Here is a 55,822-nt window from a genome sequence, read left to right as displayed (position 1 = left end):
ATCCACCGGATAACGGGGGATGGACCGATCCATCTTATGATTGGCCCTATGTGGAGCGTCAATAAATGGGATGTCCTCAATTCCATTGATGCAGAGATGAAGCGCCGCGGCAGCTGGCAGGGAAAATATTATACACAGCCTTCTGAAACCGGTGCTTTACAGTAAGTCATGTCCGCATCAGCTGCACCGGAAACGATCGGTGCAGCCTGTTTTGTCTTAATAGCTTATACCTATAATACATACAGTTATGCAATTGGAGGTTTGTCATGAAACTTGAGAGAATTCTTCCCTATGCCCGGACCATCCTTGAGAAAGCGGTAAGTCCCGGGGATATTGTTGTAGACGCCACTCTTGGCAATGGCCATGATGCCCTTTACCTGGCCAATCTAGTCGGGCCGAATGGGCGGGTATATGGGTTTGACATCCAGGAACAGGCTATACATAATAGCAGAATCCGCTTATCCGGACATGGCATGGAAGAGCGCGCAACCCTTTTCCACAGCGGCCACGAACAGCTCCTGGAATGCATACCGCCTGTCCATCATAAGAAGATTGCTGCGGCCATCTTCAATCTGGGCTATCTGCCGGGAAGCGACAAAACTGTGGTTACCCGGCCGCGCACAACCATTTCTGCAATTGAACAGCTCCTGGAAGTCATGCCAGCAGAAGCTGTCATCGTCCTGGTGATCTACCATGGACATTTTGAAGGGGCGGTTGAAAGGGACTATCTCCTGCGATATGTTAAAACCATTGAGCAGGAGCGCGCTCATGTCCTGCAATACCAATTTATCAACCAGGCCAATAAACCGCCTTTTATTATAGCCATCGAAAAAAGATGAAAGCCTGCCGCTGTGCAGGCTTCTTTGTTTTAGCGCTGCAATGACGGGAGGAAAGACTTCGGGGTGCAGGCCGGGCAGGTTTTAATGCCTCTTTTATCCAATAAAAAAAGCGCTGACCTGGGACAGCGCTTTACAATGCAATTTTTAAAAAAGCAGCCTGGCTAATCCAGCGGGCACCCATTTTTGCACAGTCCGATAGGCCCTTCCATTCACATAAAAGAAATAGCTGACCGGACCGCCTGTTTTTATGATATGGCGGGCCAGGCGGCGCACATGCTTTTGCCTGCGCACTTTTTCATCGGAGAGATAAATGCCGAGCAGCCCCCTGTTGATGAGCCGGTGGAAGCTTTTGTGCGGCAGGCCTTCAATATGCTTATCCGCCTCGGCAATAAAGTGCTGCAATCGTGCAAAAAGCTGCTGTTCATCCTGATAATAGAAGCAGAAATTCAAATCTCCTCCCTCCAGGTCTTCCTCCTGGTCGATCAGGTAATCGAGGAGGATATGAAGTCCCTGGATATAAGGAAAATAGCCGCGGCGGATTTTTGCTGCATCCTCCTCGGCAAATTCATCAGACAGGGCGCAGGACACAAGACTGAAAATCCCGAGTGTAGAGCCTGAACAGGCTGAAAATTCATACCACTCCATTTCAGGAACAAGTCCTCTGTATTCTGCATGCCAATTTTGCAGCCTATTGACCCGTTCTTCGGGACAGACATGTTTATGGATCTGCAGATCGGAGTAATAGCGGCAAAGCTCCTTCAAATAAGAGCGGATGCTTTCATAATGCCTGCAGCCCCTCAGCATCCCCCGGCAGGCTCCGGTCAATTCTGCGAGATAACCGCCGTCCTCTTTCTCCTGCCGCTCCCGGTAGTAATCACCTGATCCCGGCTCCAGGGAAAGGGCATCTTCCATAGCCTCATGAAGGGCGGAGAAATCAGCAGGATCCTGGGAGGTGCTTCTGTCACAAAGATTGTCCAGATAATCGCTTACCGTCTGATAGGCGACAATGAACCGGACAGCCTCCTTATACCGGTCCTTGGCCAAAAGGGCCATGATGGCGCCTCCCTCGCAGTGGAAGGCTTTATGGCCGATGCTAGCCAGAGCCTGCTTTCTAAGCTCAGGATCAGGGATGTTCCCGGCCCTTTCCCTCCAGTACGCCAGCTCGCGGTGGACTTCAGGGATGATTTTTTTATATACCTTTGTCATTAAAGGGATTGGCATGGAAGGTACAGTCATTTCAACACCTCTTATACAAGGTAGCCGAGCGTTTTCAGCTGGCTGTCGACAAAGTCCTTGGCATACTCGAAAATTTCTTCCCGTTCCGGTTCATTGAAGATTTCATGATAGCATTTAGGCCATTCCTTGAACCTTTTTTCAGACAAGGGCGCCTGATTGAACCAGTTTTTAACCGTCGCTTTATTGACAATCTTGTCCTCCCCTCCCTGCATAACAAGCATGGGGATATCCTGTGTCTTTTCCTGATTTTCAAAAGCGAGCTTAATGGCATGGACCAGCTCCCTGTACCATCTGACAGACACCTTTGTCACATAAAGGCTGTCATTCAGATCTGCCTCCTGGACATCCTTGTTTCTTGTGGCCATTTCAATCGTCAGTCCGGAACTCATCCTGAGGCTCGGAGCCACTCTATTAAGTCCGTAAGATAAAAGATTCAGCATACCGGATGGCTTTTGAATGAGCCCTAGACATGGCGAGGACAAGATGATCCCTGCCAGATTCATCCGTTCTTCCTGAAGCAGCCTGATTGACGCCAGGCCTCCCATGCTGTGCCCCAGCAGAAATACCGGCAGTTCAAACTGATAGGCAGCCTGGATCCAGTCCTTAATCTCAAATATGTATTCATCAAAGGAGTCGATATGGCCTCTTCTTGATCTGGTTGTCATGCCCTGGCCGGGAAGATCGCCCATAATTACATGAAAACCGGATAAACGCCACATTTCGATAAGCCAGCCGTATCGGCGATGATGCTCCATAGCACCATGGACCATAACGATCACCGCTTTAGCTTCACCTTCAGCTTCCCATTTCCACATAGTCTTCCTCCTGTTAGTACACAAATTTTCTACTAGCATTATCCTATAATCTGAAGCTGTTTGCCAAATGGCAGCTTCGCCAGAAAGTACAATCTTCTGAAAAAAATGGCGGCTTGCTCCGACAAAAAATGATAAAATCTAACTATTACAACTAGGGAGTGTATAAAATGATCTACCCATATAAAGGGAAATTCCCCCGCATTTCGCCGACAGCGTATATCGCTGATTATGCGACCATCACCGGGGATGTTGAAATTGGCGACGAATCCAGCATCTGGTTCAATACGGTTATCCGCGGCGACGTAGCCCCGACAATCATCGGAAAAAAAGTAAATGTGCAGGACAATTCCGTCCTTCACCAAAGTCCTGGCAACCCGTTAATCATTGAAGATGAAGCGACCATCGGACACCAGGTCATCCTTCACAGCTGCATCATCCGCAAAAAAGCGCTGGTCGGCATGGGGTCTATCATCCTCGACAATGCCGAAATCGGGGAAGGCGCCTTTATCGGGGCCGGCAGCCTGGTAGCTCAAGGCAAGAAGATCCCGCCCAATACACTTGCATTCGGAAGGCCAGCAAAGGTAATCAGGGAACTGACAGAAGAGGATATTAAGGATATGGAACGGATCAGCCGCGAATATGCCGAAAAGGGCCAGTATTATAAGTCGCTCAAAGACTAGAAGGCGGCTGCATAACGGACAGGCTAGTTACTTTATAGTTACCCTATTGGAAAAAACTTATGCTTATCAGCCAAAAGCGGCTGAATGGGCTGGAACACGATAACACAAGGTGGTGCAAATGAATTATCTCTTTATTGTTATTCTATTGCTGCTGATCTTTTTTCTTTCTCTTCTTTTAAAAGCAAAGAAAGGAAAGCGTCTCTTCAGCCCTTTTATTCTATTTATCTTCATCGCTGTACTCCTTGCAGGGGCCATAGCCATTGACCATAATCAGCCAGGTTCGCCAGGCGGTATTGCAGACCGGATCAAGTCCTGGATCAAATCTCCTTTGACATCGGCGAGTTCCTTTTTGGACAAGACACTTGACCGGCCTATCATAAAAATCAAGGATGAGGTGCTGCTTGACGCCCCTGTTCTGCATCAGCTCCCTGAGCTTCCGCGGGGCTGCGAGGTTACTAGTCTCAGCATGCTGCTGCAGCATGCCGGGGTTCAGGCAGATAAAATGACGCTCGCAAAGGAAATAGAAAAAGAACCGACTCCCTACAAAAAGGAGAATGGCAAAGTATATTACGGCCATCCGAACGACGGCTTCATCGGTGACATGTATTCCCTTGATGGGCCAGGTCTTGGTGTATACCACAAGCCGGTCAAGGATCTGGCCGAAAAGTACCTGCCCGGCGAAATAATTGATTTGACCGGTTCTGATTTTACAGAGCTGAAAACGCATCTATCAGATGGACAGCCTGTCTGGGTGATTACGAACACGGCCTATCAGAAATTGGCTCCGGATTATTTTCAGACATGGGAGACGCCTAGCGGGCCGGTTAAGATCACTTATAAAGAGCATTCTGTCCTGATTACAGGATATGATTCTGGATACGTATATTTTAACGATCCGCTCACAGGAGAGAAAAATAAAAAAGCACCCATTGATGGCTTTGAAGAAGCCTGGGTGCAGATGGGAAGACAGGCAATTACCTATCTTTCCCGCTAGCCTTTCATAGGCTGAAAGGATGGTTCGCTGATCAGTTCCTTTTCAAATGAATATTTCTTTTCGACATACACATCATGCCAGAGCATAAACATGAGCACAGTCCAGATTTTCCTGCTGTTGTCTGCTTTATCCTGGCAGTGGTCTTCAAGAAGCTTCAGAATATAGTCTTTATTAAGCAAATGATCCGTGCTGCTTTCGCGGATTATTTTTTTTGCCCATCCGTTCATCTCGTCCTTCAGCCAGTGGCGGATCGGGACAGGGAAGCCAAGCTTTTTGCGGGTTAGCACATGGTCAGGCACAACGCCCTCCGCCGCTTTTCTCAAAATATATTTGGTCGTTCCATTGGCCGTTTTCAGGTTTGTCGGAATCCTTGAAGCTACATTGAATACCTCTTTATCAAGGAATGGCACGCGAAGCTCAAGGGAATGGGCCATGGTCATTTTATCAGCCTTCAATAGAATGTCGCCGCGCATCCAGGTGTGGATGTCGATATACTGCATACGGTCCACAGGATCATAGCCCTGGCTCTCCGCATATAAAGGCCTTGTGATATCTTTATAATCGATGCCGTTCTGGTAGACGCCAAGCAGCCTGCGCTTTTCTTCTTCAGTGAACATTTTTGCATTTCCGATATATCTTTCTTCCATCGGAGTCACGCCGCGTTCAATGAAGCTTTTGCCTTTCATGCCCTCAGGCATCATCCTGGCAATCAGCCTCAGGAAAGCTTTCCCGACCTGCGGTATTTTATTGAACATTTCAAGCGACTGGGGCTCACGGTAAATATTGTAGCCGCCGAACAGCTCATCCGCACCTTCGCCTGAAAGGACAACCGTTACATGCTTGCGTGCTTCACGGGCAACGAAATATAAAGGCACACATGCCGGATCTGCGAGCGGATCATCCATATGCCACATGATCCTCGGCAGTTCATCCATATACTCCTGCGGTGTGATCACATAGCTGATGTTTTCAACACCCAGCTTATCCGCTGTTTCTTTGGCTACATCAATTTCGCTGAATCCGTTCCGCTCAAAGCCGACAGAAAATGTTTTGATATTCGGATGGTATTGTTTTGCAATGGATGCAATGATGGAAGAATCGATGCCGCCGGACAGGAATGAACCAACCGGTACATCGCTTCGCATATGCATTTTAACAGAATCGAACAGGACGTCTTTTATTTCTTTCACAAATTCCGGCTCAGACTTTTGGACAGGCTGGAAGGAAGCTTTCCAATAGCGTTTGATGTCCATCGGAGAACCGATTTTCTTTGTGAAATAATGGCCCGGTTCAAGTTTATGGATGCCAGCGGACATTGTTTCCGGCTCCGGAACAAACTGGTAAGTCAAATAATGCTGAAGGGACTCATAGTTAAGGACGTCATTTTCCAGCGCCATCAGGATACTTTTCTTTTCAGAAGCAAAAAATGTTTTCCCATCATTTTCGAGGTAGAAGAAAGGCTTGATTCCGAAATGGTCTCTAGCCCCGTATAAGGACTGCTCCTGTTTATCCCAGATCACAAATGAGAACATGCCGCGGAGTTTTTCAACCGCTTTTTCCTTCAGGTGGCTGTATAGCGCGATGATTACTTCTGTATCTGAATTGGTCTCAAATGTAAGGCCTTCTTTTATGAGCTCTTCGCGAAGCTCCACATAGTTATAGACTTCGCCATTGAAAATGATCCAGTATCTCTCATTTTCATAGGTCAGCGGCTGATGGCCGCATTCGATGTCAATGATGCTCAGGCGGCGGAAGCCGAACTGGATATGTTCATCATTGTAATAGCCTGCATCATCAGGCCCCCTGTGGGTAATGATATTATTCATATTTTCAAACTGCTGCTTTTGCGCATCGTTCAGAACTTGCGCATTTTCATGGACACAGCCGATAAAACCGCACATTATGTAGTTCACCTTCTTCAATTTAGTCAAAATCCCATTCCGTCTGAAAAAAACAGCGGAAGGCATTCATGCCGGTGCAGTGTTTGCCCGGCCAGCCATAATCTGCCATATCACACATTAATCCCAAAAAACATACTCTCTAATACTACCACTAAACCTGAAAAAATGGCACTATCAACATGAAAAACAGGCAGGGGAAAAATTAGGCATTTACATGAATTATTCACAGATCAGCAGACCGTTAAACGCTCTATCCCCTTAGACGAAATATAAAAGCGGGAGCTGCATATTTCAGCACTCCCGCTTTTTTGTTCTTATAAGGATTATTTTCCAGCCTGCTGGCGCAGTGTATCTGCTTTGTCAGTGCGCTCCCAAGGAAGATCAACATCTGTACGGCCGAAATGTCCGTAAGCTGCAGTCTGCTTGTAGATAGGGCGGCGCAGGTTCAGCATATTGATGATGCCTGCCGGGCGAAGATCAAAGTTATCGCGGACAAGGTCGACAAGCGTATCTTCGCTCACAGTTCCTGTTCCGAATGTATCAACAGAAATGGAAACCGGCTGCGCTACCCCGATGGCGTAGGCAAGCTGCACTTCAACCTTATCAGCAAGGCCGGCAGCGACGATATTCTTCGCTACATAGCGGGCTGCATAAGCTGCTGAGCGGTCAACCTTTGTAGGATCCTTGCCGGAGAATGCGCCTCCGCCGTGGCGTGCATATCCGCCGTAAGTATCAACAATGATTTTGCGGCCAGTCAAACCTGCATCCCCTTGAGGTCCGCCGATAACAAAACGGCCAGTAGGGTTGATGAAGTATTTTGTATTTTCATCGATCAGTTCTTTTGGAACGACCGGATTGATGACATGTTCTTTCAGGTTGCGCTGGATTTGCTCCAGGCTGATTTCAGGATGGTGCTGTGTGGAGATGACAATGGTATCGATGCGTACCGGCTTGTCGTTCTCATCATACTCAACAGTCACCTGTGTCTTGCCATCCGGACGCAGATACGGAAGAATTTCTTCTTTGCGCACTTCTGTCAGGCGGCGTGATAATTTGTGCGCCAGGGAAATCGGAAGAGGCATAAGCTCTTTCGTTTCATTGCAGGCAAAGCCGAACATAAGGCCCTGGTCCCCTGCGCCGATCGCTTCGATTTCTTCATCTGACATTTGGCCTTCACGCGCTTCAAGCGCCTGGTCTACACCCATTGCAATGTCAGCTGACTGCTCATCAATGGAAGTCAAGACAGCACATGTTTCGGAATCAAAGCCGTATTTAGCACGGGTATAGCCGATATCCTTGATTGTTTCGCGGACAAGCTTAGGAATATCAACATATGTAGATGTTGTAATTTCACCTGCAACAAGGACTAACCCTGTTGTAACAGATGTTTCAGCAGCAACGCGGGCATTTGCGTCTTTTGCTAAGATAGCGTCTAAAATTGCATCAGAAATCTGGTCACAGATTTTATCCGGATGACCTTCAGTAACTGATTCAGAAGTAAACAAACGGCGTTTATTTGACATCTGATTTCCTCCTTATTTATAAGAATAGAGTGAGGTTCTTATCCGGCGCTACACCTTATTCTTCCCCTCGGATTGATACGGTACTCATTCCCTAAGTAGTATTGAATAAACATGGAGTTTTTATCCCGCTCTCGCGTATGCATTGCTTCACAATCTGCATAACCGGCTGGTTCCATCCCCCGGTACGTGCATTCTCAGGCAAGTGCTGAAAAGGCAGGTCACCGCCGATGCAGAAAACCGGTCAAAGGCATTATATATAAGCCAGGCACAATAGAAATTGTATGATTTTATCCTGTTAAATGCATAGCCCTTGTAAATCAGCTTTATGCAAAAACTTCCATAATATGCAATTAAAAGACATCCCTCAAAATGCAAAATAAAAAACCTTCCCAAAGTGAAAAGGTTGAAAGCAAAATGATTCGCGCCTTTCACTCTTATCGTTCAAGGAATCTTCCTTGCGTCAGGTTAGCACCTTTGCTAAAAACAGACCATTGCTGGCTGGTAATTTGAACCGTTATGCTCTTTTCAGCATATATCCGTTTTCAAAAGCATCATTAGCAGGTTGCTGGGTTTCATCGGGCCTGTCCCTCCACCAGCTCGGGATAAGAGAGTATCCGTTCAAGGTAAAATCATAACGTACAGATGTAGCGGCGTCAATCATTTTCTCCGCTATAGCAAGAAGAAATTCATCCTGCACCTGCAGAAAATCCGATATGGAAATTAATCACAGGGAACAGCTGCCGTCCTTGCATTTCTTCCTAAGCAGTTTGTGTCTGTTCCGTGCAATCCACCGGTATACCGGAACCCCGGCAGCAGATGCGAAAGGAAGGTGCATAAAGAGCCCGAGAACGAAGGTCAGGGGGAACAGCAGCAGCAGCCTTCTTACTGCATAGAAACCTTTCAGGACCTTTTTTTCAGGAGTTATAATATGAAGCTCTTTCCTCAGCTCCCTGCTGCTGAACTGAATTTCTCCATGCTCCTGTTCATATTTCTGGAGTGAAACCCAGTCTACCCTGTGGAGCAGGTCAAGCTTTTGGAAAGATTTTTTTGTCATCTGGCAAAGCTGGCAAGTATTGTCGTAAAGGGCCATCGTTTTCACATTACCATCTCCCGCCTGTAAAATCGTGCTTTTTATTAAATTTTACCATACCTTTCAATCAATATAGAAGCAGTGTAAACTTATATCTATATAATATATGTTTCATTATAAATAATGCCTCTTCTGCTTAGCTGCAGGAGTTTCCCCCGCCTTGGCAAGCCCCCTTAATTTCTGTTGTGCAAATAATATGCCGCAAAGTTCGGAAAGAATTTCTATCTTCTTGAACAATTTGTGACACCTTTCACATTCTATTGAATTACCCTTTAAAATTGCTTATGATGATAACAGATTGTGAACTATGTAACATATACACTATTATTATGTTATTAAACTTTCAGCCATTGAGAAAGGGGCTTATCCATGAAAAAGAAATATTCTTTGCTTTTAGGAATATTTACAATCATTACTATTCTATCAGGCTGTGAGCCGCTGATGGTGCTGGATCCCAAGGGGCCTCAGGCCGCCGTCCAGGCAAAAGACATCATCCTGTCAACGGCAATCATGTCTGTCATCGTCCTTGTGGTTTTTGCCATGCTTGCTTATATGCTCTATAAATACCGCTCTTCAAAGCAAAGCAAGGATTATGAACCGCCGCATATTAAAGGAAATCTTCTGGTCGAAGCGGTCTGTGTCGGTATCCCCGTCCTGATCGTCATCTTCCTATCGGTTGTATCCACACAAAGCAACTATAAAGTGGAATCAGCACCTACAGGATACGGCGACAAAGAGCCTTTAGTCGTATATGCATCATCTTCTAACTGGAAATGGCATTTCAGCTATCCAGAAGAAGATATCGAAACAGTCAACTATCTATATGTACCGACTGACCGCCCGCTTGAATTTAAGCTCTATTCATACGGACCGATCACAAGCTTCTGGATCCCTCAGCTTGGCGGACAAAAATATGCCATGGCTGATATGGTCAACACATTGCACCTGGGAGCAGATGAACCCGGTGAATATATGGGGCGCAATGCCAACTTTAACGGAAAAGGCTTTGCTGAAAATACATTCAATGTAACAGCCATGCCGCAGGAAGAGTTTGACCAATGGGTTGATGACGTGAAAGATACGGCTGAGCCTCTTACGGAAGAAAAATTCAATGAACTGCTTGAACCGGGGCATCTTGGACAGTCAACTTATACCGGAACACATCTTGATTTCATGCCCGCACCTGAAGGCGAGCATGGCGGCCATAACCATGGTTCCAGCTCTGACAGCCATGATGCTGACTCAGATCATGAACATATGGATATGGAAGAGGACGGATCTGGCGACAATGGCCACTCAGAACATGAAGGCCATTAATAAGAACAGACCCGCTACCCTAGAAAGGAGTTTAAAATCCTATGGAATTCTTTGAACGTTTTGCCATTCCGCATCCCAGCCCTGTAATCTATGCGTCAATGGTTGCTATAGGTTTAACGGTTATTGCCATCATTGCAGGCTTGACTTATTTTAAAAAATGGGGCTATCTGTGGAGAGAATGGCTGACAACAGTCGATCATAAACGGATTGGGATCATGTATCTGATTTCTGCCCTGCTCATGCTTTTCCGAGGCGGCGCAGATGCCATCATGATGCGTGCCCAGCTGGCTGTGCCGGACAATACCCTCCTTGACGCACAGCACTATAATGAAATTTTCACAACGCACGGAACAGTTATGATTCTGTTCATGGCAATGCCATTCATCATGGCTTTCATGAACTTTGTTGTGCCGCTTCAAATCGGGGCACGCGACGTTGCTTTCCCTAAACTTAATGCACTCAGCTTCTGGCTCTTCTTCATGGGTGCCATGCTGCTGAACATCTCATTCGTTATCGGCGGTTCGCCTGATGCCGGCTGGACTTCCTACTTCCCTCTTGCAGGGACTGAGTTCAGCGAATCAGTCGGAACCAACTATTATATGTTCTCACTGCAAATCGCTGGTTTGGGTACATTGATGACCGGTATCAATATGGTAACCACCATCCTCAGGATGCGTGCTCCTGGCATGACATTGATGAAAATGCCAATGTTCACATGGTCATCACTTGTTGCCAGCATCATTATCGTATTTGCTTTCCCTGTACTGACTGTTGCTCTTGCAATGGGATCTCTTGACAGATTATTTGCCACCAACTTCTTTACGACCAGCAATGGCGGTATGGATATGCTGTGGGCAAACTTCTTCTGGGTATGGGGACACCCTGAGGTATACATTCTGATACTTCCTGCTTTCGGTATATACAGCGAGATCATCTCAACGTTCGCACGCAGGAACCTTTATGGCTATAAATCAATGGTAGGATCCATGGTGATCATTTCACTCTTGTCCTTCCTTGTCTGGACCCACCACTTCTTTACAATGGGCCAGGGAGCTTTGACAAACAGTATTTTCTCTATTACAACCATGGCGATTGCCGTGCCGACCGGAGTTAAGATCTTCAACTGGCTCCTGACGCTCTGGAAAGGGAAAATTACGATTACGACGCCAATGCTTTATTCCCTTCTCTTCATCCCGATTTTCACAATCGGCGGGGTAACAGGTGTCATGCTCGGAATGTCGGCTGCAGATTACCAGTATCATAATACAATGTTCCTGGTTGCCCACTTCCATATGGTTATTATTCCGGGTGTAGTTTTCGCGATGCTTGCCGGTTTCCATTTCTACTGGCCGAAAATGTTCGGCTACATCCTGAACGAAAAGATCGGGAAGCTGACTGCATGGATTATCTCCATGAGTACACTCCTTGCTTTCATGCCGATGTTCTTCTCAGGATTGGACGGACAGGCGCGCCGCGCGTACACTTATTCTGAAGCTACTGGATACGGCATCTGGAATATGCTTTCCTTTATTGGAGCTGCAGGGCTTGCTGTCGGATTCGCCCTGATTGTATACAATGTGTATTACAGCACACGCTATGCTTCAAGAGATATCGGTTCAGATCCTTGGGATGCACGTTCCCTTGAGTGGGCGACAAACACACCGGTGCCGGTATATAACTTTGCCGTACTGCCTGAGGTGAAGACTTCTGAAGGCCTCTGGGATGCGAAGAAACACGGACACAACCTATTCCCTGGCAAATATGAAGAAATCCATATGCCGAATAACAGCGGCTTGCCATTTATCTTAAGCTGCATCTTCTTTGCATGGGGCTTCTCCTTCATCTTTGCTATGTGGATTCCAGTCATCATCACAACGATCGGCATCTTTGCCTGCATGGCAGTATGGTCGTTCCAAAAGGATTATGGCTACCATATCCCGGTTAAGGAAATCGAAAAAACTGAAAATGAAACTAATATGCGGGGTGCTAACTAATGAAAATAGATCACTCGCTGCCGCTTGAATTTAGTACTGAAGAAAATAAGACAAAGATATTGGGATTCTGGATTTTCCTTGGTGCGGAAATCATGCTTTTCGCAACACTCTTTGCCGGATATTTTACCTTGGTGGACAGGACCGGAAGCGGTCCGTCTGCCGGTGAAATCTTTGAGATCTCACCTGTTTTGATAGAGACATTTGTTCTTTTGACGAGCAGCTTTACGATCGGGCTGGCGATTCATGCCATGAGGCTCGGCAATAAAAAAGCGATGCTTGCATTCTTTGGGATTACCATCCTTCTTGGACTTGGATTCCTGAGTGTAGAAATATACGAGTTCATACACTATGTCCATATCGGTGCAGGACTTCAGACAAGCGCCTTTACAGCGATCCTGCTCACTACACTGGGGACTCACGGACTCCACGTTACGTTCGGGATTTTCTGGGGACTGGCAATCATGCTGCAGGTGAAAAAACGCGGATTGAATCCCCACACTGCCAATAAGTCATTCATCTTTTCACTGTATTGGCACTTCCTTGATGTTGTGTGGATCTTCATCTTCAGCTTCATTTACCTGAAAGGACTGATGTAAACAATGAGCGAATTATTTCCTCGCAAACAAGTGATGGGCTTTGTATTCTCACTAATCCTGACAGCAGTGGCCCTCATGGTTTACTTCTTTGACATGTCCTATGCAGTCGGGCTGACGATCCTTGTTATTACGGCATTCATACAGGCTGCACTGCAGCTGGTCGTATTCATGCACGCAGGAGAATCAGATGACAAAGGAACGATTTTCACCAATATTTATTATTCGATCTTTATAGCCCTGGTGACTGTGTTTGGTACATTGCTTACCATGATTTGGGGTTATATGTAAAACTAAAAGCGGAAGCGCCTTGCTTTAACCATAAAAAATAGGAGCGTCAAATGGCGCTCCTATTTTTTTTTGCCTTATAAATGAAGGCTGTTGATTTGCGTTCCAGGCACTTCGCTTTCCGCGGGGCGACGCTGAGCCTCCTCTTTGCTGTGCTCCTGTGGGGTCTCAGCATTGCCGCTGCAATCCCGCAGGACGTTGAATCCTCTTCCTCGATATTTCTTCGCACGAGAAAAATGCGCATGCATTTTATGAGGAGTCTACGTGCCTTGCACTCCAACCAACAGGTCTAATTAACTTTTTTGCAGGTTTGATTCCGGCATTTCATTAATCCATTACTGTACCTCAGAATAAAGATTGGCTCATTTCGTAAAGGGTCGTTGCTTATTCTTATAACCAAGAACAGTTTACATTTTGTGGTATTACTTTATGAGAGGCTTATTCGAATGATTGAGCAGTTTAGTGAAGGATTGGTTATAAAAATCTGGAAGTCTTCCCGTTACTTGAGTGGCCAGCAAGCCATAAAATAAGCGGAGATTTTCCGGTTAAGGGAAGCGAAGTTGCCCTTTTTCCTGTTTTTTGAGTTGATAGCCGGAATTTCTCCGTCTATTTGAGCTATTTTTAAAGCTTTTTAGAAATTAGGGGGAATTCATCCACTTATTTTACAACCTGTCACTGATTCCCACATTCAGGTCCGGGAAGGTCTGCTCTTTTGAACGCCCCCCGTATAAATGAGGACTGCTGATTTGCGTTCCAGGCACTTCGCTTTCCGCGGGGCGAAGTTGACCCTCATCGCGCTCCGCGCTGTGGGGTCTCAACATTTTCGCTGCAATCCCGCAGGGGTCTTCGTGCCTTCTCCAATCAACAGGCTTACTTAACTTTTTGTGCTTTTGGGTTCCGGCGATTTATTGCCATTACTATACCTAAGAGAGATAAGGAAATCAGAACATCAGATCTTAAGTGGCACCTAGAAATCAAAAAGGGGACTGAAAAGCTTTTTCAGTCCCCTTTTTCCTGCAAAATAAAAGGAGCGTCATCCGACGCTCCTATTTTTTGTGCTGTACTGTCAGTCTGCAGCCTTCTGTTTTTTCGAGCATTTCTTCTGTTGCTTTAAAGAAGATGCCCATGAGGAAAATGAAAACTGCTCCTATGACCATTCCGATTCCGATAGGAGTCAGTAAGCTGGAACCGTTTGCAAAAAATCCAGCCAGAAAAGTGAGAATTCCAGCTGCCAGGATGGCTCCGCCGATATTTTTGGTGAAGATTATAACCTTTTGATTGCTGTTCATGCTTATCGCTCCCCTTTTTTTCCTTATTATCCCTCTTCGTTCACCATATTGTCAATATATATACACGAAATATCCCTTGACTTTGTTATTTTTTTACCCTTAACAACAAAAAATTATGCAGCTTTCCTCTCAGAATAGGTGAATTGTTACAATTTCTTGTTAACACAAGGAAAAAAGTTAAATAGTATAGATTAATAATTTAAATGTGTTATACTATTTTTGAGATGTAATCACTTTCAAAAACAAATTGGCAAAGGAAGGTATTCATCAGATGAATTCTGTAAGCATCCCAAACGAACTCAGCACCCTATTGCAAGGCCAGAATATTCAAATGCAATTGTCTGTACCCCAGCTTGTGGAAAAAGTACTGAATAAACAGGAAGGCGTCCTGACGGCAACTGGTGCAATCTGCGCCACAACCGGAAAATATACCGGCCGGTCGCCAAAGGATAAATATATTGTTGAAGAAGCATCCGTGAAGGATAAGATCGACTGGGGACCAGTGAACCAGCCTATTTCCGAAGAGATCTTTTCCAGTCTTTATACTAAAGTGATCGATCATTTAAAAGATAAAGAAGAAGTTTACGTGTTTAAAGGTTTTGCAGGAGCCGACACAAAGCACAGGCTTCCTATTCAAGTAATCAATGAATATGCATGGCACAATCTTTTTGCCCATCAGCTTTTCATACGTCCTTCTGAAGAAGAGCTGCTCGAACATGAAGCTGCCTTCACTGTCATTTCCGCCCCTGATTTTAAAGCAGATCCGGCTATTGACGGGACACAGTCCGAGACGTTCATCATTGTATCCTTCGAGCGCAGGACTATATTGATTGGCGGCACGGAATATGCCGGGGAAATCAAGAAGTCGATATTCTCTATCATGAATTATGTCCTTCCGGAAAACGGCATCCTGTCTATGCACTGTTCGGCAAACGTCGGCACAGAAGGCGATGTGGCCCTTTTCTTCGGGCTGTCCGGAACAGGGAAAACGACACTTTCCGCTGATCCAAACCGCCGCCTGATCGGAGATGATGAGCACGGCTGGTCATCAACAGGAGTTTTCAATGTCGAGGGTGGATGCTATGCAAAATGCATCGGCCTGACACGCGAGAAGGAGCCGCAGATTTTTGACGCCATCCGCTTCGGATCTGTCCTGGAAAATGTCATCGTCAATCAGGAGTCACGCCTTCCGGATTATGACGATAATACATTGACTGAAAATACCCGTGCGGCCTATCCGCTCCAGGCTGTCGACAATATCGTCGATCCTAGCGTCGCCGGCCATCCGAATACGATTATTTTCCTGACGGCGGATGCGTTTGGGGTACTGCCTCCAATCTCCAAGCTTTCTAAAGAGCAGGCCATGTACCATTTCTTAAGCGGCTATACGTCAAAGCTTGCCGGAACTGAGCGCGGCATCACTTCCCCGCAGGCCACATTCTCAACCTGCTTCGGGTCACCGTTCCTGCCTTTGCCGGCAATGAGGTATGCTCAAATGCTCGGCGAGAAAATCAGCGAGCATAATGCCAACGTCTTCCTTGTCAATACAGGCTGGACAGGCGGGGAGTACGGAACAGGCAGCCGCATGAAGCTTGCCTACACACGCGCAATGGTTCAATCTGCTTTGATCGGTGAACTGAATCATGCTGAGACAGCAAAAGATGAAATCTTTGGCCTTGAGATTCCGCTTCACGTGCCTGGTGTTCCTGATGATGTCCTTCAGCCAGTAAAAACATGGGCAGATCCGGAAGCATATGCCGAAAAAGCAAAAGAGCTTGCCGCCCAATTCAGGGCCAATTTCAAAAAATTCACAGACGTACCGGCTGAAATCGAGGAAAAAGGCGGTCCTTCAGAGGCCTGACTATTGATTAAAGCTGATATTCTTTTAACAGTGAATAGGTAAAAGCAGCAAGCCGTGCCCGGAATCCTGGCACGGCTTGCTGTTCTATCCATATTTCTTTTGATGGGCTTTTTTTAGTTCCAGGTACTCCTGGTCCTCTCTGATCAGGTTCCATTTTTCCTTAAAAATACGTGCCGACTCCGCTTTTTCCTCATCAAGGGTCCTTTCCTTTACCTCCCCATCATCATCATACTTGCGTCCGCCTTTATAATTCGCATACCGCCTTGCACGCGTATAACCCATCTGAATGAATTTACGGCTCATGTCCATGCCGGGAAAATCTCCTTTTTTCTTATACTCCAAATAAAGCTGATAAATCTTTTCCGATGACTCCTTTGCAATCTCCGGCGTCCGGAAACGCCAATGGGGAAGAATTTCACTTTTATATGGTTCGACCAGCAGCACCCCCTGCTCCCCTCTCCCAACCCTGTATTTCTCCGGATTTTTGCGGAAATCGATCTGTTCAAAGTCCATTTTATAATCAAATGCCACTGTTATCATCTCCCTGCTTATCCATTCCTTTTCAGCCAGGCTTCAAAACAACATGCAGCAGTTTGCCCTCTTTTAGATTCTGTAATTGGATAGAAAGCTTAAAAATTCCCTCTGCTTTGAATGGCTGTACCGCATGATTGCATAGGCAGCTGCTTCCGGCAGCTGTATATTCCTGCACTCTACCTCCAATAGCCGTCCTTCCAGAAGCTCCCGCCTCACAGTCGACTCAGGCAGGAAAGATACACCAAGGCCTTCGGCTATAAAGCGCTTGGTTATATGCGTCTGCGACACCCGCATCATTTTCACGCGGGGATAACGAATCTTTACCGCCCTGCAAAGCTGGTCCCAATAGCCTGGGTGGTTATGTGTCAGAAGATAGGCAGACAAGAGAACCTCTTCTTCATCAAGGGGCGGGGCACTTTCCGAATCTCTCCCGTCATGTCCGGCGACAAGCATTACCCTGTCATTGTATAGAAGCTCTGATATCATTTGCGGGTCAGCGGCCGGAAGACATGAAAGGCCAATATCCACAACCCCCTTGCTGACAGCTCCTTCTATATCGGAAGAATCAGCGATGACGACTGAAATCTCGACCTCTGGATGCTGTTTTATATAGCTTTTCAGTACATATGGAAGGATGGTATCAGCAACAAGCGGGGAAATGGCAATATTCAGCGATGAAGTGAACCCCTGTGAAATGGACTGCAAATCTTCAAGGCTTTCCTGATGGACAGCCATCAGCTTCCGGCAGTGTTCCAGATATCTTCTGCCTTCTTCGGTCAGTTCCACCTTTCTGCCTCCCCGTTCAAAAAGAGATGCCCCGGTCTCTTTTTCCAGCTGCCTTATATGAACTGTAACAGTAGGCTGCGAGATATAAAGCAGGTCTGCCGCTCTCCGGAAGCTGCCAGTCTCTGCCGCTGCAATAAATGTTGTCACCCAGCTTAAATCCATAGCTCCACCCTTCCTGATTAATTTTCTTAATCATTTCAATTAAAAATAATTAATTTTCTTAATAATTAATATTTTATACAATGAAAGCAGATAAGGAAAGGAGAATGAGAATGATTGCTAAAGGATTAAAAGGAATCATTGCTGCTGAAACCTCCGTTGGCCATGTGGATGGATTGAAGGGACAGCTGATTTACCGGGGCTATGAAATCGGAGAACTGACCAGGAAGTGCTCTTTTGAAGAAGCAGCTTTCCTGCTTTGGCATGGCCGCCTGCCCGCCCGCGGGGAACTGGACGATTTGAAGACTGAACTCCACTCATTCAGGGCGATTCCTCCGCATGTGGCCAGCATTATAACAGCCATGCCCGTGTCTTTCAGCATGATGGACGTGTTAAGAACCGCTGTATCCTCACTAGGAGGAAGCCTGGAAAAGCCAGCAGTAAGGCAGGCTGTCCAGCTGACCGCTCTCATACCAGTGATGATCGCTTTCAGGAGCCGGCTGCTGGAAGGGAAGCAGCCGGTAGATCCTGAACCCTCTGTGGGCCATGCTGCCAATTATCTTTATATGCTGAAGGGACAAATCCCTGAAAAGGCCCATTCAGAGGCTTTGGAGACGTATCTGCTTCTTACAATGGAACATGGGATGAATGCTTCGACTTTTTCAGCAAGAGTGACTGCATCCACAGAATCAGACCTTATTTCAGCCATTACTTCAGCAATCGGCACAATGAAAGGCCCGCTTCACGGAGGGGCTCCATCAGGAGTGATAGAGCTGCTGGATGAAATAATGGAGCGGGGAGATGCAGAAGCTGTCATCAGGGAGAAATTGGAGCGGGGGGAAAAGCTGATGGGGTTTGGCCATCGCATATACAAAACGCTGGATCCGCGGGCAGCAGCATTAAAGGATAAGCTTCAGCAGTTTGCCGGCTATGATACATGGCTTGATATGGCGCTGGAAACGGAACAAACAGCATTGAGGCTTCTGGGGGAATATAAGCCGGGCCGGTCATTATATACAAATGTCGAATATTACGCAGCAGCCATCATGAAAGCCCTGAAGATGGATTCCTCCCTCTTTACACCTACATTCACTGCTGCCCGGATAGCAGGCTGGACAGCACACGTAATTGAACAGGCCGACAACAATGCGATCTTTCGTCCAGAGTCGCTGTATATCGGTCCGCTTCACTAATCTTTCCTCTTCGGCCGTTTACAAAAAATGAACAGGCCTCCATCACAGGGGCCTGCCTTTTTAGTTAGTCGAATTCAGTGCTACCAGCTGATAAGTGATGCGTGTTTTTCCATCTCGCATTTCAAGCTTCCTGATCAGGGCAGTTCCGCTTAGATCAGCTTCTTTTGTTTTGCGGACTTCTACGGGGATGTCCAGCGGATAAATCCTGTAGCCTTCTTTTTCAAGAGTAAAATAATTGTCTTCAAGCCTGGTTTCCCTGCCCTTTGTCACAATCATTGTATTTAATTCCAAAGGCATTCCCATAGGATATCTCTCCTTCATTCTCTAATCTACTCTTATAGTACAGTATTCAGCCTGTTTTTTCATCCATGCAGTTAAATCGGAAACCACCCTGCGGTTGACAGCCGGCGGGAAGTAGTGGGTATATTCGTTGAAATACCAGCTCTCGACCGGCTTCCCCAATGCCTTCAGCCGCTTTTCAAGCCTGTAGGCGTGCTCGACAGAAACATTGTGGTCCTTAGCTCCATGAATGATCAGCACGGGAGGCCCCATATCCTCAAGATGATAGAGGGGGGTCCTGCTTTCGTACCGTTCAGGATATTTAACCGGTGTTCCCCCAATTACCCGCTTCATCATTCTCCGCAAATCCTTCCTCTCCACATACGTCAATGCCATATCGCTGACTCCGCCCCATGTAACGACAGATGCCGCTTCAGGATGATGGATGGCTGCAAGGAGCGCCATGACTCCTCCCCTGGAAAAGCCAAAAATATGGACTTTATCTACACGGGGATGATTCTGAAGAAGGCGGAAGCCTGAAAATGCATCTTCCCTGTCTTCACCTGCAAAATCTTCATTCCCTTCCCCTCCCTGGTTTCCCCGGTAAAATGGCGCAAATACAATAAAACCTTCTGAAGCAAATTGGACAATCCGCCCCGGCCTGACTTTCCCCACATTTTTGATTCCGCCCCGCAAATAAAGGAATCCATCATATATCTCCCCATCCTTCGGCTCTGCCAGCAGGCCTTTAATCTTTAATCCCCCGGCTGTATAAGTGATAAGGCTCAATTCAATGGCAGGGTTTGGGGAAGGATAGCGCTGCCTGTCTATAATCATTTCTTCCATCAATTCTCATCTCCTTAACCCTGCAGAATAATAGGCACAAAGCCTTCCTTTAAATTTCCGTTCCTGGGCATTCACACATTTTTTGCCCAAATCATACGATAGCTTAGATAAGAACACACACCTTTACACACGGGAGGCAATAGCATGAAAAGAGCTTTAAAAATAGGTTTTTCTTTGCTGGCTGTATTTGTACTGCTGGTGCCGCTGGCGGCTTGCGGCAAAGACGAAGTCCAGACTGTCAGGATTGCGGAAGTTACCCGTTCCATCTTCTATGCTCCCCAATATGTTGCCATTGAAAAGGGATTTTTCAAAGAAGAAGGCCTTGATGTCAAACTGACAACCACCCCTGGCGGAGATAAAACGATGACAGCCCTTCTTTCGGATGGAGCAGATGTGGCGCTTGTCGGATCGGAAACCTCCATCTATGTATACGGCCAGGGCACAAATGATCCTGTCATCAATTTTGCGCAGCTGACACAGACAGATGGAACCTTCCTCGTATCCCGGGAAAAGATCGACGACTTTACATGGGATCAGCTGAAGGGGAAAACCTTCCTTGGCCAGCGCAAAGGCGGAATGCCTCAGATGGTAGGGGAGTTTGTATTGAAGAAGCATGGAATTGATCCCCAGGAAGATTTAAACCTGATCCAAAATGTAGATTATGCCAATATCGCTCCAGCCTTCGCTTCAGGCACAGGTGAATTCGTTCAGCTTTTCGAACCGACTGCCAGCGTGTTTGAAAAAGAAGGCAAAGGGCATATTGTCGCCTCCTTTGGCACAGAATCCGGTCATGTACCTTATACCACCTTTATGGCAAAAGAAAGCTATATGAAAGAAAACAGTGAAACGGTTGAGAAATTTGCCCGTGCAATCTATAAGGCACAGCAGTGGGTTGATTCGCATGAGCCCCAGGAAACAGCTGAAGTAATCCAGAAATATTTCGAGGACACTGACCTTGACATCATCGAAATGGTAGTGGACCGCTACAGAAGCCAAGGCTCGTTTGCAGCTGATCCTATATTGGATGAAGAGGAATGGAAAAACCTCCAGGATATTATGGATGAGGCCGGCGAACTTCCAAAACGGATTGATCATGAAACATTAGTTAATACAGAAATTGCCGAAAAAGTGATGAAGTAGGCAAGGCTCTGAATTTAAAGAAACGGAGGGTGAAAAAATGGACTTTCTCGAGATTGAACAGATCAATCATACTTATTTTACCAAAAACACTGCAAACACGGCCCTCTCTGATATTACCTTAAGCATTAAGGAAGGGGAATTTGTCTCCTTCCTTGGCCCAAGCGGCTGCGGAAAGACTACGCTTCTGTCCATTATAGCAGGCCTTATAGAACCCTCAGAGGGCAAGGTCTCTCTTGAGGGGCGCCCAGTCAATGTTTCTGAACGGAAGATCGGTTATATGCTCCAGCAGGACTATCTGTTCCCCTGGAAAACAATCGAGGAGAACATCTTGATCGGCTTAAAGCTTGCAGGAGAAGACACCGGAAGCAAAAGGGATTATGCTTTCAGCCTGCTTGCTGAAATGGGATTATCCGGTGTTGAAAAACAGTTCCCCAAACAGCTGTCGGGAGGCATGCGCCAGCGGGTGGCCCTGGTGCGCACCCTTGCTGCTGAACCAAAGCTGCTGATGCTCGACGAGCCCTTCTCCGCCCTTGACTATCAGACTAAACTGAAGCTTGAAGACCTTGTCTCAGGCACGCTGAAAGCTTTCGGAAAAACGGCCATCCTTGTGACACATGATATCGGCGAGGCCATTGCCATGAGCGATAGGATATTCATGTTTTCCCCTCGCCCCGGAAGGCTCCATAAAACCTTCCACATCCCGGATGAACTGCGGAATCTAAGCCCTTTTCAGGCCAGAAGCCATTCTTTATATTCTACATTGTTCCAGACTGTATGGAAGGAGATGGAGTCCCTTGAGTCAGAATAACAGGATTGAAGCCCTGCATCTTGAATACAAGAAGGGGCTGAGAAGCGAGAAAAGGCGGGTCCGCTTTTTTCAGCTGGTCATATTCGCTTTCTTTTTTGCCGGCTGGGAGATATTCAGCAGGAACGAATGGATCAATCCGCTGATTTTCAGCTCGCCATCAAAGGTATGGGAGCTGTTCCTGTCCAAGCTGAGCGACGGCTCTCTCCTGGCCAACCTCGGAATCACCCTTTCGGAAACTGTGTTCGGCTTTGTCCTGGGAACCTTCCTTGGCACATTGCTGGCTGCCATTCTCTGGTGGTCTCCTATCATCCAGAAAATACTGGATCCGTATCTTGTCATACTGAATGCCATGCCCAAGGTTGCTCTCGGGCCAATCCTGATTGTTGCCCTCGGTCCGAGCTTTACATCCATCGTCGCCATGGGCGCCATCATATCAGTCATTATTACAACCATAGTCGTTTATACATCCTTTAAGGAAGTGGATCCCAACTATCTGAAGGTGCTCCAGACCTTTGGCGCCACCAGGGCCCAATGCTTTAAGGAAGCCATCCTTCCAGCTTCCTTCCCTGTCATCATCTCCACATTGAAGGTCAATGTCGGCCTGTCCTGGGTCGGAGTGATTGTCGGAGAATTCCTGGTTTCTTCAAAAGGACTTGGCTATATGATCATTTACGGGTTCCAGGTATTCAACTTTACGCTTGTCATGCTGTCGCTCCTCATCATCGCTGTCTTTGCCACTATTATGTACCAGCTTGTGGATCTGCTCGAGAAAAAACTGATTAAAAGCTGAATGTTGCCATCCTGGTCGTTTCAATTTTCCCCTGCCCTTTAATGGGGCTGTTGATTTGCGTTCCAGGCACTTCGCTTTCCGCGGGGCGGCGCTGAGCCTCCTCGTCGCTGCCGCTCCTGTGGGGTCTCAGCCTTGCCGCTATCTCCCACAGGAGTCTACGTGCCTTCCACTCCAATCAACAAAGTTTTTTAAAAAAATTGGGTCAAGGTTGCAGTCTGCTTATATTTATTGGTAAAACGTTTATGTTAAAAACTAAAAAAATGAAGCGGGAAAGCACCGCAGCAGATACCGACTTGCCGGCTTGGGAGTACCCTCCGACCGCCAATTTTGATGCACTTGCCAATCGGAAGGCTGTTTCCCTTCAAAGCTGTCCTTCCACCATTTCAATGCTCCTTTTTACCACGTCATCCTTCATGATGAAGCTGAAGCGGCTGTCCATCCTCTCCGCCAGCAAATCCCCTTTAAATAGAACCGGTCCATCCGTCTCCAGATAAGAATCCTTTTTCTCCAGCTCTGCTGCATGCCCCCAGTAAATGGCCTTTACAAAAGACAGGCCATCCAGCTTTACCTCATATTCGCCGATAAACCGCAGATCATCAAGCAGGGCTCCTGTCTCTTCCCGGACCTCTCTCCTCGCTGCCTCTTCAATCGTTTCTCCCGCTTCACATTTTCCGCCCGGGAACTCCCAGCCCCTCTCCTGGTGATCCGTCAGAAGCCAGCTATCTTCATACCGGCATATGACAAGGACATGCTTTGCTTTTTCAAGGAATGATCCCTTCTGGAAAGACAGTCTGACAGTCCCCCCATTGTAATCTTTGAAAACTTCCATTCAAGTCCACTCCTGTTTTCCTTTTTCTCTATTATAGAAGAAGCTTTCAGCAGGAAACCACTTTCGCAGCGCATACAGGTAAATTTTTCATATAAAAACAGATTAAGCTCTTCCTAAATAGGGAAAGGACCTGTGAATCCATACAATTTTCCTATGAAACTCGCAGTGGATACATAAATATCCCTGTATAGGGCGTATTATAAAGGGAGGGAGCGTAATCAGGATATTTATATTTAGGCTTAATGGACCATATTAGGCAATTCTCGAAACTTTTCGGCAAACCGTCCGTAAAAAAGATAACAAATACTAACAGAGGAGTGTATATTTTGAAAAAAATTCTATCATTAGCAGCTAGCCTTATCCTTTTATTCATGCTGGCAGCATGCAACCAGACGGCTGCCCCTGTCAGTGAGAGCAATAACTCAGATGAAAATGGCACGGCTGCAGAAAATGGCGAAACAGCAGAGAATGAATCTGACCTTACGCTTGAGGAAGTTTTGGATAAAACGACAGAGGCTTCAGAAAACCTAAATAGCTTTTCGGTCGATATGACAATGGATCAGATGATCAGCGCCGGCCAGGAGGAAGAAAACATGAATATCAGCTCTGATATCCAGATGGATGTCGTTACAGAGCCAATGGCCTTTTACCAAAAAACGGCCATGTCCCAGGACCAGTCCGGTGAAACTTATGAGACTGAAAGCTATTTTACTGAAGAAGGCATGTTCATGTATGACCCTGCTGGAGAAACATGGATGAAGTTTCCCAAAGAAATGTCAGACCAGCTGATCCAAATGTCCGGTCAGCAGACAAATCCGGCTGAAGAATTAAAAAAGCTGCAGGAATTTACAGATGACTTCACATTTGAACAGGACGACAATCATTTCATTCTCAAACTGAAAGCATCAGGAGAAAAATTCACTGAACTTATGAAAGAAACAATGGCTGATACACTGCCGCCGGAAATGGCTGCTGATGAAGAAGTATTTAACAATATGAAGATTGAAAACGTCGATTACACCATTCTGGTTGATAAGGAAACTTTCTATCCTTCATCACTGAATATGGATATGACTATGGAAATGGCAGTTGAAGGGCAGACAGTCTCACTCAATCAAAAAATCGAGGGCAAATACTCAGACTACAACGAGGTAAAAGAAATCACAATCCCTCAAGAGGTTTTGGACACAGCAGTTGAAATGGAGATGTAAAATAGCAAACATAATCGGGGCGGGGAAAGATTTCCTTGCCCCTTTTTTGTATTTTATTGTGAAAAGTCTTTTTACCTGCATAGGGCATCGTGCGCTGAAGTTCAACTAAAAAAATCCTTCCTTTAATGGGGCTGTTGATTTGCGTTCCAGGCACTTCGCTTTCCGCGGGGCGGCGCTGAGCCTCCTCGTCGTACCTCCTGCGGGGTCTCAGCTTTGCCGCTGCAATCCCGCAGGAGTCTACGTGCCTTGCACTCCAATCAACAGGGCTTTGAAATAAATTGGGCAACTGTACCCCGCAGGCCAGACAGGAAAACAGATCCAATGAAAAGACTTGACTGTTAGAAATATATTCGTAAAGCACAGTAGTAACAAGATACTTCTTATACCTTCCTCATTCGCCTGAAACGAAGTATAGGAAACTTTTTTAATTTCTCCCCCCAAGAATACCCATCTCATCAATATGCTTCCTGGCTTCTTCATCCCCAAGCTCATAAATCATTTTGTATGCCCCGGCCAGGCCTTCATCATAGGCATCATTCTCCCGGTCATAATGATACTGGACATACGGAACATGGGCACGGAAGAAATTCTGCCAGTCAGTTGAGTGATTCTGGTCAAAATACTCCCTAAGCCTGGTGATTTCTTCGTCATTGGCCTCTATTTTAAAATTCCAGGGCGAACTGTCCGAACTCTGGGATATTTCTCCGCTGGCAACGCTTATATAATACACTTTCCTATTTTCCATCCTGGTCATCCCCTTTTTATTTCCTTCTTATCTTTGTTTCCCTCAAGGAAGGCAATTTTATTCTCGGGGAATACTTTTCATAATGAAGGGTATTTACTAAATATAATATAGAAAGACTGGCGGGCAGGATTTTTCCTGGCCGCCGCGAATATACATTAGCAATCCATCTTGAGGAGGTGTACCATATGAAAATTGTTGACGAGCTCTACGAATTGTACCGCGGAAAGCTGACAGGGGATGAGGAAGACATTGATATGCTTGCATTCGCTTTTCTTGAGGAAATGAGCTATGATGACCTTCTTTCCCTCCTGAAGGAAATGGATAAGCAGGAGCTTTACAGCCTGATGGGCCTTTATTTAATCGAAAGCCTGAAGGGCAAATTTGCCAATGAGGACTACGGCCAGGAAAGGCATCCGATATTTCCTCAGCGGAATATTCATTAAATTGATACATAAATAGAGAAAGGAAAAGCCAGTAGTATCATATATCCAGGCTGCTCCTTTCTCTTCTTTTTTTGCATACCAAAAAAGCATCCGGCAGCTGCCGGATGCTTTTTATCCTTATCCTAAGAATGCTTTGAACATCCAAATATGCTTTTTCAAGCTCTGCTTCACAGACAGCAGCATATCCGCTGTGCCCTCATCATTTGCCTCTTCAGCAATTTCGATGGCACTTTGCAGTTCATCCTCCATCTTGATGAAATCATTGCAGATGCTCCTGACCATATCCTCTTCTTTTTCAGAGCCTGACGCTTCTTCAACAGAAGCCATTTCAAGGCATTCCCTCATCGTAGCAACAGGGCTGCCTTCCAGGGCAAGCACCCTTTCAGCAAGAACATCGATATGTTCATTTGCCTCGTTGTACAGCTCCTCAAATTTTTCATGAAGGGTAAAGAAGTGGCGGCCCTTTATGTACCAGTGGTAATTATGGAGCTTTACATATAATACCGTCCAATTGGCCACCTGTTTATTAACTGCTTGTACTAATTGATTTGACATACTATCAACCTCCCTTCTTTATAGTACCCACCCTCCGTTTTTTAAAAACATGCTGCTGCTTTTTTTATGAAAACCCACCAGGCCAATGTTTCATGATAAAATACGAATATTGGAAAACCCGCGATTATCAGGCAATTTAAAGGGAAAAATACAGAAGCATGTGGGCAGCTGTTCTTCCCGTCTATTCAAAAGGAGGGAAATCATGTATATCATTTTAATTATCAGCATCATTATTGTTTTAGTCGTACTGCTCCTGAGTGTAGTCACAACCTCCAAGGCATATACGTATAAACATACCGTCGATCCAATTGAGAACAACCCCCACCTGAAAAATGAAGAGGGGGAAAATACAGAAGCAGAGCAAACAGAGACAGAAAACAAGGCTTAAACACCTATTCTAATTGCCATTTGAAACGGTGCATAAGCGGCCGGCACTATCCTATTATTGATGCCGGCCGTCAGACTACTGGATGCAAGCGGTTTTGCCTTAGCAGGGAGAGTGTTTTTCATGGATGTTTATTCGATATTTATCAGTCTGATTTTTGTGCTGAATGTGATTTTTGCCATCATTGTTATTTTCCTGGAGCGGAGGGACGCAGGAGGCACCTGGGCGTGGCTGATGGTCTTATTTTTCATACCGATTCTTGGTTTCATCATGTATTTCCTGTTTGGCCAGAACCTTGCGCGAAGGAAGATGTTTCAATGGGAGGACCGGGAAAAGGTCGGCATAGATGAAATGATCAGACAGCAGGTTCAATCAATTAAAAATCAATTGTTTTCCTTTCGCAATGAAACCATCAGGGACAGCTATGATTTGATCTATATGCATTTGATCAATAATGAAGCCGTCCTTACCCAGGATAACGAAGTTGAGATATTTACCGACGGAAGGAAGAAATTCGATTCTTTAATCGGCGATATAAAATCGGCACAGGATCATATCCATCTGCAGTATTATATTTTTAAAAAGGACAACCTCGGCAAAGGGCTTGTTTCCCTTTTAACCGAAAAAGCAAAAGAAGGAGTAAAGGTCAGGGTCCTGTATGATGAATTGGGCTCCAGAGGCGTGACTAAACGTTTCTTCAGGGAGCTGCGTGCAGCCGGAGGGGAAGTGGAAGCTTTCTTCCCGTCAAAGCTCCCTTTTATCAATATCAGGGTCAATTACCGCAACCACCGGAAGCTTGCCATCATAGACGGCAAGGTAGGCTATGTGGGAGGCTTTAATGTCGGAGATGAATATCTGGGACTGGATCCTTCCTTCGGCTATTGGAGGGATACCCACCTGAGGATTACCGGAGAGGCTGTCCACGCCATCCAGACAAGATTCATCCTTGACTGGAACCAGGCGTCACACCGCCATGATATCCATTATCATACCCGGTATTTTCCGGAAAGCGCCGGCAGCGGAAATATCGGGATCCAAATCGTCAACAGCGGTCCTGACTCAGAATGGGAACAGATTAAAAATGGCTATATCAAGATGATCAGCTCGGCTAAGGAGAGCATTATGATCCAGACGCCGTACTTCATCCCTGATGCGAGCCTGCTTGATGCACTTCGGATTGCTTCACTTTCTGGGGTAAAAGTAAAAATCATGATTCCGAATAAGCCGGACCATATGTTTGTCTATTGGGCAACTTACTCATACATCGGGGAAATGCTGAAAACCGGAGCAGAAATTTATATTTATGATAATGGTTTCATTCACGCCAAAACCATTGTGGTCGATGAAAAGATTTCTTCCGTCGGTACAGCCAACATAGATGTAAGAAGCTTCCGGCTGAATTTTGAGGTCAATGCCTTTATATATGATAAAGAGGTATCCGGCCAGCTTGCCGGCAAATTCCGTGATGATATTGAACTTTCCAGCCTGATGGATGCAGAGCGCTACAGCAAAAGAAGTTTTTACATCCGCCTTAAAGAATCCATATCGAGGCTGCTGTCGCCCATTTTATAATAGCTGACAGCAAAAAAACCGGCATTATGCCGGTTTTTGCGCACTGCGTTCTATTAAGCAAATACTTGCTTCAGATCTTCCTTGCTTTGATCCAGCCAGAAGCGCATAAGACGCTTTGCCCCTTCAAGGTCATGTAGCTTGGCCTGGCCGCACTGTTTTTCGTTTGCAGCCGGAATTTCAGTGATCTCAAGAGCATCCTTTAATGTATCTTCAAGCAAATCAATGATTTCTTCCACTGTCGGCTCCCCGCTGACAACAAGATAGTAGCCAGTCTGGCAGCCCATTGGAGAAATATCAATAATATCGAAATGATCGTATTTCTCTGCATGGGTACGGATATTAAAAGCAAGCAGATGTTCAAGCGTATGGATGGTGTCCGGCTTCATCGCCTGCTTGTTTGGCTGGCAGAAGCGGATATCGAATTTATTAACAACTCCGTCACTTCCCACTTTGTGGACACCGCAATGTCTTACATATGGAGCTTTAACGGCATTATGATCTAATTCAAAGCTTTCTACTGAAGGCATGTAATCACTCCTTATAAGTCTTAATTTCAATTATAACGCAAAAGCCGACTATTTTCATCAAATTAATATAGAATAAAATTCCCAGTCCGTTACCAGCATAACTATGCATGCAGATGGACTCTTATGATTCCAAAACAGTATAATCAATAATTATGATGTGGAAAGGATGAGGCAGTACATGCTTCAAAAGATGATGATCGGACTGATCCGTTTTTATCAGATTGCCATTTCGCCCCTTAAGCCGCCGTCCTGCCGTTTTTACCCGACCTGCTCCCATTATGGCCTGGAGGCCGTCAAAAGATTTGGCCCCTTTAAAGGGGGCTGGCTTGCTGTGCGCAGAATAACCAAATGCCACCCATTCCATCCTGGAGGCTTTGATCCTGTTCCTGAGAAAAACGAGAAATGACTATTGCCCGTACCCGTCAACCACCAGGTCCAGTTTTCCTGTTTCCGGATTGATGACAAGGCCATGGACCGGTACATCCTTCGGCATGAGCGGGTGCTTTTTGATCATATCGGCGCTGTGGGCGACACTTTCGCTTACGGAGCTGAATCCCTTAAGGAACTCTTCTACATTGATCCCTGAATATGCCAGCGTTTCAAAGGCAGACTCGTCCACGCCTCTCTTCTTCATTTCTTCAATCACAAGCTCCGGCTTGATGGCGCTCATTCCGCAGTCATGATGGCCGATGACGAAAACTTCGTCCGCCTGCAGCTGATAAACAGCCACCAGGATGCTTCGCATAATGCTGCCAAACGGATGGGCCACAAGCGCACCTGCATTCTTGATGATTTTGACATCCCCATTCGCAACATTGATGGCTTTTGGCAATAACTCAAGCAGCCTTGTGTCCATACATGTCAGGATCACCATCCGTTTATCGGGAAACTTTGTTGTTGCAAACTCCTCGTAACGCTTATTTTCAACGAAATCCTTGTTATGGTCTAATATTTGCTGTAACAGTTTCATAATATCCTCCTGTAGGCTTTATAATGATTCACTACCTTCTAGCATACATAATCCCGTTCTCTTAGACAAAATTTTTCCCTTGCTTTTCACAGAAAAATTTTGTAAGATTACTTAGTAAAATCGTAACGATTACGTATTATATAATCAACATTAAGAACATATGATCATGTATCACAATCAAATCGAAATAAATACGGTTTACTTATGAAAGGCGGTTATTATGAGAAAGTTAATCATGCTCCTCACCCTATTGCTGCCGGTCAGCCTTTTTCTGGCGGGCTGCGGGGACGGAAATGCAGACCAGGCGGAGGAAAATACAAAAAATCAGCTGAATGTGTATACAACGGTATATCCGCTCCAATATTTTGCGGAAAGAATTGGCGGCAGCTATGTAGATGCCCAAACCATCTATCCTCCGGGAGCTGACGAGCACACATTCGAACCCTCGCAAAAGGATATGATGGCTCTTGCCGATTCAGATCTGTTCATTTACATCGGCCTTGGCCTTGAAGGATTTGTGAGCAAAGCCGAAGGCACCCTCGAGAATGAGAATGTAACATTGCTGGCGGCAGGAGAAAATATTGATATGGCCGGTACAGAAGATGGGCACGCCCATGAAGAAGGAACAGAAGCGGAAGGCCATGAAGAAGACGGACACAGCCATGAAGATGACGGACACAGCCATGAAGATGATGGACACAATCATGGCGATGTTGATCCTCACGTATGGCTTGATCCTCTTTATGCTGCCGATCTGGCTGAAGCTATTAAAGATGAGCTGGCAGAGAAGATGCCGGAGCGCCAAAAGGAATTTGAAGAAAATTTCCAAAAGCTTGCCGCTGAACTGGATTCCCTCCACCATGAATTTAAGGAAACTATTGATTCTGCAAAACATAAAGAAATCATTGTCTCCCATGCAGCATACGGATACTGGGAGAAAAGATATGGTTTAGAGCAAATCAGTGTTTCAGGTCTCTCCACATCCAATGAACCAACACAGAAGGAATTGGAAAACATTATCAAAACAGCCAGGGAGCATGGCTTGAACTATATCTTTTTTGAACAGAATGTAAGCTCAAAACTGACGGAAATCGTCCAGAATGAAGTTGGCGCCAAATCGCTGCAGCTTCATAATTTGTCTGTGCTGACAGATGAAAATATCGATAATAAAGAAACCTACTTTACCCTGATGGAAAACAACCTGAAAGGGATAGAGAAAGCCTTGAATAATTAAGGATACAGCAGCAGGTAATATTCCTGCTGCTTTTTTATATGAGCGAAATTCACCTGTCATTTTCTTTCTGTTTTCAAGGAAATGTTTACATATTCCAGAATGAATCGCAGACACTATGTAAATGGAAGAATTGGCGAAAGGAAGATAAATATGAATGACTTGGTAATTGCGCGCTCTCTGTTTGGGACAACAATGGGTTTCCATATTATTTTCGCGACAATCGGCGTTGGGCTTCCGCTGATGATGCTGACAGCAGAGCTTATTTATCAGAAAACAAAGGACCATGACTATGTCATCATGGCAAAGCGCTGGACAAAAGCCTTTGCTGTCCTCCTCGGAGTCGGCATTCCGACAGGAACCATTGCGGGCGTTCAGCTCTCCCTGCTTTGGCCGGGCTTTATGGAAGTGATTGGGCGGGTCATGGCCCTTCCGTTCCAGATTGAGATTTATGCCTTTTTCATTGAAGCATTGTTTATGTCCATTTATGTCTATGCTGCTGAACGGATCCCTCCGTGGATGAGGATTTCGAGCCTTGTCCTCGTTGCACTCGGTGCATTTGCTTCTGCTGTCCTGATAACAAATGTCCATGCCTTTGAAGGGACACCGCAGGGCTTCAGGATTGAAAACGGAGAAATTGTAGACATTGATCCCTGGGCAGCCTTCTTCAATCCAAGCTTTCTCGTGACAGCAGGCCATGTGGCTGTTTCTGCCTATACAACAGGCGCCTTTGTAGTCGCGTCTGTGGCTGCTTTTAAGATGCTGCGCAATAAGTTCGGGACAAGGGTATATGATTTTCATAAAAAAGCACTCATGCTGAGCCTGATTGTCGGCGGCATTTTCTCATTGCTGACTGCCTTGAACGGCCATGCTTCCGCCCAGTATCTCCATGAGTACCAGCCGGAAAAACTCGCTGCCGCGGAGGGGCTTTTTGAGACGCAGTCACATGCCCCGCTTGCAGTCGGAGGCTTTACCGACCGGGAGACACAGGAGGTAAAATGGGGCATTGAAATTCCATGGGCGCTCAGCTTTCTGGCAGGAAACAGCTTTGACACAGTGGTCATCGGCCTGAACGATTTTCCGGAAGAATTGTGGCCGCCGCTTTTTGTCCATACGCTCTTCAATGGGATGGTGGCCATAGGCAGTCTGCTGATCCTCCTTTCCTTTGTAGCGTTTTTCTGGAATAAATTCTTAAAAAAAGACAGGTTCCCAAAAATATTTATGTGGGCGTTTGTGCTGTCCGGCCCTGCCGCTGTCCTCGGGATTGAATTCGGGTGGATTTTCGCCTGCACAGGCAGACAGCCCTGGACAATTTACCGGGTACTGTCAACTGAGGATTCGGTAACGACGGCCGGGAACCTTGGCATCTTATTTGTCCTTTTTGCTGCCGTTTATGTCATTCTCGGACTGACGGTTGTACTGGTGCTTCTGTATTATTTCAAAAGAAATACGGTACTCGACGATATCAACCGGACCAAGGAAAAGGGAGTCCCGCTGTATGGCTCCAATACATAAGGGGTGAGAAAGCATGTCAGATGCTCTATTAGCCATCACAATCCTGTGGGGATTTGTATTCATCTATGCTGTCATGGCAACGATGGATTTCGGCGCCGGCTTTTGGTCGATGGTCTATATGAAAAGGACCAAAACAAAGGCCACTAACATCGCCAACCGCTATCTTTCCCCGACATGGGAAGTGACGAACACTTTCATTGTGGCACTCGTCGTTGCAATATACAGCCTGTTTCCGGGCGCAGCTTACACATTGGGCACCGTGCTGCTTGTACCTGGGAGCATGATCCTTTTATTGCTGGCCATCCGAAGCGCATTTCTTGTGTTCTCGAACATTGCGAGTGACTATAAAAAGCCGCTCACCATCATATCCGGGATTTCGGGGATTCTGATTCCCGGCCTATTGATCAGTGTGCTGCCGATTACACACGGCGATTATATTGACTTTTCAGATGGCGGCCAGTCGCTTAATCTGGCCAAGCTTTTCACAAGCCAAAACGAGTATGCCTTTTTCGGCTTTGCCGTCAGCAGCACTCTGTTTCTTTCTTCTCTTCTTCTGGCCGATTATTCCAAGGCAGCGGATGAAATGGATGCTTACTATGTTTACCGCCGGGATGCCCTGATGATCGGGCCCGTATCGCTCTTAATGGGTGTTGTCATTATGCATACCCTCAGCCTTGAAGCTGCCTGGCTGTATAATAAAATGATCGAGGATATGCCCATTCTGATGCTGTCAGTAGGTTTATTTCTACTGGGAATCCTGGCGCTGCTCCTGCCTTCAGTTACAAAAAAAGGGACGAAAGGAATCCCAAGGCTTGCTGTCATCGCTGTCACACTGCAATATTTGGCAGCCAGTTTTGTTTACGGAAAGGCACATCTCCCATACATGGTCTATCCTGAGGTCACCATTGAATCAGGGTTTACAGACCCCAATTCATTCAGGGCCGTGTTTGCCACCTATATTGCAGGCTTTGCCATTCTTTTCCCGGGTTTTGTCTACTTCTGGAGCCTTTTTATGAAAGACAAACGCTACCTGAGGCAAAAGGGCAGCAAACAGCCGAACTAAAGCTTCCCTTTTTCTGTCACGTATTCCCACCAGCCGGGCAGCAAAAGCTAATGCTGTATCAAATACTTTAAGGAGTGAATACAGATGGCACAGGATGTACTATGTGAAGTAAACAACTGCACCTACTGGAAAAAAGGGAATAACTGCGGCGCCGACCAGATTTATGTTGTCAGCCATCATGGCGAACAGGCCGAGAACAGCCATGAAACGGACTGCAAAACCTTCAAGCCGCATGAATAGGAAATGTAAAACGCCAAGCCGGGAAATTTGTCCTGGCCTGGCTTTTAAATAGTCCATTCTCCTGTAACCAGCGCAGACAATTTCAGCTTGCCTTCTGCACTTTGCTGAAATACCAAGTACAGACTCCTCCAATCCATCCCTCCATATTTATCTGTTCCATTCTGATAAAACTCTACCGTTTTTGAATCAGGAAAGACTTCTTTAATATTATTCTTCGTGTTGCCTCTCTGCTGCACATCCCCCAATATGATCTGATCCGGCTCTGTAAATCCTTTATACCGGTCAAAATAAGCCTGCGGCACCGACCGGATGGGCTTGCCGCTTCCATCATGGTATCCCCACAAATATTCTTTTTCAATGCTGCTTAGATTCTCCATCTCTTCATTAGACAAGACGACTGCATCGCTTTCAATAAATTCGTATGGTGAAATCAACAGACCCTTCTCTTTAGAGACGTATTCTGAGATTGCGCCGTAGTTTTCATTTTCCAGCGCCTTCACAATGCTCTTTGCCATTTCTTCTGCCGATTGTTCAATTGGCTCATCATTTTTTTCATGCTCTTCTACCTGACCTTCCTTTCCGCCTTCTGGCTGCTGTCCATTTACATTCTCAGGACTGGCTGTTTCTTCCACGGCATCTGCTTCTTCCTTTGTACCATCCCCTGACCCGCCTTCTGAACATCCGGCTAAAAGGGCAGCAAGAAGAACAGCAGCAGTTAGTTTATGCACCATAGATTAACCTCCTTTCTGTTATCTATATTATTCTCATTCACTATGCCGGGTTATGGTAAACATGAGTTGTTTGAGGATAAAATGGGGAGCAGACTAAAGGAATTGGGGAGTGTATTAATATATAACCTTGCGGTGAATATTCCTTTATATTCAAAGTTCAATTCCTGATTTGTGGGAGTTCTATTTTTTAATATTTGCGTTAAACTGACCCGCCCTATAATCAAAATCTATAAAAGGGCAATCCCCGCCCAGCCAAAAAAGGGCGACTTCCCGGACCTGAATAAGGGAACCGGTGATAGGTTGAAAAATAAGCGGAAGAATTCCCCCTAAATTCAAAAAATCTCTAAAAATAGCTTAAATAGACGGAGAAATTACGGCTATCGGATCAAAAAACAGGAAAGTGGGCAACTTCGCTCACCATAACCGGAAATTCTCCGCTTATTTACACCCACCAGTGCCATATTAAGCATCCTAACCGGAAAATCTCCGCTTATTTTAAGGCTCTATGGTCACTCAAATAAGGATAAGACTTCCTTTTTTATCTTTCCATCCAATCAAAAAATCAACAACAGACCTTAACAGAGCCTTATATTTAAAACAGACACTGCTATTAAGCAAGTGCCTGTTTTTTGAGGTTTAAACGAATGACACAGCTTCTTTCTTCAATGTCACTTCCGCCAGCCTGCGCCTGTTTATTTCAAAGCCTATTCCCGGCCCCTCAGGAACATTTATAAAACCATCCTCCACAGTGACTCCGGGCGTGATGATATCTTGTTCCCAGTAGCGCTCAGAGCCTGATATGTCCCCTGGTATCTCAAAACCCGGCAGTGAAGCGAGAGCGATATTATGGGCCCTTGAAACGCCGAATTCAATCATGCCGCCGCACCATACCTGAATTCCATTCTGCAGGCAATAATCATGGATCTGCTTAGACTCTGATAATCCGCCGACCCGGCCGGGTTTAATATTGATCACTTTACAGCTGCCAAGCTCAGCTGCCTTCCTCGCATCACTGAAAGAGACAATGCTTTCATCCAGGCAGATCGGGGTGCTGATGCTTTTTTGCAGGACACTATGGTCGATAATATCATCATGGGCAAGCGGCTGTTCAATCATCAGCAGCCTGAATTCATCAAGTGCCTTCAGCCTGTCTTTATCCTTGAGCGTATAAGCGGAATTGGCATCGGCCATCAGGTCGATATCAGGATATTCTTTCCGGATAGCTGATAACAGCTGCAGATCATTTTCCGGACTGATTTTCACCTTGATGCGCCTGTAGCCTTGCTGAAGAAATCCTTCGATCTGCAGGAGACTTTCCTTTACGGTTTTTGCACCCACAGCGACACCAGAGCCAATCAGGCTTCTCGTTCCTCCCAGCAGAGAATGGAGCGGCTTTCCTTCCTGTTTGGCCTGGAGGTCCCATAATGCTGACTCCAGTCCCGCCTTTGCCATCTGGTTTCGCCTCACAGAGCTGAACAGGATGTGAGCATCTTCCGCCTTCAGGCCGGGATTCTCCTTCAGCAAAGGAATGAGAAAATCCTTGATGACATGATAGCATGTCCTGACAGTCTCTTCCGTGTACCAAGGAGAAGAAAAAGCAACCGCTTCTCCAAATCCGCTCAATCCGTCCCTGTCTATCAGCTCGATAATAATGGCTTCCCTGCTGCTGACGGTGCCAAGATGGGTGGAAAAAGGCTTTTTCAGCTGCATGCTGATCACATGCAATACAGCCTTTTTTATATTCATGATTCTTCTCCGCCCTTCCCCAGCATGGTGCGCAGCTCTCTTCGCAAAATTTTTCGCGATGCATTCCTCGGAATTTCTTCAACGAAATAGCAGGCTTTCGGTACTTTATACTTTGCCAGCTTTCCGAGGCAGAATTCCTCGATTTCTTGAGATGACAGTTCTGCACCATTCATGGTCTGGATGAAAGCAGCCGGCACTTCTCCCCAATCCGGGTCCTTCACACCGATGACACCTGCATCAGCAACTGCAGGATGTGAAGTGAGCACTCCCTCGATTTCTGCCGGGTATATATTTTCCCCGCCGGAAATGATCAAGTCGGATCTCCTGTCAAGTACATAAAGAAAACCTTCCTCATCAAGCATGCCGATATCTCCTGTGTAAAACCAGCCGTCCTTCATCGCCTTGGCCGTCTCCGCTTCCCTGTTCAAATATCCAGGTGTGACATTAGGTCCTTTAACGGCAATTTCACCAGCCTGGCCTCTTTCTGCTTCCCTGTCTCCCTCCATGATTCTCAGTTGGGAAGGAAATAACGGCTTCCCGGCCGAACCGAGCTTTGAGAAGCTGTATTCAGGAGCAAGTGTCACGATTTGGGATGAAGTTTCAGTCATGCCATAGCTTTGATAGACTGGCAGACCCTTTGCCGTGCATTTTTCGAGCAGATCGCGCGCAGCGGGTCCGCCGCCAAGAAGCATGCAGCGAAAATGAGATGGCAGTCCGTTATCTCCAATTGAAGCAGCAAGCCTTGAAAGCATTGTGCTGACGACAGACATGATCGTCACCTTTTTCTCCCGAATGTCCGTGATGATCTGCTCCTCGCTGAAAGATCCGTGCAGAACGACGGGGATTCCGTAGATCAGGCTTCTCATCAGGATGGAGTAGCCGCTGATATGGAATAAAGGGACGGCGCACAGCCAGCAGTCATCTTCCCTGACGCCAAGATTGAAGGCTGATCCCGAGGCACTCCACCAGTGGTTTCCATATGTCTGAAGAACTCCTTTCGGATGTCCGGTCGTCCCGGAGGTGTACATAATGGTGCACACTTGATCCAGCGAAACTTCCTCCACCGCCATAATGGCAGCTGAAGGCTGTTCAGCGAGCACCTCCTTCATCACCAAGCTGCAGCCATCCAGTGACAGCTCCCGGGCTTTATCTGTAAATGCTGCCTCTGTAATCAGAAGCGTAGCATTGGAATCTGCCAGCTGCCAGCCGATCTCCTCAGCAGTCAGCCGGTTATTCAGGATAACCGCTGTGGCTCCCAATAGCTGAAGGGCAAGCAGGATGAAGACAGAATCAGAATGATTTTTCAGGAGCACCCCGGTATATGAGCCCCTGACTGCCCCTGCACCAGCCAGCTTTCCGGCCACCTGGGAGGCTGCATCGTATAATTGTTTGAAAGTATAGGCATTTCCTTCAAAATAGAGGGCGTGCCTGTCCGGTGTTAAATCGGCTCTTTTCTTTAAAAATTGCGGGAGAAATTCACCCATTGGCTTCACCTTCCTTGCATATCCAGCGTTTTAAAATGCCATAGAAAAACAGCCTGATGGTTTGCCATCAAGCTGTTTTTATTATCCTATTAATCAAGGGAAACGCGGGAATTGCCCAAAGTCCGGCTTGCGCTTTTCTTTGAACGCATCGCGGCCTTCCTTCGCTTCATCTGTTGTATAGTAAAGAAGCGTAGCATCCCCGGCGAACTGCTGAATTCCAGCCAGTCCGTCTGTGTCTGCATTGAACGCTGCTTTCAGGAAGCGGATGGCTGTCGGGCTCTTCTCAAGGATTTCCTCGCACCACTGAATTGTTTCTTCTTCCACTTTTTCAAGCGGCACAACTGTATTGACAAGCCCCATATCAAGAGCTTCCTGTGCGCCGTATTGACGGCATAAGAACCAGATTTCGCGTGCTTTCTTATGGCCGACGATTCTTGCCAGATAGCCTGATCCGTACCCTGCATCAAAGCTTCCGACTTTAGGACCTGTCTGTCCGAAGACCGCATTATCAGCAGCAATAGTCAGGTCACATACGATATGAAGGACATGGCCTCCACCGATTGCATAGCCTTTTACCATCGCAATGACAGGCTTTGGAATGACACGGATAAGTCGCTGCAGATCCAGGACATTCAAGCGCGGGATTTCATCTTCGCCCACATATCCGCCGTGCCCGCGGACCTTTTGGTCGCCGCCGGAACAGAATGCTTTCTCCCCTGCACCAGTCAGGATGATAACACCTACGCTTGCATCATCGCGCGCATAAGCAAAAGCATCAATCAGCTCCATTACGGTTTTCGGACGGAAGGCATTATGTACTTCTGGCCTGTTAATTGTGATTTTAGCAATTCCGTTGTAAGTTTCGTATAAAATATCTTCATAATTGCGTCCAGCAATCCATTCTACAGTCATAACGGAATCCTCCTTTTTATAATTTCTGCAAAAACTCACTTACTATTGTACCAAACTTTTCTGGTTCTTCCACATGTATTGCATGTCCGGCTCCAAATACAGTCTCCCATTGGCATACTGGAATCAGCTTGGACATCCTTTCAGCCAGGGTGCAGAATTTTATATCCTCAGAGCCTGTGACCAGAAGGGTGTCTGCCTTTATATGCGGGAGCTTGCCCCACCAAGATGGCTGGGCCCCTGTCCCCATCCCCCTCAGGCTGAATTCAAGTCCTTCGGGGCTGTTCTGAAGCCGCTGCTCCCTGATCTGCATTTGGACATCAGCCGGCAGCATTTTCTGCGTTTTGAACAAAGGGATGTTTTCCCAGTAATCAACGAATGCTTCAATTCCGTTCTCTTTTATGTATTCCCCAAGCCGCTCATCCTGATTACGCCTATTCTTTCTTTCTTCAGCAGTCTCTAATCCAGGCGAAGCACTCTCAAGGATCAGCTTTCTGACTTTGCCGGGATATAGGGCGGCAAATGACAAAGCCAGACGCCCGCCCATTGAGTAGCCCAATAGATCGGCCTTTGGTATCTGCAGCGATTCCATCAGCTCATGGATCATCCGGGCAGCTGCAGTGACAGTATAGCTTTCTTCCGAAGCAGGCATAACAGTGTCTCCGTGTCCGGCGATATCTATGGATATGAGCATGTATTCTGATTTCCAGCAGGGAATGAATGGGTCCCAGGTGGAACGGTCGCCTGTGAACCCGTGAAGCAGGATTAGAGGAAAACCGCTGCCTTCTATTTCGACATGGTAGGAGCCTCCGCCGCTTACAAATTTCATTCTTATTCTCCTTTTAGGAACAGGTTTATTTCCCGGGAAACACGATTCCACAATTCTCGATGCTCAGCAAGGTTTTTGTCCCGGTTTGTCATTATTTCGGTTACCTTTAGGCTGTGATCACCATAGCCCTCTTTAATGGCACGCTCAAATTCTTCCCAAGTTTCAGCGCGGTCGTATTTCGCGCCGTAAAGCTTTGCCGCATGCTCAAAATCTAAATCCAAAGGCGTGCCAAAAAGGAGCTCAAAATTCTTTTTCTCGCCTGCCTGGGGCAGGAATGAGAATATACCGCCGCCATTGTTATTGATGAGCAGGATATGGACATTGATATTGTGGAGCTTTGAAGCAATCAGGCCATTAAGGTCATGGAAAAATGTCAAATCCCCCAGCACCAGATAAAGCGGCTGAGAATATAAGCCGGCACCCAGTGCAGTGGAAATGATTCCATCGATTCCGTTAGCACCCCTGTTGCCCATCGCGCGAATGCTTTTGTCATTATTATGGAAGAAGGTGTCGAGATCACGGATCGGCATGCTGTTTCCGACAAACAGTGTACTCTCATCAGGCAGTAGTTCTGCAAGCTGGAGGAACAGCTTCCCCTCGCTCATCTCTATAGCCGAGCCGGCCTCTGCAAGCACCAGCTTCGTTTTTTCATTAACCTCTTTCCATAGCGCACTATATTCGCCCCCAGGCTCCCTGCGACCAGCAAAGCTTTGTACCTTCTCACAAAAGAGGGCCTCACTGCAATAGACCATCTCTGAAGAAAGCAGGGACGGGTCACGCCAGCCTGCACCGCCATCGACAACAATTTGCCTGCTATCTTTGTTTTCCTTTAAGAATATGGTGAGTGCCTTTGAGACAGGCATCGATCCGAAGCGGATTACCACATCCGGATTCAGGGCTTCTTTCGCTGCATCTGTCCTCAGGAAGCTGTCATATCCGTCAATAACAAGCGCTTTATCATGCTTGCCGCTTCTCAGCTGTGAGAGCGGATCCGCTAAAATCGGAAAATCCAGCGTCTCTGCCAGCTTGACCACTTCAGCTGCAAAGCGGCTGTCTTCATGGGGTCCGCAAATGATGATGCCTTTTTGGAAGGATGAGAGGTCGTCTGCCATCTCTCTGAAAACAGAATCCGGAAGAGCAAGCTCCCCCTGCTGGATGGAAACAAAACCCTCAGGCCTTTCCCGGCTTTCGAACAGATTTTCATCGAGCTTAGGTATAAGGGGCTCGCGAAAAGGAAAGTTGAGGTGGACAGGGCCGGCAGGGGCCTTCACTGACTCTGCATATGCCCTGGCACATACTGTCCTGGCATATCTGATCATTTCATCTGAGCTCTCGGGCGGAGCCATTTCTGCAAACCATTTAACATGCCCGCCGTAAAGGTGGATCTGATCGATTGCCTGAGGTGCTCCTACATCCCTCAATTCATGAGGACGGTCTGCCGTCAGGACGACGAGCGGGACTCTCGAGATCTTTGCCTCAACAACAGCCGGAAAGTAATTCGCCGCGGCTGTCCCTGAAGTACAAAGCAGTGCAGCCGGTCTGCCTGATGCTTTGGCGATTCCGAGGGCAAAGAAGCCGGCCGAACGCTCATCGACGTGAATATGCACATTGAGTTCCGGATGTTCCGCCATAATCATGGCCATCGGCGTAGAACGGGATCCCGGGCTGACAACAACGTCCCGGACACCGGTTTTGGCCAGCTCCGAGACAAATGCAGCAATATAAGTTGTTAATGCTTCTTGATGATTCATTCTGTTAGTCCTCCCAGAGCTGACCGCATAGGACGGAATTTGATCTTGGTTTCCATGAATTCGCTCTCAGCGTTTGAACTCTCCACGATTCCGCATCCGGCAAATAAAGAAGCCTCATTTCCCTGAAGAAGGCCGGAACGAATCGATACAGCAAATTCTCCATTGCCGCTGTAATCAAGCCAGCCCAGCGGCCCCGCATAATAGCCCCGGTCAAGTTCCTCAATCTCTCTGATCATATCCACAGCTTCCTGCTTGGGCAGTCCGCCGAGTGCAGGGGTCGGATGAAGTTTGTCAACCAGCAGGAGCAATGAAGCTTCCTCTTTCGTCATCCCCTCCACTGGTGTGTACAAATGCTGGATATGCTTCATTTTCATTAGCCGGGGCTTTGAAGGAATTATAATCTCCTCGCAGGCTTCATCCATGGCCGTTTTTATCATTTCAACCACATACTGATGTTCTATGAGATTTTTTTCATCCGATAATAATGCCTCCCCAAGTGCCTGGTCATCCGCAGGAGTCTTTCCCCTCGGAATGCTCCCGGCAAGGCAGGTCGAATAAAGGCTTTTTCCTTTCTTTTTAACAAGCCGTTCAGGGGAAGCCCCGATAAAACAGTCCCCTTGGGATTCAAAAGCAAAGATAAAGCTTTCATTCTGTTCATTGTGAAGCTTGCCCAGTACCTGCTCCGCTTTTATTTTCCCGGAAAAAGAAAGCCGGAGTTCCCTTGCAAGCACCACTTTCTTAAGCTTTCCAGCCTTTAGATTTTCGACCGCTGAAGTGACTGAATCCATCCACTCCTGCGGGTGAATTTCCTCTTCAGAGATAAGCCTGCTTTCCTCCTCCTGAACAGATGCCCCAATCCCTTCGAGCAGGAGGCGCCTTTCTTCCCTGATTTTCTCAGCAAGCGACACATCATCATGTTTCGTGCAGACAACATTTGTCGTCAGGAATGTTTGTCCTCCAGTCTGCGTCAGCAAATACCTCGGAACATGAAAAAGAGAATCCGGATATTTGGACCATAATGCGGTCTTTTCCTTTTCCGGATCAAAAGAGAATCCCCCGAACAGGGCAGGGCCTGCAGCGGCGGCAGAGTATTCATTATATATGACTGCATTGCGGATAAAGCGCTTCCACTCTTTTTCTACATGAGAAAAACGGCCGGAAGCCATATCCGACTGAATAAGTTTGCATATTCCCAAACCGGCTAGGATGGTTTCATTCGAAGGATCTTTCCAGTAAAAGCGTTCACCAAAAAACGCCTGTCTTCCTGAAGCAAAAAATGATAATGGGTCAATATGGTCCAGTTTATGGACTTCACTGACAAGGATAGGCTCCGAAAAAGCCCCGGCCCTTTTAATTGCTTCCAGGATTCCTTCCTTAAGTTCCGTATCCTGTATCGTAACCAAGAAAATCCCTCCAATAACAGCTTTACCGCTGTTATTCTTTCGTTTTTCAGCTTATTTTAAGATACACCTCATGATTATATGATGTCAACAACATCGGCCTGAGGATGCATGTATCATCAATATTATAAAAGCCTGCTCTTCACGTTTTCCTTCCATATCCTATGTTTGGCAGCACGATGCCTGAAAAAAGGCGGAAAATCAGGTAATTCCCGCCTCGGCAGTATGCAAAAATCCATTGACACCCCATTGATCTTTGCTAAACTTGAGTATGTCAGGACATTTTTGACCTGCAGCTGATTTTAAGCTAAAATATAAAGGTTTGTTATACAAAGAATATATTAAGGGGAGAGTCAAAAATGCATCCACAAACGCATCCCGATCCTTCGCCTGCCATGAAATCGGGCGGATGGAGAGTCTGGTGGCAATTAACCAGGCCGCACACCTTGACGGCAGCTTTTGTGCCCGTCCTGCTGGGCACTGCTTTGGCAATAGATACAACAGATATCAGCTTCAGCCTTTTCTTGGCCATGCTCGTGGCCAGCCTTCTGATCCAGGCGGCTACGAATATGTTCAATGAATATTTTGACTTTAAGCGCGGCCTTGATACAGCTGAATCCATTGGGATTGGCGGCGCCATCGTGCGTGAAGGGATTAAACCTAAGACAGTGATTCAGCTTGCCTTTGCCCTTTACTTCATCGCGCTGCTCCTTGGCGTTTATATCTGCATGAACAGCAGCTGGTGGCTTGCCGCGGTAGGACTTGTCTGTATGGCAGCCGGCTATTTGTATACTGGAGGCCCTTTCCCGATTGCCTATACGCCATTCGGGGAAATTGTAGCAGGCTTCTTCATGGGTATGATGATCATCCTCATATCCTTCTTTATCCAGACAGGCACAGTTACCACGCTTAGTGTGATGATTTCAGTTCCTATTTTCATCCTCGTCGGACTGATTCTGATGGCCAACAATATCAGGGATCTGGATGGAGACAAGGAATTTGGCAGGAAGACCCTGGCAATTCTGCTCGGCAGGGACAAGGCAATATACTTCCTTGGGATCATGTTCACCATTTCTTATATATGGATATTCGTAATGATAGCTGCAGGCTATATCTCTCCGTGGCTGGCCATTGTCGCTCTCAGCATCCCAAAGGCTGTGAAGGCAACAAAGGGCTTCATCGGCAAAACAAAGCCGGCCCAAATGATGCCTGCCATGGTGGCTACCGCTCAGACGAACACCATTTTCGGTTTTCTGCTGTCTGTCGGCCTGTTTCTGGGATATCTGCTGTAAAAAATTGATATTATAGCCTTCTGCACTGTGCAGAGGGCTTTTTTTGCGGTCTTCCCGCCATGTTTCATTGGCTGAATAAAGGGTAATTTCTAAGCAAGGCAAATAGGCCTGCATGCAACTGTCTCTTTAGCCGGAAACGGCCTTTTATTCTAATAAATACTACTTATGGAACAGGATGTGGAACAATGATTACAAAGGATCAGATCAACGATTTGAAGTCTATGCTGGAAGAAGATAAGAAGACCATTGAAGAACAGCTGGACAGTGATACGAACAGCCGCTTTGACAATGAAAGCGCAAGGGATACAGTCGGTGAACTGTCGATGTACGATAACCACCCCGGTGATGCGGGCACTGAGCTTTTTGAAAGAGAGAAAGATCAGGCAATCGAAGAGCATCAGAACGAGGAATTGGATAAAGTGAACAAAGCCCTCCAGGCAATTGAGGATGGGACTTACGGAAAGTGCAGGGAGTGTGGAAAGGACCTTCCATTTGAAAGACTTGAGGCAGTCCCAACGGCTTTATATTGTGTTGACCATGCTCCTTCTCAGCATCCTGCATCAGACCGGCCTGCAGAGGAAGACGTGCTGAGTCCCAATCATGACAACCATTTTAATTTTGATGATTACAAAGACATTAATGATGAACAGGACAGCTTTGAACAGGCTGCCAGCTATGGCACCTCCGAAACACCGTCAGATTTCAACGGTCAGCATAAGGATTATAACAGTCTGTATGATACGGATCATAATGATGAAGGATTCACAGAAGAATATGAATCCTTCAGTGCGACTGATATAGAAGGGAAAAATCGAAGGGTTGTCCGCTCGGATACAGAAGAGCAATACCAGCAGGAATTGGAAGATGAAAATCTGGATGCGCCGTTCGGCAAGGTCCCTTATAAAAAAGGGGACAGCTATCTGGAGGATAAGGAAAACAAATGACAGCTGAAAAACGGCAAACAAAAGGCCTGTGGGTAACCAGGCCTTTTGCTTCGTCTGCAAAATTTATTTAGAATGGCTTGCTGCCGGCTGGATATGCCAAATTTCTTCGGCATATTCACGAATGGTCCGGTCGCTGGAGAAATGACCTGATGCGGCTATATTCATCAGGCTTTTCCGCAGCCAGCCAAGCCTGTCTCCATACGCATTAGCTGCCTGTTTCTGTATGGCTGCATAGGAATCGAAGTCGCGGAGGACAAAATATTGATCGTTATGCATCAGCAGCGAATCCGCGATGCTTTCAAATTCATCCCCGGCATAAGGGAAAAATCCATTGGTCAGCTGATTGATGATGGTGCTGATCCTTTTATCAAGATGATAATAGTCCATTGACCGGTATTCACCATTCTGCTGATAACGGAGAACTTCTTCGGCAGCCAGCCCGAAAATGAAAATATTCTCTTCCCCAACCCTCTCCAGTATCTCTACATTGGCGCCGTCCAGAGTACCGACGGTCAGTGCCCCATTCATCATAAATTTCATATTGCCCGTTCCTGATGCCTCCTTGCTGGCCGTGGAAATCTGTTCACTGATATCTGCAGCAGGGAAAATTTCTTCGGCAAGGGATACCCGGTAATTTTCAAGAAATACGACTTTAATCAGCTTATTCGCAGCCGGGTCATTATTCACTTTTTCAGCAACTGTATTGATGAGTTTGATGATCTTTTTCGCATAATAATAGCCTGGAGACGCCTTAGCACCGAATATGAAAGTCCGGGGCTGAATGTGGGAATCCCCCTCTTTTATCCTATTATACATATGCATAATATGAAGCACATTCAACAGCTGCCTTTTATAGGCATGAAGCCTCTTTACCTGGATATCAAAAATAGATGACGTATCAATGGAAAGGCCTGTCTGCTGCTTGACCCGGCGGGCAAGCCTTTGTTTATTTTCCTCTTTGATCAGCTCAAGCTCCAGGAGCATACTGCTGTCTTCAGCAAATTTGGCCATCTCTCCCAAGCGCTGGGGCTCCTTTATCCAGCCGGGACCGATGGCTTCTGAGATCAGGCCCGCAAGGCGGGGGTTGGAATTCAGCAGCCACCGTCTGTGTGTAATGCCATTGGTTTTATTGTTGAATTTTTCGGGATACAATTCGTAAAACTGTTTCATTTCTCTGTGTTTAAGAATTTCTGTATGAAGAGCCGCCACTCCATTGACACTGTGGCTTCCGGCAAGGGCCAGATGCGCCATTTTCACTTCTCCATCGGAGATGATGGCCATTGACCGGATCCGCTCCCAATCACCGGGGTACTTTTCCTCCAGCTTCAGGCAGAACCGCTTGTTGATTTCTTCCGCAATCATAAAGATTCTCGGAAGAAGAGGCTGAAATAGACGGATCGGCCATTTTTCCAATGCTTCGGAAAGCGTCGTATGATTTGTATAGGAAATGGTTGAAACCGTAATATCCCACGCTTCCTCCCAGGCCATCTTTTCTTCATCTACAAGAATTCTCATCAATTCCGGAATCGCAAGCACCGGATGGGTATCATTTATATGGATGCTGATAAACTGATTAAAATCCTTCATATTTCCATGCTGCTTTTTAAAGGACTCTATAATCGACCGGATACTCGCTGATACAAGAAAATACTGCTGCTTAAGACGGAGGATTTTCCCTTCATCATGTGTGTCATCCGGATACAGGAATTCCGAAATCAGCTCAGTTTCCCTTTTGTATTGCATAATATTTTTATGCTGAGGAAAAGGAGAAGGCTCTGCACTCCAGAGCCTCAATGTATTGACTGTCTCAGTTTGGTACCCTGCAACCGGCATATCATACGGAACCGCAGTAACCGTTTCACCAGGCAGATGCCTGAAAACCAGCCTGCCTTCCTCCTCGCTGCATTCCACTCTTCCCCAAAAAGGGATTTCCACTGCAGAATCAGCCTTTCTTATTTCCCAGACGTTTCCGTGCCTCAGCCACTGTTCCGGCAGCTCGACCTGATATCCGTCGACAATCTTCTGCTCAAAAAGCCCATGCTTATAGCGTATACCGCACCCATGCCCTGGCAGATCGAGCGATGCAAGGGAATCAAGGAAACAGGCCGCAAGCCTGCCAAGCCCCCCGTTCCCCAGGCCCGCATCGGGCTCTGACTCTTCAAGATCGCCCAGTTCAATGCCAAGGTCCTGCAGCCCCTCCTCAACGACTTTATGAATGCCGAGATTAAGCAGATTATTGCGCAGCAGCCGTCCAAGAAGGAATTCAATGGATAAATAATAGACCTGTTTTTGCTTGATCATCCTGCTGCGCTCATTTGTGTTGATCCAGTTCATACTGACATATTCCCTCACCATATGTCCGAGGGTCTGGTACTGATCGCGCTTCGTGCTGTCAGGAAAGCTTTTCCCGCTGGTCATTTCAAGCCTTGTCAAAAAGACCTCCTTGAACTCTTCCTTATCCGAAAACATCCTCTCACTCCCCTGAAACAAGCCCTTCGTAAAGCTTGCTGTACTTGAACGCAGACTGGGCCCAGCTGTAATCCAGGCTCATCGTCCTCTTGACCAGCTCTTTCCACTCTTCTTTCCGGCTATAATAGTAAATGGCCCGGTTAATGGTATAGAGCATATCGTGGGCATTAAAATTAGTAAAGGAGAAGCCGTTTCCTTCTCCTGCCTCCCCATTATATGAATGGACTGTATCGTTTAATCCCCCCGTCTCCCTGACAATCGGTAACGTCCCGTACCTCATGGCGATCAGCTGTCCGAGGCCGCATGGTTCAAACTTTGAAGGCATCAGGAATAAATCTGCGCCTGCGTATATTTTATGGGCCAAATCCTCATTAAAGCGTAGATACGCTCTCACCTTCTCCGGATATTCCTGCTCCATTCCGGCGAAGAATTGTTCAAATTCCTCTTCTCCGGTGCCAAGGACAATGAATTGTACCTCCGCTGACATCAGCTCTTGAAAGACACACTTTACAAGATCAAGGCCTTTTTGGCTTGTCAGTCTTGTAATCATTGCAATAATGGGTACTTCCGGGTGTTCCGGGAGGCCGGCCATCTTTTGAAGGCTGCGTTTATTTTTGCCTTTATTTGTTAATAGATTCACATTATACGGCGCAGCAATCATCGGATCATTTTCCGGATCATAAAAATCAGCATCAATCCCATTAAGTATGCCGGCCAGGTCACCGTCCCGCATCCTAAGCAGCCCATCAAGCTTCTCTCCATAATATTCATTCTGAATTTCAGCTTTATAGGTAGGACTGACGGTTGTTATTTTATCGGCAGATGTAAGGGCCGCCTTCATAAAATTGATGCAGCCATAAAATTCGAGCTGCTCTGCATTAAAACAAAACTCTTCAAGGCCAAATAAGTCACCTAGCGCCTCTTTTGGCATGATGCCCTGGAACTGAAGATTATGAATGGTAAATACGCTTTTTATAGAAGCATATTCCTTTATGTGTCTGTATTGGACACTCAGCAAGAAGGGGACCATGCCTGTATGCCAGTCATGGCAATGAATAATATCAGGATAGAAATCAAGCTCTCTCATGCTTTCCAGGACAGCCCTGCTGAAGTAAGCAAATCTTTCTCCATCATCAAAATATCCGTAAAGCTGGTCACGTAAAAAATAATACTCGTTATCGACAAAATAAAAAATGACACCGTCATGGACAAGCTCTTCGATTCCGCAGTACTGGTTTCGCCAGCCCACGGAAACGCTGAACTCCCTGACCTTTTTCATTTTCTTCTTATAAGTTTCCGGTATGCTCCCATACTTTGGCAGAATGATTCTTACGTCCGTTCCCAGCTTTTTCAATTCTTTCGGCAAGGAGCCTGCCACATCGGCAAGCCCCCCTGATTTAACGAATGGCACACATTCAGATACAGCGAATAAGACTTTCATGAATTCATCAGCGCCCCTTGTATAGTTCCTTTCCGGATTACGATTGGCTGCACAGGAGAACCTTCCATGACAGTCCCTGATTCAATTCTGACATCTTTGTCGATGATGACTGAATCCAATATACAGTTTTCTCCGATCTGGCATTTTTGCATAATGATGCAATTTTTCACAACTGATCCTTTTCCAATCCTGACAGCCCTGGAGATGATGCTGTTTTCAACCGTTCCCTCTATAAGGCATCCGTTTGCCACCATGCTGTTCTTCACCCCTGCGCCTTTCAGGTACCTCGCAGGCGGCTCATCCTTTACCTTCGTATAAACTGGCTGATCTTTACGGAACAGCTTGTTGAAGGTTTCGGGCTCAAGCATGCTCATGCTTGCCAGATAGTAGCTTTCAATCGAGTCGATCCTCGCAACATGCCCTGTATATTCGTACGCACAGACCTTATAAACATGGTTCAGGTCGGCTGCTATATCGCTCATACAGGAATAGCCTGTTTCATTTCTGTTTTCGATGAATTCGATCAGCTGGGAAGTTTTCACAAGATACATTTCAAGGGATTTTCCGTTATGCCTGAGTTCCGTAATGTCACATCCGGATTGGATATGCCTCTCAAGGGCCGGCCGAAAGTCCATATTAAGAACAGTGTAGCAATTTGCTATTAAAGAATATTCCTGATTGCTGCGGTAGAAATAATCAAGGTTGGCTGCAAAATGATTGAAGGAACCTACCCCCTGCCTAGGCCCATCAAGGAGCGGAGATGGAAAGAAAAAGAGGCCGTCTCTCTTTCTGTTCAAATCCCAGTTCTTTCCTGATCCAAGATGGTCCATCAGTGACCTGTATTGAAATTTCGGGAAAATGGCCACACTGGCAATCCCTGAATTCACCATGCTGGAGAGAACAAAATCTATCAACCGGTAGCGGCCTGCAAAGGGCACTGCCGCAAGAGAGCGGTGGACTATCAGTTCTTCCAATCCTTCATGGTAGGTTGTTGCATCTATAACGCCCAGCAATCTCTTATTCAACTATATCCCCTCCTGATTTATATTCCTATGAATGGATTTCCTTAATCATTTCCTCTGTCACAAGGATTATTTCACCCTCATTTTCATCATCTCTGATAACCGTTCCGTCCGGTATGTGCATATCAGAAGGAACAATTGCTCTTTCAATAAAGACATTTTTTCCGATGACAGCATTCGGCATAATGACCGACTCTTTTATAATTGAACCCGCTTTGACCTCTACTCCCTGAAAGAGGACCGTTTTATAAATTTCCCCCTCAATAACACAGCCTTCATTGATCATGGATTCATCCACTTCCGCCATCGGTGCGATATATTGCGGCGGATGGTTGGGGTTAACAGAATAGATCCTCCAGGAATAGTCATTCAGATCCAGCTGGCAATCGTCATCCAGCAAGTCCATATTGGCTTCCCAAAGACTTTGCACAGTCCCCACATCCTTCCAGTAACCGCTGAAAGGATAGGCATAGAGACTTTTGCGGTCATTCAGAAGCCTTGGAATAATATCCTTTCCGAAGTCATGTGAAGAGTCCTTATCCAGATCGTCCAGTTCCAGATACTCCTTAAGTACGTCCCATTTAAATATATAAATTCCCATCGAAGCCATATTATTTCTCGGATTCTCCGGCTTCTCATCAAACTCTGCAATGCTCAGATCATCGTTCGTATTCATGATTCCGAAGCGGCTGGCTTCCTCCCAGGGAACTTCTTTGACGGAAATGGTAGCATCAGCGTTCTTTTCAATGTGATAATCAAGCATCAGGTCATAATTCATTTTGTAGATATGATCACCTGACAGGATGAGCACATACTCAGGTTCATGCTGTTTAAGATAGTTTATATTTTGGAATATTGCGCTCGCAGTGCCTGTATACCACTTGACCTCTGAAGATTCGGCATATGGCGGCAAAACGGTTACCCCTCCGTTCATTCTGTCCAAATCCCAGGCGCTTCCTATGCCGATATAAGAATTAAGTACAAGAGGCTGATATTGGGTCAGGACCCCGACTGTATCAATCCCTGAATTTGTGCAATTGCTCAAGGTGAAATCAATGATCCTGTATTTGCCTCCAAATGGTACAGCTGGCTTTGCAAGATTCTCAGTCAGAGAGTTAAGCCTTGATCCTTTTCCCCCTGCCAGCAGCATGGCCACACATTTTGTCTTTGCCATTCCCTTTCCTCTCCTTTCTATGTTTAACAGGACGCAGAATAGTAATACCAAACGGCGGGATAGCCATTTGAATTGAATAAGGCCGGCCGTGGTATTCCAGTTCTTCTGTTTTGACTACTTTTTTGTTGATCCAGCCGGATCCCCCATATTCTTCCTTATCGCTGTTGAATATTTCCCTGTAGCTTCCGGCATGCGGGACTCCGATCCTGAAATTCCGATACGGGTCGGCTGTAAAGTTGCATACTGCAATGAGGTGTTCACCCTCGGCAGCACTAAAGCGGACGAAAGAGAAAATCGATTGTTCCCGGTTATCTGCATCAATCCACTCAAAGCCTTCCTGGACATGGTCCAGTTCAAATAGGGGCCTGGACCTCCTGTAAAGCCGTATCAAATCCTTTGTATACCTGTTTGCTTTCTGGTGCATTTCATAATCCATCAGATTCCAGTCAAGCTCTTCTGAATCTTTCCATTCTGAAAATTGGGCGATTTCAAAGCCCATAAACAGCAGTTTCTTACCTGGATGTGCCATCATATAGCCCAGGAGCAGCCGGAACTGGGCAAACTTTCTCCAATAATCTCCAGGCATTTTATTGAGGAGAGACTTCTTTCCATGTACAACTTCATCATGGGAGAGAGGCAATATAAAGTTTTCCTTGAAAGCGTATAAGAGTGAAAATGTAATATTGCCATGCTTTCCAGACCTCGCCTCTGGACTGGTTTCCATATATGCCAGTACGTCATTCATCCAGCCCATATTCCATTTGTAATGAAAGCCCAGGCCGCCATAATGGGCAGGAGAGGTCACCTGAGGGAGATTGGATGAATCTTCAGCTGCTAAAAAAATGGAGGGATCATATTGCCTGATAGTGCTGTTGAGCTTGCGGAGGAATTCAATTCCATACGGATTCTGATGCTGTTCATGGGAATTGGGCCAATAAATAATATTAGAAACTGCATCCATTCTGAACCCGTCTATATGATAGGTTTCCAGCCAGAATAATGCATTGGAGATTAAAAAGCTCTGCACTTCATTTCGGCCCAGGTCAAAGTTTGAAGTGCCCCATACATAATTCTCCCTATCCTTCTCGTTCTTATATTCAAAGAGATGGGTTCCGTCGAATTTATAGAGTCCATGGGCATCTTTGCAAAAGTGGCCGGGAACCCAGTCCAGGATGACACCGATGTTATGCTGGTGGCATTGATCGACAAAATACATGAAATCCTGCGGCTTCCCATACCGGCTGGTCGGAGAAAAATACCCTGTCCCCTGATAGCCCCAGGAGGCATCGAGCGGATGCTCGACAAGAGGGAGCAATTCTACATGTGTGAAACCATGTTCAAGGACATAAGGCACAATTTCATCCGCCAGCTCCCTGTAATTCAGCAGACTGTTGCCATTATTCCGTTTCCACGTTCCGGCATGCATTTCATAGATGACTGCCGGTTCTGCAAAGGTATTTTTCTTCATCCTTCCTTTCAGCCATGACTGGTCATTCCATTTATAGCCTTCAAGCGGCCATACAACTGAAGCTGTGCCTGGCCTTTTCTCTGAATAGAAGGCATATGGATCAGCTTTGTGCAGCCTGGTGCCTTCTTGTGTCAATATTTCATACTTATAGAGGCAGCCTGCCAAATCCTTCTCAATTACTATGTGCCATACCCCTTCATTATTCATTCTATGTAATTTGAAATCATCCCCATTCCAGCTGTTAAAGTCCCCTACAACCCTGACTTCCTTGGCGTTAGGAGCCCATACAGCGAACCTGGTTAGGGTCTTGCCATCTTCAAATATTACGTGGGCACCAAAAAGACGGTGGCTGTCAAAAAGGGTGCCTTCATGAAATAAATGCATCTGATAGTCGGTGGGTAACATCGTTTTCACAGCCATCCTTCTTTCCAACAGATTTTAGTTCATTGACATTCTTTTTTATATTCGTGTTCAATGTAAAAATACCTTGTAAAAATAAATTAAATTTTTCGATATTTTCTCTTATAATTCGATTATTTTTGTAAAATAGAAATGGTTCTAGCGGGAATTGCCTATAATAAGCATATGTTTTTATGAAGGGTGGAATGAAGATGGCAAATCAGGAAGAAGAATTTCTCCTGCGGGAGAGAGAGGCTGCTGAAGAAAAACTGCCGCTGTTCGGTCCTGCAGATGGAAAAATCCTGGCGACAGGAGATATGTTCCGGGGGCCTTATACAGGAGTTGTTTCGGATATAGATCTAAATAATCCGGGAAACCGGCTGCAAAACAATGAAGAGCTTCCAGATTAAGCATCAAGCAAATGCTTAAAAGAAAATAATGCATACAAAAAAGCTGCCAGCATGATGCTGACAGCTTTTTTGTATGACCCCTACGGGATTCGAACCCGTGTTACCGCCGTGAAAGGGCGGTGTCTTAACCGCTTGACCAAGGGGCCTTATGGCGGAGAAGGAGGGATTTGAACCCTCGCGCCGGTTGCCCGACCTACACCCTTAGCAGGGGCGCCTCTTCAGCCACTTGAGTACTTCCCCATAGATTGGCTCCGCAGGCAGGACTCGAACCTGCGACCGTTCGGTTAACAGCCGAATGCTCTACCACTGAGCTACTGCGGAATGGTGGGCCTAAATGGACTCGAACCATCGACCTCACGCTTATCAGGCGTGCGCTCTAACCAGCTGAGCTATAGGCCCACTTTGGAGCGGGTGATGGGAATCGAACCCACGAATGTCGGAACCACAATCCGATGCGTTAACCACTTCGCCACAATCGCCACTGTTCAATGCTATTAGATAAAATAATAAATGGTGGCTCAGGACGGAATCGAACCGCCGACACAAGGATTTTCAGTCCTTTGCTCTACCGACTGAGCTACTGAGCCACAATAAAATTCACTTCCTAAACCTTGTATGGTTTAAGTCCTTTGTTCATCAATTCTCACGGACTTCCTTACAGATTGCCGCAGAAGCTTTTCAGATAAGGTATCAAACTGCTCTACCGACTGAGCTGCTGAGCTATACTGGATATGGATTGTACAAGTGAAAATGGCGGTCCCGACGGGAATCGAACCCGCGATCTCCTGCGTGACAGGCAGGCATGTTAACCGCTACACCACGGGACCAGTATTGCGGGGGCAGGATTTGAACCTGCGACCTTCGGGTTATGAGCCCGACGAGCTACCGGACTGCTCCACCCCGCGACGATAAAAATCATTCAAAAATATAATGGAGGAGGTAGAGGGATTCGAACCCCCGCGCGGTGTTACCCGCCTGTCGGTTTTCAAGACCGATCCCTTCAGCCAGACTTGGGTATACCTCCATATTTCAAGTGAATGGTGGACCTTGTAGGACTCGAACCTACGACCGGACGGTTATGAGCCGTCTGCTCTAACCAGCTGAGCTAAAGGTCCTTAATTTGGTAGCGGCGGAGGGGATCGAACCCCCGACCTCACGGGTATGAACCGTACGCTCTAGCCAGCTGAGCTACACCGCCAAATCAAGTATTTTTTATAAGGTTATATGGTGGAGCCTAGCGGGATCGAACCGCTGACCTCCTGCGTGCAAAGCAGGCGCTCTCCCAGCTGAGCTAAGGCCCCATATAAATTTCAAATGGTCGGGAAGACAGGATTCGAACCTGCGACCCCTTGGTCCCAAACCAAGTGCTCTACCAAGCTGAGCTACTCCCCGTCATGTAAATGATAAGCGTCGAATCTCTTCAGTGCTTCCTTATTCACATCATCCTGCAATAGCAGTCAGGTGTTCACTCGTTGGCTTATATTCTGGCTTTCATTACATAAATAGTATGGCGCGCCCGAAAGGAGTCGAACCCATAACCTTCTGATCCGTAGTCAGACGCTCTATCCAATTGAGCTACGGGCGCATAGTTAAAATAAAATTAATGGTGCCGAGGACCGGAATCGAACCGGTACGGTAGTCACCTACCGCAGGATTTTAAGTCCTGTGCGTCTGCCAGTTCCGCCACCCCGGCAATCTCTGGAGCGGAAGACGGGATTCGAACCCGCGACCCCCACCTTGGCAAGGTGATGTTCTACCACTGAACTACTTCCGCATATAAAATTGGTGCGGGTGAAGGGAGTCGAACCCCCACGCCTTGCGGCGCCAGATCCTAAGTCTGGTGCGTCTGCCAATTCCGCCACACCCGCATAATTCATTACTAGAGATTGAATGGTGAGCCATGAAGGACTCGAACCTTCGACCCTCTGATTAAAAGTCAGATGCTCGACCCTCTGCTTGTAAGGCAGATGCTCTCCCAGCTGAGCTAATCCTCCATATTAAAGCCCGGCAGCGTCCTACTCTCACAGGAGGAGAACCTCCAACTACCATCGGCGCTGAGAAGCTTAACTTCCGTGTTCGGTATGGGAACGGGTGTGACCTTCTCGCTATCGC

Annotated in this window: 53 protein-coding genes, 18 tRNA genes, 1 rRNA gene and 1 riboswitch (1 of these 73 cut by a window edge); of the genes, 25 read left to right on the top strand and 47 right to left on the bottom strand. The window is 46.5% G+C overall.

Annotation, left to right across the window (positions count from 1 at the left end; translation table 11 throughout):
• Positions 1 to 165, top strand: partial view of a TIGR01212 family radical SAM protein gene (locus CYJ37_RS26255; protein WP_101552970.1) — the end only. 807 nt of this gene lie to the left of the window's left edge; the window shows 165 of its 972 coding nt (coding positions 808-972); the start codon falls outside the window, past its left edge; the stop codon is at positions 163 to 165.
• Positions 166 to 266: 101 nt separating this feature from the next.
• The gene (locus tag CYJ37_RS26250) at positions 267 to 839 is read left to right on the top strand and encodes a class I SAM-dependent methyltransferase (RefSeq protein ID WP_009795266.1); all 573 of its coding nucleotides are present in this window, start codon (positions 267 to 269) and stop codon (positions 837 to 839) included.
• A gap of 144 nt (positions 840 to 983) precedes the next feature.
• Here the strand turns inward: CYJ37_RS26250 and CYJ37_RS26245 are convergent, their stop codons facing one another.
• Both CYJ37_RS26245 and CYJ37_RS26240 read right to left on the bottom strand, forming a co-directional pair.
• The gene (locus CYJ37_RS26245; RefSeq protein WP_101552968.1) at positions 984 to 2,075 is read right to left on the bottom strand and encodes a tetraprenyl-beta-curcumene synthase family protein; all 1,092 of its coding nucleotides are present in this window, start codon (positions 2,073 to 2,075) and stop codon (positions 984 to 986) included.
• Positions 2,076 to 2,086: 11 nt separating this feature from the next.
• Positions 2,087 to 2,890 carry an alpha/beta hydrolase gene (locus tag CYJ37_RS26240; RefSeq protein ID WP_009795268.1) on the bottom strand — a complete coding sequence of 268 codons (804 nt, stop codon included), beginning with the start codon at positions 2,888 to 2,890 and terminating at the stop codon, positions 2,087 to 2,089.
• A 167-nt stretch (positions 2,891 to 3,057) separates the two neighbouring features.
• On the opposite strand from CYJ37_RS26240, the gene CYJ37_RS26235 reads away from it, so the two are divergent.
• Both CYJ37_RS26235 and CYJ37_RS26230 read left to right on the top strand, forming a co-directional pair.
• Positions 3,058 to 3,570, top strand: a complete 513-nt coding sequence (locus tag CYJ37_RS26235; protein ID WP_009795269.1) for a gamma carbonic anhydrase — start codon at positions 3,058 to 3,060, stop codon at positions 3,568 to 3,570.
• A 118-nt stretch (positions 3,571 to 3,688) separates the two neighbouring features.
• The gene (locus CYJ37_RS26230) at positions 3,689 to 4,564 is read left to right on the top strand and encodes a C39 family peptidase (protein ID WP_009795270.1); all 876 of its coding nucleotides are present in this window, start codon (positions 3,689 to 3,691) and stop codon (positions 4,562 to 4,564) included.
• Here CYJ37_RS26230 and asnB read toward each other — a convergent pair.
• The 4 genes from asnB to CYJ37_RS27880 all read right to left on the bottom strand — a co-directional run bounded on the left by asnB (position 4,561) and on the right by CYJ37_RS27880 (position 9,315).
• Positions 4,561 to 6,465 (bottom strand): asparagine synthase (glutamine-hydrolyzing), encoded by a 1,905-nt coding sequence (gene asnB, locus CYJ37_RS26225; protein ID WP_009795271.1) that lies wholly within the window; start codon positions 6,463 to 6,465, stop codon positions 4,561 to 4,563. The two genes, CYJ37_RS26230 and asnB, sit on opposite strands and share 4 nt — an antisense overlap.
• 323 nt (positions 6,466 to 6,788) lie before the next feature.
• Positions 6,789 to 7,988: a methionine adenosyltransferase gene (metK, locus tag CYJ37_RS26220; RefSeq protein WP_009795273.1), complete on the bottom strand. Its 1,200-nt coding sequence runs from the start codon at positions 7,986 to 7,988 to the stop codon at positions 6,789 to 6,791.
• Positions 7,989 to 8,419: 431 nt separating this feature from the next.
• Positions 8,420 to 8,597, bottom strand: a riboswitch (SAM riboswitch).
• A 115-nt stretch (positions 8,598 to 8,712) separates the two neighbouring features.
• Positions 8,713 to 9,078: a thiol-disulfide oxidoreductase DCC family protein gene (locus CYJ37_RS26215; protein WP_009795275.1), complete on the bottom strand. Its 366-nt coding sequence runs from the start codon at positions 9,076 to 9,078 to the stop codon at positions 8,713 to 8,715.
• A 114-nt stretch (positions 9,079 to 9,192) separates the two neighbouring features.
• Entirely contained in the window at positions 9,193 to 9,315 is a 123-nt protein-coding gene (locus tag CYJ37_RS27880; protein WP_009795276.1) for a hypothetical protein, read from the bottom strand.
• Between the two features lie 132 nt (positions 9,316 to 9,447).
• Here CYJ37_RS27880 and qoxA point away from each other — a divergent pair, with 132 nt between their 5' ends.
• Genes qoxA through qoxD form a run of 4 tightly spaced genes read left to right on the top strand, consistent with a single transcriptional unit; the run spans position 9,448 to position 13,273 of the window.
• Positions 9,448 to 10,395: a cytochrome aa3 quinol oxidase subunit II gene (gene qoxA, locus CYJ37_RS26210; RefSeq protein ID WP_009795277.1), complete on the top strand. Its 948-nt coding sequence runs from the start codon at positions 9,448 to 9,450 to the stop codon at positions 10,393 to 10,395.
• Positions 10,396 to 10,436: 41 nt separating this feature from the next.
• A complete protein-coding gene (gene qoxB, locus CYJ37_RS26205) occupies positions 10,437 to 12,389 on the top strand; it encodes a cytochrome aa3 quinol oxidase subunit I (protein WP_009795278.1) in 1,953 nt (650 codons plus the stop codon).
• A complete protein-coding gene (qoxC, locus tag CYJ37_RS26200; RefSeq protein ID WP_009795279.1) occupies positions 12,389 to 12,985 on the top strand; it encodes a cytochrome aa3 quinol oxidase subunit III in 597 nt (198 codons plus the stop codon). Before qoxB ends, qoxC begins: the two co-directional genes overlap by 1 nt.
• Before the next feature lie 3 nt (positions 12,986 to 12,988).
• Positions 12,989 to 13,273: a cytochrome aa3 quinol oxidase subunit IV gene (gene qoxD / locus CYJ37_RS26195; protein ID WP_035403236.1), complete on the top strand. Its 285-nt coding sequence runs from the start codon at positions 12,989 to 12,991 to the stop codon at positions 13,271 to 13,273.
• A gap of 1,043 nt (positions 13,274 to 14,316) precedes the next feature.
• On the opposite strand, the gene CYJ37_RS26190 is transcribed toward qoxD, so the two are convergent.
• Positions 14,317 to 14,559, bottom strand: coding sequence for a hypothetical protein (locus CYJ37_RS26190; RefSeq protein ID WP_009795282.1), 243 nt, complete (start codon positions 14,557 to 14,559; stop codon positions 14,317 to 14,319).
• A gap of 271 nt (positions 14,560 to 14,830) precedes the next feature.
• On the opposite strand from CYJ37_RS26190, the gene pckA reads away from it, so the two are divergent.
• Positions 14,831 to 16,420 carry a phosphoenolpyruvate carboxykinase (ATP) gene (gene pckA, locus CYJ37_RS26185; RefSeq protein WP_009795283.1) on the top strand — a complete coding sequence of 530 codons (1,590 nt, stop codon included), beginning with the start codon at positions 14,831 to 14,833 and terminating at the stop codon, positions 16,418 to 16,420.
• An 84-nt stretch (positions 16,421 to 16,504) separates the two neighbouring features.
• Here pckA and CYJ37_RS26180 read toward each other — a convergent pair whose 3' ends face one another.
• Together CYJ37_RS26180 and CYJ37_RS26175 are read right to left on the bottom strand one after the other, a co-directional pair.
• A complete protein-coding gene (locus tag CYJ37_RS26180; protein WP_094769582.1) occupies positions 16,505 to 16,951 on the bottom strand; it encodes a DUF4385 domain-containing protein in 447 nt (148 codons plus the stop codon).
• Positions 16,952 to 17,023: 72 nt separating this feature from the next.
• The gene (locus CYJ37_RS26175) at positions 17,024 to 17,902 is read right to left on the bottom strand and encodes a LysR family transcriptional regulator (RefSeq protein ID WP_094769583.1); all 879 of its coding nucleotides are present in this window, start codon (positions 17,900 to 17,902) and stop codon (positions 17,024 to 17,026) included.
• A 110-nt stretch (positions 17,903 to 18,012) separates the two neighbouring features.
• On the opposite strand from CYJ37_RS26175, the gene CYJ37_RS26170 reads away from it, so the two are divergent.
• The gene (locus tag CYJ37_RS26170) at positions 18,013 to 19,092 is read left to right on the top strand and encodes a citrate synthase/methylcitrate synthase (protein ID WP_101552966.1); all 1,080 of its coding nucleotides are present in this window, start codon (positions 18,013 to 18,015) and stop codon (positions 19,090 to 19,092) included.
• A 60-nt stretch (positions 19,093 to 19,152) separates the two neighbouring features.
• Here the strand turns inward: CYJ37_RS26170 and CYJ37_RS26165 are convergent, their stop codons facing one another.
• Together CYJ37_RS26165 and CYJ37_RS26160 are read right to left on the bottom strand one after the other, a co-directional pair.
• Positions 19,153 to 19,395, bottom strand: coding sequence for a DUF2584 domain-containing protein (locus tag CYJ37_RS26165; protein ID WP_009795287.1), 243 nt, complete (start codon positions 19,393 to 19,395; stop codon positions 19,153 to 19,155).
• A gap of 21 nt (positions 19,396 to 19,416) precedes the next feature.
• Positions 19,417 to 20,217 carry an alpha/beta hydrolase family protein gene (locus tag CYJ37_RS26160; protein ID WP_009795288.1) on the bottom strand — a complete coding sequence of 267 codons (801 nt, stop codon included), beginning with the start codon at positions 20,215 to 20,217 and terminating at the stop codon, positions 19,417 to 19,419.
• 144 nt (positions 20,218 to 20,361) lie between these two features.
• Between CYJ37_RS26160 and CYJ37_RS26155 the strand changes: the two genes are divergently transcribed.
• From CYJ37_RS26155 to CYJ37_RS26145, 3 genes are read left to right on the top strand one after another with little or no spacing between them, the layout of a single operon-like run.
• A complete protein-coding gene (locus CYJ37_RS26155; protein WP_009795289.1) occupies positions 20,362 to 21,357 on the top strand; it encodes an ABC transporter substrate-binding protein in 996 nt (331 codons plus the stop codon).
• 37 nt (positions 21,358 to 21,394) lie between these two features.
• A complete protein-coding gene (locus CYJ37_RS26150; protein ID WP_009795290.1) occupies positions 21,395 to 22,165 on the top strand; it encodes an ABC transporter ATP-binding protein in 771 nt (256 codons plus the stop codon).
• A complete protein-coding gene (locus CYJ37_RS26145; RefSeq protein WP_009795291.1) occupies positions 22,152 to 22,955 on the top strand; it encodes an ABC transporter permease in 804 nt (267 codons plus the stop codon). The genes CYJ37_RS26150 and CYJ37_RS26145 overlap by 14 nt, the downstream gene beginning before the upstream one ends.
• A gap of 361 nt (positions 22,956 to 23,316) precedes the next feature.
• Here the strand turns inward: CYJ37_RS26145 and ytkD are convergent, their stop codons facing one another.
• Positions 23,317 to 23,784, bottom strand: coding sequence for an RNA deprotection pyrophosphohydrolase (ytkD, locus tag CYJ37_RS26140; protein ID WP_101552965.1), 468 nt, complete (start codon positions 23,782 to 23,784; stop codon positions 23,317 to 23,319).
• A gap of 326 nt (positions 23,785 to 24,110) precedes the next feature.
• Between ytkD and CYJ37_RS26135 the strand changes: the two genes are divergently transcribed.
• The gene (locus CYJ37_RS26135; protein WP_022544309.1) at positions 24,111 to 24,995 is read left to right on the top strand and encodes a DUF6612 family protein; all 885 of its coding nucleotides are present in this window, start codon (positions 24,111 to 24,113) and stop codon (positions 24,993 to 24,995) included.
• Positions 24,996 to 25,419: 424 nt separating this feature from the next.
• Here the strand turns inward: CYJ37_RS26135 and CYJ37_RS26130 are convergent, their stop codons facing one another.
• Positions 25,420 to 25,749, bottom strand: a complete 330-nt coding sequence (locus tag CYJ37_RS26130; protein ID WP_009795295.1) for a hypothetical protein — start codon at positions 25,747 to 25,749, stop codon at positions 25,420 to 25,422.
• A gap of 176 nt (positions 25,750 to 25,925) precedes the next feature.
• Between CYJ37_RS26130 and CYJ37_RS26125 the strand changes: the two genes are divergently transcribed.
• Positions 25,926 to 26,183 (top strand): DUF6154 family protein, encoded by a 258-nt coding sequence (locus CYJ37_RS26125; RefSeq protein WP_009795296.1) that lies wholly within the window; start codon positions 25,926 to 25,928, stop codon positions 26,181 to 26,183.
• A gap of 117 nt (positions 26,184 to 26,300) precedes the next feature.
• Here CYJ37_RS26125 and CYJ37_RS26120 read toward each other — a convergent pair whose 3' ends face one another.
• The gene (locus CYJ37_RS26120; protein ID WP_009795298.1) at positions 26,301 to 26,738 is read right to left on the bottom strand and encodes a Dps family protein; all 438 of its coding nucleotides are present in this window, start codon (positions 26,736 to 26,738) and stop codon (positions 26,301 to 26,303) included.
• A 202-nt stretch (positions 26,739 to 26,940) separates the two neighbouring features.
• Between CYJ37_RS26120 and ytzI the strand changes: the two genes are divergently transcribed.
• Together ytzI and cls are read left to right on the top strand one after the other, a co-directional pair.
• Complete coding sequence (gene ytzI, locus CYJ37_RS26115; protein WP_022544311.1) at positions 26,941 to 27,126, top strand: YtzI protein; 186 nt, start codon at positions 26,941 to 26,943, stop codon at positions 27,124 to 27,126.
• A 60-nt stretch (positions 27,127 to 27,186) separates the two neighbouring features.
• Positions 27,187 to 28,695, top strand: a complete 1,509-nt coding sequence (gene cls, locus CYJ37_RS26110) for a cardiolipin synthase (RefSeq protein ID WP_374703169.1) — start codon at positions 27,187 to 27,189, stop codon at positions 28,693 to 28,695.
• Between the two features lie 53 nt (positions 28,696 to 28,748).
• Here the strand turns inward: cls and CYJ37_RS26105 are convergent, their stop codons facing one another.
• Positions 28,749 to 29,222: an S-ribosylhomocysteine lyase gene (locus CYJ37_RS26105; protein ID WP_009795301.1), complete on the bottom strand. Its 474-nt coding sequence runs from the start codon at positions 29,220 to 29,222 to the stop codon at positions 28,749 to 28,751.
• A 178-nt stretch (positions 29,223 to 29,400) separates the two neighbouring features.
• Here CYJ37_RS26105 and yidD point away from each other — a divergent pair, with 178 nt between their 5' ends.
• Positions 29,401 to 29,628 carry a membrane protein insertion efficiency factor YidD gene (gene yidD / locus CYJ37_RS26100; protein ID WP_022544312.1) on the top strand — a complete coding sequence of 76 codons (228 nt, stop codon included), beginning with the start codon at positions 29,401 to 29,403 and terminating at the stop codon, positions 29,626 to 29,628.
• Here the strand turns inward: yidD and CYJ37_RS26095 are convergent, their stop codons facing one another.
• Entirely contained in the window at positions 29,629 to 30,192 is a 564-nt protein-coding gene (locus CYJ37_RS26095; protein ID WP_009795303.1) for a beta-class carbonic anhydrase, read from the bottom strand.
• A 220-nt stretch (positions 30,193 to 30,412) separates the two neighbouring features.
• Here CYJ37_RS26095 and CYJ37_RS26090 point away from each other — a divergent pair, with 220 nt between their 5' ends.
• The 4 genes from CYJ37_RS26090 to CYJ37_RS26075 all read left to right on the top strand — a co-directional run bounded on the left by CYJ37_RS26090 (position 30,413) and on the right by CYJ37_RS26075 (position 34,241).
• Complete coding sequence (locus CYJ37_RS26090; RefSeq protein ID WP_101552961.1) at positions 30,413 to 31,426, top strand: metal ABC transporter solute-binding protein, Zn/Mn family; 1,014 nt, start codon at positions 30,413 to 30,415, stop codon at positions 31,424 to 31,426.
• A gap of 150 nt (positions 31,427 to 31,576) precedes the next feature.
• Positions 31,577 to 32,938, top strand: coding sequence for a cytochrome ubiquinol oxidase subunit I (locus tag CYJ37_RS26085; RefSeq protein WP_022544313.1), 1,362 nt, complete (start codon positions 31,577 to 31,579; stop codon positions 32,936 to 32,938).
• Positions 32,939 to 32,951: 13 nt separating this feature from the next.
• The gene (locus CYJ37_RS26080; protein WP_101552960.1) at positions 32,952 to 34,001 is read left to right on the top strand and encodes a cytochrome d ubiquinol oxidase subunit II; all 1,050 of its coding nucleotides are present in this window, start codon (positions 32,952 to 32,954) and stop codon (positions 33,999 to 34,001) included.
• A gap of 84 nt (positions 34,002 to 34,085) precedes the next feature.
• Entirely contained in the window at positions 34,086 to 34,241 is a 156-nt protein-coding gene (locus tag CYJ37_RS26075; RefSeq protein WP_009795307.1) for a DUF1540 domain-containing protein, read from the top strand.
• A gap of 44 nt (positions 34,242 to 34,285) precedes the next feature.
• Here the strand turns inward: CYJ37_RS26075 and CYJ37_RS26070 are convergent, their stop codons facing one another.
• The 7 genes from CYJ37_RS26070 to CYJ37_RS26040 all read right to left on the bottom strand — a co-directional run bounded on the left by CYJ37_RS26070 (position 34,286) and on the right by CYJ37_RS26040 (position 43,094).
• A complete protein-coding gene (locus CYJ37_RS26070; RefSeq protein ID WP_101552958.1) occupies positions 34,286 to 34,972 on the bottom strand; it encodes a hypothetical protein in 687 nt (228 codons plus the stop codon).
• A 636-nt stretch (positions 34,973 to 35,608) separates the two neighbouring features.
• Positions 35,609 to 36,718, bottom strand: a complete 1,110-nt coding sequence (gene menC / locus CYJ37_RS26065) for an o-succinylbenzoate synthase (protein ID WP_101552956.1) — start codon at positions 36,716 to 36,718, stop codon at positions 35,609 to 35,611.
• Positions 36,715 to 38,202: an o-succinylbenzoate--CoA ligase gene (locus CYJ37_RS26060; RefSeq protein WP_101552954.1), complete on the bottom strand. Its 1,488-nt coding sequence runs from the start codon at positions 38,200 to 38,202 to the stop codon at positions 36,715 to 36,717. Before CYJ37_RS26060 ends, menC begins: the two co-directional genes overlap by 4 nt.
• Before the next feature lie 93 nt (positions 38,203 to 38,295).
• Positions 38,296 to 39,114 carry a 1,4-dihydroxy-2-naphthoyl-CoA synthase gene (gene menB, locus CYJ37_RS26055; RefSeq protein WP_009795312.1) on the bottom strand — a complete coding sequence of 273 codons (819 nt, stop codon included), beginning with the start codon at positions 39,112 to 39,114 and terminating at the stop codon, positions 38,296 to 38,298.
• A 16-nt stretch (positions 39,115 to 39,130) separates the two neighbouring features.
• Complete coding sequence (gene menH / locus CYJ37_RS26050) at positions 39,131 to 39,940, bottom strand: 2-succinyl-6-hydroxy-2,4-cyclohexadiene-1-carboxylate synthase (protein WP_009795313.1); 810 nt, start codon at positions 39,938 to 39,940, stop codon at positions 39,131 to 39,133.
• A gap of 2 nt (positions 39,941 to 39,942) precedes the next feature.
• A complete protein-coding gene (menD, locus tag CYJ37_RS26045; protein ID WP_101552952.1) occupies positions 39,943 to 41,691 on the bottom strand; it encodes a 2-succinyl-5-enolpyruvyl-6-hydroxy-3-cyclohexene-1-carboxylic-acid synthase in 1,749 nt (582 codons plus the stop codon).
• Positions 41,688 to 43,094, bottom strand: a complete 1,407-nt coding sequence (locus tag CYJ37_RS26040; protein ID WP_009795315.1) for an isochorismate synthase — start codon at positions 43,092 to 43,094, stop codon at positions 41,688 to 41,690. The genes menD and CYJ37_RS26040 overlap by 4 nt, the downstream gene beginning before the upstream one ends.
• Before the next feature lie 356 nt (positions 43,095 to 43,450).
• Between CYJ37_RS26040 and CYJ37_RS26035 the strand changes: the two genes are divergently transcribed.
• Entirely contained in the window at positions 43,451 to 44,383 is a 933-nt protein-coding gene (locus CYJ37_RS26035; protein WP_101552950.1) for a 1,4-dihydroxy-2-naphthoate polyprenyltransferase, read from the top strand.
• A 185-nt stretch (positions 44,384 to 44,568) separates the two neighbouring features.
• Entirely contained in the window at positions 44,569 to 45,327 is a 759-nt protein-coding gene (locus tag CYJ37_RS26030; protein ID WP_101552948.1) for a TraR/DksA C4-type zinc finger protein, read from the top strand.
• A 63-nt stretch (positions 45,328 to 45,390) separates the two neighbouring features.
• Here the strand turns inward: CYJ37_RS26030 and CYJ37_RS26025 are convergent, their stop codons facing one another.
• The 5 genes from CYJ37_RS26025 to glgB are packed head-to-tail and all read right to left on the bottom strand — an operon-like array spanning position 45,391 to position 53,321.
• Positions 45,391 to 47,796, bottom strand: coding sequence for a glycogen/starch/alpha-glucan phosphorylase (locus CYJ37_RS26025; RefSeq protein WP_101552947.1), 2,406 nt, complete (start codon positions 47,794 to 47,796; stop codon positions 45,391 to 45,393).
• A 4-nt stretch (positions 47,797 to 47,800) separates the two neighbouring features.
• The gene (glgA, locus tag CYJ37_RS26020; protein WP_101552945.1) at positions 47,801 to 49,237 is read right to left on the bottom strand and encodes a glycogen synthase GlgA; all 1,437 of its coding nucleotides are present in this window, start codon (positions 49,235 to 49,237) and stop codon (positions 47,801 to 47,803) included.
• Positions 49,234 to 50,262: a sugar phosphate nucleotidyltransferase gene (locus tag CYJ37_RS26015; RefSeq protein WP_022544315.1), complete on the bottom strand. Its 1,029-nt coding sequence runs from the start codon at positions 50,260 to 50,262 to the stop codon at positions 49,234 to 49,236. Before CYJ37_RS26015 ends, glgA begins: the two co-directional genes overlap by 4 nt.
• 25 nt (positions 50,263 to 50,287) lie before the next feature.
• Positions 50,288 to 51,433, bottom strand: a complete 1,146-nt coding sequence (locus tag CYJ37_RS26010) for a glucose-1-phosphate adenylyltransferase (protein WP_022544316.1) — start codon at positions 51,431 to 51,433, stop codon at positions 50,288 to 50,290.
• A complete protein-coding gene (glgB, locus tag CYJ37_RS26005) occupies positions 51,375 to 53,321 on the bottom strand; it encodes a 1,4-alpha-glucan branching protein GlgB (protein ID WP_101552943.1) in 1,947 nt (648 codons plus the stop codon). Before glgB ends, CYJ37_RS26010 begins: the two co-directional genes overlap by 59 nt.
• Positions 53,322 to 53,512: 191 nt before the next feature.
• On the opposite strand from glgB, the gene CYJ37_RS26000 reads away from it, so the two are divergent.
• Positions 53,513 to 53,710: a hypothetical protein gene (locus CYJ37_RS26000; RefSeq protein WP_022544318.1), complete on the top strand. Its 198-nt coding sequence runs from the start codon at positions 53,513 to 53,515 to the stop codon at positions 53,708 to 53,710.
• Between the two features lie 74 nt (positions 53,711 to 53,784).
• On the opposite strand, the gene CYJ37_RS25995 is transcribed toward CYJ37_RS26000, so the two are convergent.
• The 19 genes from CYJ37_RS25995 to rrf all read right to left on the bottom strand — a co-directional run.
• Positions 53,785 to 53,856, bottom strand: a tRNA-Glu gene (locus tag CYJ37_RS25995).
• Positions 53,857 to 53,859: 3 nt separating this feature from the next.
• A tRNA-Ser gene (locus tag CYJ37_RS25990) sits at positions 53,860 to 53,950 on the bottom strand.
• A 6-nt stretch (positions 53,951 to 53,956) separates the two neighbouring features.
• Positions 53,957 to 54,031 (bottom strand) — tRNA-Asn (locus CYJ37_RS25985).
• 1 nt (position 54,032) lies between these two features.
• Positions 54,033 to 54,109 (bottom strand) — tRNA-Ile (locus CYJ37_RS25980).
• Positions 54,110 to 54,113: 4 nt separating this feature from the next.
• Positions 54,114 to 54,189: transfer RNA gene (locus CYJ37_RS25975), tRNA-His, on the bottom strand.
• A gap of 32 nt (positions 54,190 to 54,221) precedes the next feature.
• A tRNA-Phe gene (locus CYJ37_RS25970) sits at positions 54,222 to 54,297 on the bottom strand.
• A gap of 164 nt (positions 54,298 to 54,461) precedes the next feature.
• Positions 54,462 to 54,537 (bottom strand) — tRNA-Asp (locus CYJ37_RS25965).
• A 4-nt stretch (positions 54,538 to 54,541) separates the two neighbouring features.
• A tRNA-Met gene (locus CYJ37_RS25960) sits at positions 54,542 to 54,615 on the bottom strand.
• A gap of 26 nt (positions 54,616 to 54,641) precedes the next feature.
• Positions 54,642 to 54,734, bottom strand: a tRNA-Ser gene (locus CYJ37_RS25955).
• A 14-nt stretch (positions 54,735 to 54,748) separates the two neighbouring features.
• A tRNA-Ile gene (locus CYJ37_RS25950) sits at positions 54,749 to 54,825 on the bottom strand.
• A gap of 6 nt (positions 54,826 to 54,831) precedes the next feature.
• Positions 54,832 to 54,908 (bottom strand) — tRNA-Met (locus CYJ37_RS25945).
• A gap of 27 nt (positions 54,909 to 54,935) precedes the next feature.
• Positions 54,936 to 55,011: transfer RNA gene (locus CYJ37_RS25940), tRNA-Ala, on the bottom strand.
• A 14-nt stretch (positions 55,012 to 55,025) separates the two neighbouring features.
• A tRNA-Pro gene (locus tag CYJ37_RS25935) sits at positions 55,026 to 55,102 on the bottom strand.
• A gap of 116 nt (positions 55,103 to 55,218) precedes the next feature.
• Positions 55,219 to 55,295: transfer RNA gene (locus CYJ37_RS25930), tRNA-Arg, on the bottom strand.
• Positions 55,296 to 55,314: 19 nt separating this feature from the next.
• A tRNA-Leu gene (locus CYJ37_RS25925) sits at positions 55,315 to 55,403 on the bottom strand.
• Positions 55,404 to 55,409: 6 nt separating this feature from the next.
• Positions 55,410 to 55,484 (bottom strand) — tRNA-Gly (locus CYJ37_RS25920).
• A 9-nt stretch (positions 55,485 to 55,493) separates the two neighbouring features.
• Positions 55,494 to 55,578 (bottom strand) — tRNA-Leu (locus tag CYJ37_RS25915).
• 23 nt (positions 55,579 to 55,601) lie between these two features.
• Positions 55,602 to 55,703 (bottom strand) — tRNA-Val (locus CYJ37_RS27495).
• 9 nt (positions 55,704 to 55,712) lie between these two features.
• Positions 55,713 to 55,822: ribosomal RNA gene (rrf, locus tag CYJ37_RS25905) — 5S ribosomal RNA — on the bottom strand; the annotation flags it as partial.

The organism is Bacillus sp. UMB0728 (assembly GCF_002858875.1).
GTDB classification, from domain to species: Bacteria; Bacillota; Bacilli; order Bacillales; family Cytobacillaceae; genus Bacillus_AB; species Bacillus_AB infantis.
The sequence above is the reverse complement of the archived record's forward strand: the minus strand, read 5'-3'. Positions and strand labels throughout refer to the sequence as shown.

Bases quoted from the DNA above. Each gene is read 5' to 3' on its own strand.
- CYJ37_RS26190 (WP_009795282.1), bottom strand. From the start codon at position 14,559: ATGAACAGCAATCAAAAGGTTATAATCTTCACCAAAAATATCGGCGGA.
- cls (WP_374703169.1), top strand. From the start codon at position 27,187: ATGCCGGCCGTCAGACTACTGGATGCAAGCGGTTTTGCCTTAGCAGGG.
- CYJ37_RS26155 (WP_009795289.1), top strand. From the start codon at position 20,362: ATGAAAAGAGCTTTAAAAATAGGTTTTTCTTTGCTGGCTGTATTTGTA.
- CYJ37_RS26175 (WP_094769583.1), bottom strand. From the start codon at position 17,902: ATGGATTTAAGCTGGGTGACAACATTTATTGCAGCGGCAGAGACTGGC.
- CYJ37_RS26230 (WP_009795270.1), top strand. From the start codon at position 3,689: ATGAATTATCTCTTTATTGTTATTCTATTGCTGCTGATCTTTTTTCTT.
- qoxA (WP_009795277.1), top strand. From the start codon at position 9,448: ATGAAAAAGAAATATTCTTTGCTTTTAGGAATATTTACAATCATTACT.
- CYJ37_RS26030 (WP_101552948.1), top strand. From the start codon at position 44,569: ATGATTACAAAGGATCAGATCAACGATTTGAAGTCTATGCTGGAAGAA.
- CYJ37_RS26070 (WP_101552958.1), bottom strand. From the start codon at position 34,972: ATGGTGCATAAACTAACTGCTGCTGTTCTTCTTGCTGCCCTTTTAGCC.
- glgA (WP_101552945.1), bottom strand. From the start codon at position 49,237: ATGAAAGTCTTATTCGCTGTATCTGAATGTGTGCCATTCGTTAAATCA.
- glgB (WP_101552943.1), bottom strand. From the start codon at position 53,321: ATGGCTGTGAAAACGATGTTACCCACCGACTATCAGATGCATTTATTT.
- CYJ37_RS26245 (WP_101552968.1), bottom strand. From the start codon at position 2,075: ATGACTGTACCTTCCATGCCAATCCCTTTAATGACAAAGGTATATAAA.
- CYJ37_RS26150 (WP_009795290.1), top strand. From the start codon at position 21,395: ATGGACTTTCTCGAGATTGAACAGATCAATCATACTTATTTTACCAAA.
- menD (WP_101552952.1), bottom strand. From the start codon at position 41,691: ATGAATCATCAAGAAGCATTAACAACTTATATTGCTGCATTTGTCTCG.
- CYJ37_RS26000 (WP_022544318.1), top strand. From the start codon at position 53,513: ATGGCAAATCAGGAAGAAGAATTTCTCCTGCGGGAGAGAGAGGCTGCT.
- CYJ37_RS26170 (WP_101552966.1), top strand. From the start codon at position 18,013: ATGATTGCTAAAGGATTAAAAGGAATCATTGCTGCTGAAACCTCCGTT.
- metK (WP_009795273.1), bottom strand. From the start codon at position 7,988: ATGTCAAATAAACGCCGTTTGTTTACTTCTGAATCAGTTACTGAAGGT.
- CYJ37_RS26010 (WP_022544316.1), bottom strand. From the start codon at position 51,433: ATGGCAAAGACAAAATGTGTGGCCATGCTGCTGGCAGGGGGAAAAGGA.
- CYJ37_RS26085 (WP_022544313.1), top strand. From the start codon at position 31,577: ATGAATGACTTGGTAATTGCGCGCTCTCTGTTTGGGACAACAATGGGT.
- CYJ37_RS26075 (WP_009795307.1), top strand. From the start codon at position 34,086: ATGGCACAGGATGTACTATGTGAAGTAAACAACTGCACCTACTGGAAA.
- ytzI (WP_022544311.1), top strand. From the start codon at position 26,941: ATGTATATCATTTTAATTATCAGCATCATTATTGTTTTAGTCGTACTG.
- pckA (WP_009795283.1), top strand. From the start codon at position 14,831: ATGAATTCTGTAAGCATCCCAAACGAACTCAGCACCCTATTGCAAGGC.
- CYJ37_RS26060 (WP_101552954.1), bottom strand. From the start codon at position 38,202: ATGGGTGAATTTCTCCCGCAATTTTTAAAGAAAAGAGCCGATTTAACA.
- CYJ37_RS26240 (WP_009795268.1), bottom strand. From the start codon at position 2,890: ATGTGGAAATGGGAAGCTGAAGGTGAAGCTAAAGCGGTGATCGTTATG.
- asnB (WP_009795271.1), bottom strand. From the start codon at position 6,465: ATGTGCGGTTTTATCGGCTGTGTCCATGAAAATGCGCAAGTTCTGAAC.
- CYJ37_RS26235 (WP_009795269.1), top strand. From the start codon at position 3,058: ATGATCTACCCATATAAAGGGAAATTCCCCCGCATTTCGCCGACAGCG.
- CYJ37_RS26035 (WP_101552950.1), top strand. From the start codon at position 43,451: ATGCATCCACAAACGCATCCCGATCCTTCGCCTGCCATGAAATCGGGC.
- CYJ37_RS26130 (WP_009795295.1), bottom strand. From the start codon at position 25,749: ATGACCAGGATGGAAAATAGGAAAGTGTATTATATAAGCGTTGCCAGC.
- qoxD (WP_035403236.1), top strand. From the start codon at position 12,989: ATGAGCGAATTATTTCCTCGCAAACAAGTGATGGGCTTTGTATTCTCA.
- CYJ37_RS26120 (WP_009795298.1), bottom strand. From the start codon at position 26,738: ATGTCAAATCAATTAGTACAAGCAGTTAATAAACAGGTGGCCAATTGG.
- menC (WP_101552956.1), bottom strand. From the start codon at position 36,718: ATGAATATAAAAAAGGCTGTATTGCATGTGATCAGCATGCAGCTGAAA.
- ytkD (WP_101552965.1), bottom strand. From the start codon at position 23,784: ATGGAAGTTTTCAAAGATTACAATGGGGGGACTGTCAGACTGTCTTTC.
- CYJ37_RS26125 (WP_009795296.1), top strand. From the start codon at position 25,926: ATGAAAATTGTTGACGAGCTCTACGAATTGTACCGCGGAAAGCTGACA.
- CYJ37_RS26160 (WP_009795288.1), bottom strand. From the start codon at position 20,217: ATGGAAGAAATGATTATAGACAGGCAGCGCTATCCTTCCCCAAACCCT.
- CYJ37_RS26250 (WP_009795266.1), top strand. From the start codon at position 267: ATGAAACTTGAGAGAATTCTTCCCTATGCCCGGACCATCCTTGAGAAA.
- CYJ37_RS26105 (WP_009795301.1), bottom strand. From the start codon at position 29,222: ATGCCTTCAGTAGAAAGCTTTGAATTAGATCATAATGCCGTTAAAGCT.
- qoxB (WP_009795278.1), top strand. From the start codon at position 10,437: ATGGAATTCTTTGAACGTTTTGCCATTCCGCATCCCAGCCCTGTAATC.
- qoxC (WP_009795279.1), top strand. From the start codon at position 12,389: ATGAAAATAGATCACTCGCTGCCGCTTGAATTTAGTACTGAAGAAAAT.
- CYJ37_RS26025 (WP_101552947.1), bottom strand. From the start codon at position 47,796: ATGTTTTCGGATAAGGAAGAGTTCAAGGAGGTCTTTTTGACAAGGCTT.
- yidD (WP_022544312.1), top strand. From the start codon at position 29,401: ATGCTTCAAAAGATGATGATCGGACTGATCCGTTTTTATCAGATTGCC.
- menB (WP_009795312.1), bottom strand. From the start codon at position 39,114: ATGACTGTAGAATGGATTGCTGGACGCAATTATGAAGATATTTTATAC.
- CYJ37_RS26215 (WP_009795275.1), bottom strand. From the start codon at position 9,078: ATGGCCCTTTACGACAATACTTGCCAGCTTTGCCAGATGACAAAAAAA.
- menH (WP_009795313.1), bottom strand. From the start codon at position 39,940: ATGAAATTTGTAAGCGGCGGAGGCTCCTACCATGTCGAAATAGAAGGC.
- CYJ37_RS26095 (WP_009795303.1), bottom strand. From the start codon at position 30,192: ATGAAACTGTTACAGCAAATATTAGACCATAACAAGGATTTCGTTGAA.
- CYJ37_RS26090 (WP_101552961.1), top strand. From the start codon at position 30,413: ATGAGAAAGTTAATCATGCTCCTCACCCTATTGCTGCCGGTCAGCCTT.
- CYJ37_RS26080 (WP_101552960.1), top strand. From the start codon at position 32,952: ATGTCAGATGCTCTATTAGCCATCACAATCCTGTGGGGATTTGTATTC.
- CYJ37_RS26165 (WP_009795287.1), bottom strand. From the start codon at position 19,395: ATGGGAATGCCTTTGGAATTAAATACAATGATTGTGACAAAGGGCAGG.